The sequence below is a fragment of the Streptomyces stelliscabiei genome (assembly GCF_014873495.1).
GTDB classification, from domain to species: domain Bacteria; phylum Actinomycetota; class Actinomycetes; order Streptomycetales; family Streptomycetaceae; genus Streptomyces; species Streptomyces bottropensis.
The window spans coordinates 9634771-9690488 of the sequence record NZ_JADBGF010000001.1; the positions used below are offsets into that span (position 1 = coordinate 9634771).

50 protein-coding genes and 4 pseudogenes (2 of these 54 only partly in view) are annotated in these 55718 nt (G+C 73.2%); 24 read left to right on the forward strand and 30 right to left on the reverse strand.

Annotated features, from left to right (window positions below; translation table 11 throughout):
* From icmF to H4687_RS42000, 5 genes are all read right to left on the reverse strand, one after another.
* A protein-coding gene (gene icmF, locus H4687_RS41980; RefSeq protein WP_046913051.1) for a fused isobutyryl-CoA mutase/GTPase IcmF crosses the window boundary here: on the reverse strand, positions 1-2296 show its 5' portion. The gene continues 935 nt to the left of window position 1, outside the view; only the first 2296 of its 3231 coding nucleotides appear in the window; the start codon lies at positions 2294-2296; the stop codon falls past the left edge of the window.
* Between the two features lie 126 nt (positions 2297-2422).
* Positions 2423-3433 carry a PDR/VanB family oxidoreductase gene (locus tag H4687_RS41985; RefSeq protein WP_046913052.1) on the reverse strand — a complete coding sequence of 337 codons (1011 nt, stop codon included), beginning with the start codon at positions 3431-3433 and terminating at the stop codon, positions 2423-2425.
* A 19-nt stretch (positions 3434-3452) separates the two neighbouring features.
* Entirely contained in the window at positions 3453-4643 is a 1191-nt protein-coding gene (locus H4687_RS41990) for an acetyl-CoA C-acyltransferase (RefSeq protein ID WP_050398899.1), read from the reverse strand.
* Between the two features lie 56 nt (positions 4644-4699).
* Positions 4700-5305, reverse strand: a complete 606-nt coding sequence (locus H4687_RS41995) for a histidine phosphatase family protein (protein ID WP_046918893.1) — start codon at positions 5303-5305, stop codon at positions 4700-4702.
* A 110-nt stretch (positions 5306-5415) separates the two neighbouring features.
* A complete protein-coding gene (locus H4687_RS42000) occupies positions 5416-6954 on the reverse strand; it encodes an AMP-binding protein (RefSeq protein WP_046918892.1) in 1539 nt (512 codons plus the stop codon).
* Between the two features lie 198 nt (positions 6955-7152).
* On the opposite strand from H4687_RS42000, the gene H4687_RS42005 reads away from it, so the two are divergent.
* From H4687_RS42005 to H4687_RS42015, 3 genes are all read left to right on the forward strand, one after another.
* On the forward strand, positions 7153-8448 hold the full coding sequence (locus H4687_RS42005) for an acyl-CoA dehydrogenase family protein (protein WP_046918891.1): 1296 nt from the start codon (positions 7153-7155) through the stop codon (positions 8446-8448).
* Positions 8449-8514: 66 nt separating this feature from the next.
* Positions 8515-9279, forward strand: a complete 765-nt coding sequence (locus tag H4687_RS42010) for an SDR family NAD(P)-dependent oxidoreductase (protein ID WP_046918890.1) — start codon at positions 8515-8517, stop codon at positions 9277-9279.
* Positions 9280-9282: 3 nt separating this feature from the next.
* The gene (locus H4687_RS42015; protein ID WP_050398901.1) at positions 9283-10050 is read left to right on the forward strand and encodes a ThuA domain-containing protein; all 768 of its coding nucleotides are present in this window, start codon (positions 9283-9285) and stop codon (positions 10048-10050) included.
* A gap of 186 nt (positions 10051-10236) precedes the next feature.
* On the opposite strand, the gene H4687_RS42020 is transcribed toward H4687_RS42015, so the two are convergent.
* From H4687_RS42020 to H4687_RS42035, 4 genes are read right to left on the reverse strand one after another with little or no spacing between them, the layout of a single operon-like run.
* Complete coding sequence (locus H4687_RS42020; RefSeq protein ID WP_046914039.1) at positions 10237-11274, reverse strand: NAD(P)-dependent alcohol dehydrogenase; 1038 nt, start codon at positions 11272-11274, stop codon at positions 10237-10239.
* Entirely contained in the window at positions 11271-12413 is a 1143-nt protein-coding gene (locus tag H4687_RS42025; protein ID WP_050398903.1) for an ABC transporter permease, read from the reverse strand. Before H4687_RS42025 ends, H4687_RS42020 begins: the two co-directional genes overlap by 4 nt.
* A 1-nt stretch (position 12414) precedes the next feature.
* A complete protein-coding gene (locus H4687_RS42030) occupies positions 12415-13956 on the reverse strand; it encodes a sugar ABC transporter ATP-binding protein (protein ID WP_078907393.1) in 1542 nt (513 codons plus the stop codon).
* Positions 13941-15083 (reverse strand): sugar ABC transporter substrate-binding protein, encoded by a 1143-nt coding sequence (locus tag H4687_RS42035; RefSeq protein ID WP_046914040.1) that lies wholly within the window; start codon positions 15081-15083, stop codon positions 13941-13943. The genes H4687_RS42030 and H4687_RS42035 overlap by 16 nt, the downstream gene beginning before the upstream one ends.
* Positions 15084-15412: 329 nt before the next feature.
* Here H4687_RS42035 and H4687_RS42040 point away from each other — a divergent pair, with 329 nt between their 5' ends.
* The 4 genes from H4687_RS42040 to H4687_RS42055 are packed head-to-tail and all read left to right on the forward strand — an operon-like array spanning position 15413 to position 18381.
* Positions 15413-16822 (forward strand): aromatic ring-hydroxylating oxygenase subunit alpha, encoded by a 1410-nt coding sequence (locus tag H4687_RS42040; protein WP_046916816.1) that lies wholly within the window; start codon positions 15413-15415, stop codon positions 16820-16822.
* Positions 16819-17133 (forward strand): 2Fe-2S iron-sulfur cluster-binding protein, encoded by a 315-nt coding sequence (locus tag H4687_RS42045; protein WP_046916817.1) that lies wholly within the window; start codon positions 16819-16821, stop codon positions 17131-17133. The genes H4687_RS42040 and H4687_RS42045 overlap by 4 nt, the downstream gene beginning before the upstream one ends.
* Before the next feature lie 5 nt (positions 17134-17138).
* Positions 17139-17354, forward strand: coding sequence for a hypothetical protein (locus H4687_RS42050; protein WP_046916818.1), 216 nt, complete (start codon positions 17139-17141; stop codon positions 17352-17354).
* 4 nt (positions 17355-17358) lie between these two features.
* Positions 17359-18381 carry an NADP-dependent oxidoreductase gene (locus H4687_RS42055; protein ID WP_078907394.1) on the forward strand — a complete coding sequence of 341 codons (1023 nt, stop codon included), beginning with the start codon at positions 17359-17361 and terminating at the stop codon, positions 18379-18381.
* A gap of 170 nt (positions 18382-18551) precedes the next feature.
* Here H4687_RS42055 and H4687_RS42060 read toward each other — a convergent pair whose 3' ends face one another.
* The 4 genes from H4687_RS42060 to H4687_RS42075 all read right to left on the reverse strand — a co-directional run bounded on the left by H4687_RS42060 (position 18552) and on the right by H4687_RS42075 (position 22818).
* Positions 18552-18866 carry a putative quinol monooxygenase gene (locus H4687_RS42060; RefSeq protein WP_046916819.1) on the reverse strand — a complete coding sequence of 105 codons (315 nt, stop codon included), beginning with the start codon at positions 18864-18866 and terminating at the stop codon, positions 18552-18554.
* 72 nt (positions 18867-18938) lie between these two features.
* The gene (locus H4687_RS42065; RefSeq protein WP_046916820.1) at positions 18939-20675 is read right to left on the reverse strand and encodes a PEP-utilizing enzyme; all 1737 of its coding nucleotides are present in this window, start codon (positions 20673-20675) and stop codon (positions 18939-18941) included.
* A 32-nt stretch (positions 20676-20707) separates the two neighbouring features.
* The gene (locus H4687_RS42070; RefSeq protein ID WP_233443537.1) at positions 20708-21529 is read right to left on the reverse strand and encodes an SDR family NAD(P)-dependent oxidoreductase; all 822 of its coding nucleotides are present in this window, start codon (positions 21527-21529) and stop codon (positions 20708-20710) included.
* Positions 21526-22818, reverse strand: a complete 1293-nt coding sequence (locus tag H4687_RS42075) for an aromatic ring-hydroxylating oxygenase subunit alpha (protein WP_046916821.1) — start codon at positions 22816-22818, stop codon at positions 21526-21528. Before H4687_RS42075 ends, H4687_RS42070 begins: the two co-directional genes overlap by 4 nt.
* A gap of 155 nt (positions 22819-22973) precedes the next feature.
* Here H4687_RS42075 and H4687_RS42080 point away from each other — a divergent pair, with 155 nt between their 5' ends.
* The 4 genes from H4687_RS42080 (at position 22974) to H4687_RS42095 (ending at position 26990) form a co-directional block, all read left to right on the forward strand.
* The gene (locus tag H4687_RS42080) at positions 22974-23441 is read left to right on the forward strand and encodes a VOC family protein (protein WP_225966978.1); all 468 of its coding nucleotides are present in this window, start codon (positions 22974-22976) and stop codon (positions 23439-23441) included.
* Positions 23442-23545: 104 nt separating this feature from the next.
* Complete coding sequence (locus H4687_RS42085) at positions 23546-24550, forward strand: thiamine pyrophosphate-dependent dehydrogenase E1 component subunit alpha (RefSeq protein WP_050398905.1); 1005 nt, start codon at positions 23546-23548, stop codon at positions 24548-24550.
* A gap of 5 nt (positions 24551-24555) precedes the next feature.
* Positions 24556-25581 carry an alpha-ketoacid dehydrogenase subunit beta gene (locus H4687_RS42090; RefSeq protein WP_046916842.1) on the forward strand — a complete coding sequence of 342 codons (1026 nt, stop codon included), beginning with the start codon at positions 24556-24558 and terminating at the stop codon, positions 25579-25581.
* Entirely contained in the window at positions 25578-26990 is a 1413-nt protein-coding gene (locus tag H4687_RS42095) for a dihydrolipoamide acetyltransferase family protein (RefSeq protein WP_233443538.1), read from the forward strand. The genes H4687_RS42090 and H4687_RS42095 overlap by 4 nt, the downstream gene beginning before the upstream one ends.
* A gap of 62 nt (positions 26991-27052) precedes the next feature.
* Here H4687_RS42095 and H4687_RS42100 read toward each other — a convergent pair whose 3' ends face one another.
* A complete protein-coding gene (locus tag H4687_RS42100) occupies positions 27053-27664 on the reverse strand; it encodes a TetR/AcrR family transcriptional regulator (RefSeq protein ID WP_046916822.1) in 612 nt (203 codons plus the stop codon).
* 144 nt (positions 27665-27808) lie between these two features.
* Here H4687_RS42100 and H4687_RS42105 point away from each other — a divergent pair, with 144 nt between their 5' ends.
* Positions 27809-28459, forward strand: coding sequence for a TetR/AcrR family transcriptional regulator (locus H4687_RS42105; RefSeq protein ID WP_046916823.1), 651 nt, complete (start codon positions 27809-27811; stop codon positions 28457-28459).
* A gap of 46 nt (positions 28460-28505) precedes the next feature.
* Here the strand turns inward: H4687_RS42105 and H4687_RS42110 are convergent, their stop codons facing one another.
* The 6 genes from H4687_RS42110 to H4687_RS42135 all read right to left on the reverse strand — a co-directional run bounded on the left by H4687_RS42110 (position 28506) and on the right by H4687_RS42135 (position 35428).
* Positions 28506-29660, reverse strand: coding sequence for a thiolase family protein (locus H4687_RS42110; protein ID WP_046916824.1), 1155 nt, complete (start codon positions 29658-29660; stop codon positions 28506-28508).
* The gene (locus H4687_RS42115; RefSeq protein ID WP_046916825.1) at positions 29657-30085 is read right to left on the reverse strand and encodes a Zn-ribbon domain-containing OB-fold protein; all 429 of its coding nucleotides are present in this window, start codon (positions 30083-30085) and stop codon (positions 29657-29659) included. Before H4687_RS42115 ends, H4687_RS42110 begins: the two co-directional genes overlap by 4 nt.
* A gap of 19 nt (positions 30086-30104) precedes the next feature.
* Positions 30105-31223, reverse strand: a complete 1119-nt coding sequence (locus H4687_RS42120) for an acyl-CoA dehydrogenase family protein (RefSeq protein WP_050398906.1) — start codon at positions 31221-31223, stop codon at positions 30105-30107.
* Complete coding sequence (locus tag H4687_RS42125) at positions 31220-33856, reverse strand: putative PEP-binding protein (protein WP_050398907.1); 2637 nt, start codon at positions 33854-33856, stop codon at positions 31220-31222. The genes H4687_RS42120 and H4687_RS42125 overlap by 4 nt, the downstream gene beginning before the upstream one ends.
* Complete coding sequence (locus H4687_RS42130) at positions 33853-34485, reverse strand: hypothetical protein (protein WP_225966979.1); 633 nt, start codon at positions 34483-34485, stop codon at positions 33853-33855. The genes H4687_RS42125 and H4687_RS42130 overlap by 4 nt, the downstream gene beginning before the upstream one ends.
* Positions 34486-34579: 94 nt before the next feature.
* Complete coding sequence (locus H4687_RS42135) at positions 34580-35428, reverse strand: enoyl-CoA hydratase/isomerase family protein (protein ID WP_046916827.1); 849 nt, start codon at positions 35426-35428, stop codon at positions 34580-34582.
* 119 nt (positions 35429-35547) lie between these two features.
* Here H4687_RS42135 and H4687_RS42140 point away from each other — a divergent pair, with 119 nt between their 5' ends.
* The 6 genes and pseudogenes from H4687_RS42140 (at position 35548) to H4687_RS42160 (ending at position 39263) form a co-directional block, all read left to right on the forward strand.
* Positions 35548-36762 (forward strand): acyl-CoA dehydrogenase family protein, encoded by a 1215-nt coding sequence (locus H4687_RS42140; RefSeq protein WP_046916828.1) that lies wholly within the window; start codon positions 35548-35550, stop codon positions 36760-36762.
* A gap of 500 nt (positions 36763-37262) precedes the next feature.
* Positions 37263-37762, forward strand: a pseudogene (locus tag H4687_RS42145) (SDR family oxidoreductase).
* A 166-nt stretch (positions 37763-37928) separates the two neighbouring features.
* A pseudogene (locus H4687_RS42150) lies at positions 37929-38144 on the forward strand (DUF6480 family protein); the annotation flags it as partial.
* A 177-nt stretch (positions 38145-38321) separates the two neighbouring features.
* Positions 38322-38762 (forward strand): annotated as a pseudogene (locus H4687_RS42155) (Rieske (2Fe-2S) protein); the annotation flags it as partial.
* A 34-nt stretch (positions 38763-38796) separates the two neighbouring features.
* Positions 38797-39042 (forward strand): DUF1360 domain-containing protein, encoded by a 246-nt coding sequence (locus H4687_RS47030; protein ID WP_225968364.1) that lies wholly within the window; start codon positions 38797-38799, stop codon positions 39040-39042.
* On the forward strand, positions 38982-39263 hold the full coding sequence (locus tag H4687_RS42160; RefSeq protein ID WP_143685356.1) for a hypothetical protein: 282 nt from the start codon (positions 38982-38984) through the stop codon (positions 39261-39263). Before H4687_RS47030 ends, H4687_RS42160 begins: the two co-directional genes overlap by 61 nt.
* Positions 39264-39274: 11 nt before the next feature.
* On the opposite strand, the gene H4687_RS42165 is transcribed toward H4687_RS42160, so the two are convergent.
* The 3 genes from H4687_RS42165 to H4687_RS42175 form a co-directional block, all read right to left on the reverse strand.
* Positions 39275-41668, reverse strand: a complete 2394-nt coding sequence (locus H4687_RS42165) for a prolyl oligopeptidase family serine peptidase (RefSeq protein WP_046916829.1) — start codon at positions 41666-41668, stop codon at positions 39275-39277.
* Positions 41641-43425, reverse strand: coding sequence for an N-acetylglutaminylglutamine amidotransferase (locus tag H4687_RS42170; RefSeq protein ID WP_046916830.1), 1785 nt, complete (start codon positions 43423-43425; stop codon positions 41641-41643). The genes H4687_RS42165 and H4687_RS42170 overlap by 28 nt, the downstream gene beginning before the upstream one ends.
* 249 nt (positions 43426-43674) lie before the next feature.
* Entirely contained in the window at positions 43675-44871 is a 1197-nt protein-coding gene (locus H4687_RS42175) for a carboxylate-amine ligase (protein WP_046916831.1), read from the reverse strand.
* Positions 44872-45071: 200 nt separating this feature from the next.
* On the opposite strand from H4687_RS42175, the pseudogene H4687_RS42180 reads away from it, so the two are divergent.
* Positions 45072-45756 (forward strand): annotated as a pseudogene (locus H4687_RS42180) (AMP-binding enzyme); the annotation flags it as partial.
* A 159-nt stretch (positions 45757-45915) separates the two neighbouring features.
* Positions 45916-46350: a cupin domain-containing protein gene (locus H4687_RS42185; protein WP_046916832.1), complete on the forward strand. Its 435-nt coding sequence runs from the start codon at positions 45916-45918 to the stop codon at positions 46348-46350.
* A 42-nt stretch (positions 46351-46392) separates the two neighbouring features.
* Here H4687_RS42185 and H4687_RS42190 read toward each other — a convergent pair whose 3' ends face one another.
* Both H4687_RS42190 and H4687_RS42195 read right to left on the reverse strand, forming a co-directional pair.
* Positions 46393-47187 (reverse strand): methyltransferase domain-containing protein, encoded by a 795-nt coding sequence (locus tag H4687_RS42190; protein WP_046916833.1) that lies wholly within the window; start codon positions 47185-47187, stop codon positions 46393-46395.
* A 163-nt stretch (positions 47188-47350) separates the two neighbouring features.
* Positions 47351-48232: a LysR substrate-binding domain-containing protein gene (locus tag H4687_RS42195; RefSeq protein WP_046916834.1), complete on the reverse strand. Its 882-nt coding sequence runs from the start codon at positions 48230-48232 to the stop codon at positions 47351-47353.
* A 71-nt stretch (positions 48233-48303) separates the two neighbouring features.
* Between H4687_RS42195 and H4687_RS42200 the strand changes: the two genes are divergently transcribed.
* The 4 genes from H4687_RS42200 (at position 48304) to H4687_RS42215 (ending at position 52117) form a co-directional block, all read left to right on the forward strand.
* A complete protein-coding gene (locus tag H4687_RS42200; protein ID WP_046916835.1) occupies positions 48304-49509 on the forward strand; it encodes a thiolase family protein in 1206 nt (401 codons plus the stop codon).
* Positions 49506-50201, forward strand: a complete 696-nt coding sequence (locus H4687_RS42205) for a 3-oxoacid CoA-transferase subunit A (protein ID WP_046916836.1) — start codon at positions 49506-49508, stop codon at positions 50199-50201. Before H4687_RS42200 ends, H4687_RS42205 begins: the two co-directional genes overlap by 4 nt.
* A complete protein-coding gene (locus tag H4687_RS42210) occupies positions 50198-50878 on the forward strand; it encodes a 3-oxoacid CoA-transferase subunit B (RefSeq protein WP_046916837.1) in 681 nt (226 codons plus the stop codon). Before H4687_RS42205 ends, H4687_RS42210 begins: the two co-directional genes overlap by 4 nt.
* Before the next feature lie 411 nt (positions 50879-51289).
* Entirely contained in the window at positions 51290-52117 is an 828-nt protein-coding gene (locus tag H4687_RS42215) for an MHYT domain-containing protein (RefSeq protein ID WP_050398909.1), read from the forward strand.
* 31 nt (positions 52118-52148) lie between these two features.
* On the opposite strand, the gene H4687_RS42220 is transcribed toward H4687_RS42215, so the two are convergent.
* The 5 genes in view from H4687_RS42220 to H4687_RS42240 are tightly spaced (at most 37 nt apart) and all read right to left on the reverse strand, a layout consistent with a single transcriptional unit that may run on beyond the window.
* Positions 52149-52871 (reverse strand): FadR/GntR family transcriptional regulator, encoded by a 723-nt coding sequence (locus H4687_RS42220; RefSeq protein ID WP_046916374.1) that lies wholly within the window; start codon positions 52869-52871, stop codon positions 52149-52151.
* On the reverse strand, positions 52862-53875 hold the full coding sequence (locus tag H4687_RS42225; RefSeq protein WP_046916373.1) for an aldo/keto reductase: 1014 nt from the start codon (positions 53873-53875) through the stop codon (positions 52862-52864). Before H4687_RS42225 ends, H4687_RS42220 begins: the two co-directional genes overlap by 10 nt.
* A gap of 37 nt (positions 53876-53912) precedes the next feature.
* A complete protein-coding gene (locus H4687_RS42230) occupies positions 53913-54950 on the reverse strand; it encodes a sugar kinase (RefSeq protein WP_046916372.1) in 1038 nt (345 codons plus the stop codon).
* On the reverse strand, positions 54947-55576 hold the full coding sequence (locus H4687_RS42235; RefSeq protein WP_046916371.1) for a bifunctional 4-hydroxy-2-oxoglutarate aldolase/2-dehydro-3-deoxy-phosphogluconate aldolase: 630 nt from the start codon (positions 55574-55576) through the stop codon (positions 54947-54949). Before H4687_RS42235 ends, H4687_RS42230 begins: the two co-directional genes overlap by 4 nt.
* On the reverse strand, positions 55573-55718 hold the end of the coding sequence (locus tag H4687_RS42240; RefSeq protein WP_046916370.1) for an SDR family oxidoreductase. It continues 622 nt past the right edge of the window; only the last 146 of its 768 coding nucleotides appear in the window; the start codon falls outside the window, past its right edge; it ends in the stop codon at positions 55573-55575. Before H4687_RS42240 ends, H4687_RS42235 begins: the two co-directional genes overlap by 4 nt.

Here is a 55718-nt window from a genome sequence, read left to right on the forward strand (position 1 = left end):
CCTCGGCGATGTGGTAGCCGGAGATGGACACCGAGTAGAAGTTGCGGACCTGGTTCGCGATGAACCACTCCTGGATGTCCGCCATCATCCGCAGGGAGAACTCGGTGGAGAACAGGCAGGTGTTCTGGCCCTGGTCCTCCTTGAGGATGTCGGCCTGCACCGTGCCGCGCACGTTCGCCAGCGCGTGCGCGGTCAGTTCGGCCGCCTCCTCGGGCGAGGGGCCGCGGCCCTCGGCGGCGCGGAACCGCTCGGTCTGCTGGTCGATGACGGTGTTGAGGAAGAACGCCAGGACGGTCGGCGCGGGTCCGTTGATCGTCATGGAGACCGAGGTCGTGGGCGCGACCAGGTCGAAGCCGTCGTAGAGCGCCTTCATGTCCGCCAGCGTGGCGACCGACACCCCGGAGGTGCCGACCTTGCCGTACACGTCGGGGCGCTCGTCCGGGTCGCGGCCGTAGAGGGTGACCGAGTCGAACGCGGTCGACAGCCGGGTGGCCGGCTGGCCCTCGGAGAGCAGCTTGAAGCGCCGGTTGGTGCGGAACGGATCGCCCTCGCCGGCGAACATACGGGCCGGGTCCTCGCCGTCGCGCTTGAAGGGGAACACCCCGGCGGTGAAGGGGAAGTGGCCGGGGAGGTTCTCCCGGCGCCAGAAGTTCACGAGTTCCCCGTGGTCGGTGAAGCGGGGCAGCGCGACACGGGGGATCCTGTTGCCGGACAGCGACTCACGGGTGAGCTTGGTGCGGATCTCCTTGTCCCGGACCTTCACGACCTGCTCGTCGCCCGAGTAGGAGGCGATGACGGCGGGCCAGTTCGCGATCTGCTCGACGAGGTCGTGCGGGAGCCGCCGCCGGGCGTCCTCCAGCAGCGATCCCACGTCGTCCGCGCCGAGGCCGGCGTCGAGGAGTTCGCCCCTGACCGCGTCCAGGCGCTGCACCCGTCGGGCGGCCTCGGCGAGCCGGCCGGTCTCGGCGTGGTAGGCGCGGACGGAGTCGGTGATCTCGGCGAGGTAGCGCACCCGGTCGGCGGGCACGACCTGGCGGATGCCCGAGGAGTGGCGCGCGTCGACCACCGCGAGCGTGCCCCCGGACAGGGGCAGCCCCTTGTCGGCCAGGGCGGTGCGCAGATGCTGGTAGAGCGCGGTCACACCGTCGTCGTTGAACGTGGCCGCCGAGGTGCCGTACACCGGCATGTCCTCGGGCCGCATGCCGAACGCCTCGCGGTTGCGGACCAGTTGGCGGCCCACGTCGCGCAGCGCGTCCTTGGCGCCGCGCCGCTCGAACTTGTTGATCGCCACGACGTCGGCGAAGTCGAGCATGTCGATCTTCTCCAGCTGCGAGGCGGCACCGAACTCGGGTGTCATCACGTACAGCGAGGTGTCGACGAACGGCACGATCGCCGCGTCGCCCTGGCCGATGCCCGGTGTCTCCACGATCACCAGGTCGAACCCGGCGGCCTTGACCACGTCGATCACGTCGGTCAGGTGCTCGGGCAGCTCCCGGCTGCCGCGGGTGGCCAGGCTCCGGAAGAACACCCGGCTGCTGTCGAGGGAGTTCATCCGGATGCGGTCGCCGAGCAGGGCGCCGCCGCCCCGGCGGCGGGTCGGGTCGACCGCGATCACGGCGATCCGCAGCTTGTCCTGCTGGTCGACGCGGAACTGGCGCACCAGTTCGTCGGTGAGTGAGGACTTGCCCGAACCGCCGGTGCCGGTGATGCCCAGGACCGGGGTGACCCGGGCCGCGGCGGCGGCCCGCAGCTGGGCCAGGAAGTCGGCCGGCAGCTTGCCGAGTTCGGCTCCGGTGACGGTACGGGCGATCGCGAACCGATCGCCCGCGAGGACGGCGGCGACGTCGGCCGGCTTGCCGTCCCACAGGTCGAAGTCGCAGTCCCGCACGACCGAGTTGACCATCCCGGCCAGCCCCATCCGCTGACCGTCCTCCGGGGAGAAGATGGTCACCCCGCTCGCCCGCAGCCGGGTGATCTCCTCCGGCACGATGACACCGCCGCCACCGCCCACCACACGGACGTGGTCGGCGCCCTGCGCGCGCAGCGACTCGACCAGGTACTCGAAGTACTCCACGTGTCCGCCCTGGTAGGACGAGACCGCCACTCCGTGGGCGTCCTCCTCCAGCGCCGCGTCCACGACCTCCCGGACCGACCGGTTGTGTCCGAGGTGGATCACCTCGGCGCCCTGGGACTGGAAGATCCGCCGCATGATGTTGATCGACGCGTCGTGTCCGTCGAACAGGGCCGAAGCCGTGACCAGACGGACGGGGTGCACGGGCTGGTGCAGGTCGCTCATGGGGGCCTTCCCGGACGGGTCGCTGAAACTCTGCTGCAGAGATACTAGGACGTCCTACTAAATTGCCGGAAGTGCCGACGCGGATGTGAGCAGCGGCACAGGGCCGTTCGGGCGACGGCCCCCTGGTCACAGGTCGAGGACCAGACGGGGCCCGCACGCACGGGAGACGCAGATGAGCATGGTCTCGCCGGCCGCCCGCTCGTCCTCGGTCAGCAGGGAGTCGCGGTGCTCGGGTTCGCCGTCGAGCACGTCGGTCTCGCAGGTGCCGCAGGTGCCTTCCCGGCAGGAGAAGTCCACCGTGACACCGGCCTCCTCCAGGGTTTCGAGCACCGAGCGGTCCGGCGGCACGATGAGGGTGAGCCCGGAGCGGGCCAGCTCCACCTCGAAGGCCTCGTACGCCCCGGCGTCGGCCGCCTCGCCCGTTCCGGCCGCCCCGGCCGTCTCGGCCGGGGCGAACCGCTCGACGCCCAGTGTGTCCGGGGGCCAGCCGGCCGACGCCTCCCGCACGGCCCGCAGCAGGGGCTCGGGACCGCAGGCGTGCACCAGGGTGTCCGGCTCGGGCGGGCCGAGGAAGGCGCCGAGGTCCAGCAGGCCGTACTCGTCCTGGGGGCGGATCAGGACGCGGTCACCGTAGGGGGCGAGACGGTCCAGGAACGCCATGGAGGTGCGGGTGCGGCCGCCGTACAGCAGGCGCCAGTCGGTGCCCGCGGCGGCCGCGGCCTCGACCATGGGAAGGATCGGCGTGATGCCGACGCCGCCCGCGACGAACAGCTGCCGTCCGGCGGGCCGCAGCGGGAAGTTGTTCCGTGGCCCGCGGACCCGGACGGTGCTGCCCTCGCGCAGACGGTCGTGGACGTACGCGGAGCCGCCGCGGCCCCGCGGCTCGCGCAGTACGGCGATCTGCCAGGAACCGCGCTTCTCCGGGTGCCCGCACAGGGAGTACTGCCGGATCAGGGTGCCGGCTGCGTCGTCGCGGTCGTCGCCGTCCAGCAGTACGTCGATGTGGGCGCCCGGTGTCCAGGCGGGGAGCGGCTCGCCGTCCGGGCGGCGCAGGGTGAGGGTGACGACGCCGTCGGCGGCGGGGGCGCGGGTCTCGACGGTCAGGATCGTCCCGGCCGGGGGCAGTCGGTCGTTCATGGTGTGTCAGCTCCGGGGTTCAGGCCTGCGCCGGTACGCGCAGCAGCAGTGCGTCGCCCTGGCCGCCGCCCCCGCACAGGGCCGCCGCGCCGGTACCGCCGCCGCGTCGTCGCAGTTCCGCCGCGAGGGTCAGGACCAGGCGGGCGCCCGTCATGCCGACCGGGTGGCCGAGGGCGATGGCGCCGCCGTTGACGTTCACCTTGTCCAGGGGGAGGTCCAGCTCCCGGACGGAGGCGAGGGCGACTCCGGCGAACGCCTCGTTGATCTCGAACAGATCCACGTCGGCGGCGTCGAGTCGGCCGTCCCGGGCCAGGGCGTCGCGGACCGCCCCGGCCGGCTGGGCCGGCAGCGAGGGGTCGGGGCCCGCGACCGTGCCGTAGGCGCCGATCTCGGCGAGCGGGGCCAGACCCTCGCGCCGGGCGCGCTCCGCGCTCATCACGACGACCGCCGCGCCGCCGTCGGAGAGCTGTGAGGAGTTGCCCGCGGTGACGGTGCCCCCTACGGAGAACGCGGGGCGCAGACGCCCCAGGCTCTCGGCGGTGCTGTCCGGCCGGATGCCCTCGTCGGTGTCCACCACCGTCGGGCCGTGCCGGCCCGGGACCTTGTAGGGGGCGATCTCGTCGGCCCACGCGCCCGACTCCCGGGCGCGTGCGGCCCGTCGGTGGGAGAGCGCGCTGTACGCGTCCTGCTCCTCGCGGGTCAGCCCGAACGGCTGCTGGTACCGCTCGGTGGCCGCGCCCATGGAGACGTTGTCGAAGGCGCAGACGAGGGCGTCCCGGTCGAGCGCGTCCTCGACGGCGGCGCCGCCGTACCTCCAGCCGCCGCGCGCACCGCGCAGCAGATGCGGGGCGCCCGACATGGACTCCATCCCGCCCGCGACGACCACCTCGTGCCGGCCGGACGTGATCATGAGGTCGGCCAGGGCGATGGCGTGCAGACCCGACAGGCAGAGCTTGTTGACGGTGCTCGCGGGGACGGAGAACGGGATCCCGGCGCGGACAGCGGCCTGCCGCGCCGGATTCGGGCCGGCCCCGGCCTGGACGACCTGGCCCATGACGACGGCCTCCACGGCGGCGGGGTCGAGAGGCGCGGCGGCCAGCGCCGCGCCGATGGCATGGGCGCCGAGATCGACGGCGGACACGGTGCTCAGGGCGCCCATGAGCCTGCCGACGGGTGTTCTCGCACCGGAGACGATGACGGATCCGGGCATGGCCGGAACCTCCTGCGGGGGACGGGGCGGGTCGGCCCGGGGGACGAGGGGAGGGGTCAGGCGACCGCGCCGACGGCGCGCTCGGCGATCATGTGGGCCGTCTCGTTCACCGAGTGCAGGACGATCCGGCCGCCCGGCAGCCGCCGCACCCTGCTGACCGAGGTGTAGCCGGGGTGGAACCAGAACATCGTGGGCAGGCCGAGCACGGTCGCCAGATAGGTGTTGGTGATGCCGCCGTGGCACACCACCGCGACCCGCCCGCCGGCGTGGGCGTCGAAGACGGTGTCCATGGCCCGTACGGCACGCGCGCGGAAGGCGTCCCAGTCCAGATCGGGCACGAAGTCCTCGTACCGGCCCTCGGCCAGCGCCGCGGCCCGGGGATCGTCCGCGCCGATCTGCTCCGGTGGTGTGTAGGGGTGAGAGACGTCCGTGTCCCACTCGCGCAGGTCGTTCAGTACGGCCGCGGTCATGCCGGTGCGCCGTTCCAGGGGTGCCACCGTCTCGCGGGCGCGCCGGAACGGGCTGGTGTACAGGGCGTCGACGTCCTCGTGCACCAGCCAGGCGGCGAGGCGCTCCGCCTGGGCGGTGCCCTCCGGCGACAGCCCCGGGTCGTACACGCCGGCCAGGGGGAGGCCGTGCCGGATGAGGAGGAGTTCGGTCATGGAGGGTCCTTCGTACGAGGGCGGAGGTCGTCGTGGGCCGGTTGCCGGCTGCCGGCAACCGGCTGCCGGTGGGCGGTGGGCGGTGGGGCGTCGGGTGCCGGTGGCCCGGTTCAGCCCGCGATGGTCCGCTCGGAGTGCCAGTAGGGGCGGCGCATCGCGCGTTTGTCGAGCTTGCCCATCGCGTTGCGTGTGAGTTCGGGGACGAACTCGTAGGACTTCGGGCACTTGTAGGCGGCCAGCCGGTCGCGGCAGAAGCGGTCGAGTTCCTCGGCCGGTGTGCCGTCCCCGGTCGCCACGACCAGCGCCCGCAGCGACTCGCCGAAGTCCGGGTCGGGCACACCGATCACCGCGACCTCGGCGACCGCAGGGTGCCGGCGCAGCACCGCCTCGCTCTCGGCCGGATACAGGTTCGCACCGCCGGAGACCACGACGTCCGCCGCCCGGTCGGTGATGAAGATGTAGCCGTCGGCGTCGACGTAGCCGATGTCGCCGAGGGTGAAGACGCCCGGCGCGAGGTAGGCGGACTTCGTCTTGTCGGGGTCCGCGTGGTAGCGCACACCGTGGTCCTCGGGCGCCCGGAACGCCAGCAGCCCCCGCTCGCCGGGCGGCAGCGGCCGGCCGTCGTCGTCGGTCACCAGGACCTCGAAGGGAGGGTGGGCGCGGCCGACCGACCCCGGATGGGCCAGCCACTCGGTGCTGTCGATACGGGCCACGGTGCCCGCCTCGCTCGCGCCGTACGACTCGGTCAGCACCGGGCCGAACCACTCGATCATGGCCCGCTTCACGTCCGGTGGACACGCGGACCCGGTGTGGGAGACCTGCGTGAGGCTGGAGACGTCGTACCGGGCACGCGTCTCGCGCGGTACGACGAGCAGTCGCTGGAAGTGGGTGGGCACCATGACCGTGGAGGTCACCCGCCACCGCGCGATCCGGCTGAGGCAGACTTCCGGGTCGAACCGGCCGAGTACGACCACCGGTTGCCCCGCCGCCAGATGGCGCAGGGCGGTCAGGGGCGCGTTGTGCTGCAGGGGGCCGCACACCAGGTGCGGGCCCGGCGGGAAACCGGACCGGGCGGAGATCGCGGCCAGATAGGCGGAGCTGTCGGCGACCGGACCGCTCACCCAGCGCACCTCGGTGCCGCGCGCCCGGCCGGTCGTGCCCGAGGTGTAGACGAGCGGCGGCCGGGCGGGGCGGTCCTCCGGAACGGCGAGTCCGGCGGGGGCTGCCGCCAGCCACAGGTCCCAGTCGAAGGCGTGCCCGATCGCCGGGGTCCCGTGCAGCACCAGTGGCAGGCCCAGTTCCCGGGCCGCGTCCAGGGCCGCGCCCGCGCCCGCGGGTCCGGCGACGATGCCGGTGGCGCCCGCGTCGATGATCTGGTCCACGAGTTCGCCCGACGTCAGATGCCGGGACGCGGCGACGGTCCCCACGCCGGCTCTCAGTCCGGCCAGATGGGACACCAGCGTCGGTGCGGCGTTGTCGCCGAGCACGACGACCCGGTCGTGCGGGCCGGGCGCGATCTCCAGCAGCCGTGCCGACACCCGTGCCACCTGGTCCGCGAGCGCGGACCAGGACAGCACTTCCCAGTCGTCCACCAGGGCGGGCCGGTCCGGGGTGCTCCGGACGCGACGGTCGAGCGGCAACTGCGACATGGCTCCTCCGGGCGGCTCCTCGGTCCTCTCCCGCGATCCGGGAGAGCCGATGCGCTGACTGTAGCGTTTATCAAGAAAGTGCGGAACACTCTGACCCACGCCGAGCGCATCTCCGCATGGTCGGGCGGATGGTTTCGGCGCTGACAGATCCCCGTTACTGCAACTGTCGTCTGGTAAGTGCCGTTCCAAGGAGGAGTCATGTCCCCGTTCCAGGGAGGAGCCGTGTCCCCGCCCGATCCGGACTCCTGGCGCGTACAGGTCCGACAGTGGCTGGCCGGCGTCCTCGACCCGGCGCGCACGCCGGAGACGACCGTGGACGCCGACCTCGCCGTCTTCCACAACCTCCCCGAAGCGGGCGAGCGCCTGCTGCTGGAGCGCTGCCGCGCCTACCAGCGGGCCCGCTTCGACGCCGGCTACCAGGCACTGACGCTGCCGGCGGACCTCGGCGGGGCGGGCTTGAGCGCCGCCCACGTGGCGGTCTTCGCCGAGGAGGAGTCGGCCTTCGACGTACCGCCGTCCACCGAACTGATCAGTGTCACCGTGCGGCTGGTCGCGATGGCCGTCTCCCTGTTCGGAACGGCCGAGCAGCGCCGCGACTTCGCGCGTCCGTTCCTGCGCACGGACCTGCTGGCCTGCCAGCTGTTCAGCGAACCCGGCGCCGGCTCCGACCTCGCGGCCGTACGCACCCGCGCCCGGCAGGAGGACACGGACACCGCCCGCCCGGCCGAAGCCGGCGGCGGGGGCGACTGGGTGATCGACGGGCAGAAGGTGTGGACCTCGGGAGCGCAGTTCGCCGACTACGGCCTGCTGCTCGCCCGCACCGATCCGGACGTCGTCAAACAGGCGGGCATCACCGCCTTCCTGGTCCCGATGGACGCCCCCGGCGTGGACGTGCGCCCCATCCGGCAGATGAGCGGCGGTGCCTCCTTCAACGAGGTCTTCCTCAGCGGTGTCCGCGTCCCGGACCGGCTCCGCATCGGGCGCCCGGGGCAGGGCTGGGAGGTCGCCACCACCACCCTCGGCTTCGAACGGACCGCCTCCGGCAGCGGCAGCCGGCGCAAGGGAGGCACCTTCACCGACGTCCTCGCCCTCGCCCGCTCGCTCGGCCGCACCGACGACCCGCTGGTCCGCCAGCGCCTCGCCGACCTGTACGTCCGCACCGAGCTGCGCGCCGCCACCGTGGACCGCGTCGCGAGGACGAGCGCCACCGGCGGCCGGCCCGGCCCCGAGGCGTCGCTGACCAAGCTGATGGCCTCCGACCTGCTCACCCGCACCGGACAGCTCGCCGCCGACCTCATGGGCGCCCGGATCTGCGCCGACACGGGGGAGCCCGGCACGTTCGCCTGGACGCAGCATCTGCTCGGAGCCCCCGGCTACCGACTGGCCGGCGGCACCGACCAGATCCAGCGCAACCTCATCGGCGAACGCGTCCTGAGACTGCCGCCGGAGCCGCGCGCCGACCGGGTGCCGTTCTCCCGGCTCACCGGCGACTGAGCGACCGACCGAGCGGCGGCACACCCACCACCCACCACCCATCCCCCATCACGAAGGAGTGACCCCATGGATCTGGGACTGACAGGCGCGAAGGCGCTGGTGACCGGCGCCAGCCGGGGCATCGGCCGGGCGATCGCCACCACCCTGGCGGCCGAGGGCTGCGCGCTGGCGCTCTGCGCCCGGGGCGAGGAGGCGCTGGCCAAGGCCGCCGCCGAACTGCGCGGCGAGGGCGCCACGGTGTTCGCCGAGCCGGTCGACGTCACCGACCCGGCCGCGCTCGCGGGCTTCGTCGGGCGGGCAGCCGGTGAACTCGGTGGTCTGGACCTGCTGGTGTCCAACGTCTCGGCGGGCAACGTCAAGGGCCCCGAGTCGTGGGAGGCGAGCCTGCGCGGCGACCTGATCCCCTTCGCGGGACTCGTCGAGGCGGCCCTGCCGCACCTGGAGGCCTCCGACCGGGCCGCCGTGGTCGCCATCGGCACCACCAACGCCTCCGACACCGCCCGGCCCGCCGGCGCCAACTCCTACTCCGCCCTGAAGGCCGCCGTGGTCCAGCACGCCTCGGCACTCGCGCACGCGCTCGCGCCGAAGGGCATCCGCGTCAACACCGTCTCGCCCGGCCCGATCGACTTCCCCGGCGGCGCCTGGGAGACCATCCGCACCAGCCGTCCGGAGGTGTACGAGGAGGTCCTCGCCAAGCTGCCGATCGGCCGCTACGGCACCGCGGAGGACGTGGCGGCCGCCGTGGCGTTCCTGCTCGGGCGGCCCGGCTCCTTCTGTGTCGGCGTCAACCTCGTGGTGGACGGCGGGCTGCTGACCCGCGTCCAGTACTGAGCCGTGGCGGGCCCGGCCGGCCGGCTGGACGCCGTACTGGTCTGCGGCGGCAGATGGCACGACTTCGACCACGCGCGGCTGCGGCTGCTGGAGCTGCTCGCCGAGCACCCGCGGGTGCGTACGACGGTCTTCCAGGACTACGCCCGCACCGCCGCGCTGGACGAGGCGGACCTGCTGGTCACCTACACCTGTGACGTCCGGCCCGGTCCCGCCGAGCAGGCCGCGCTGGCACGGTTCGTCGAGCGGGGCGGGCGCTGGCTGGCCCTGCACGGCACCAACGCGGTGATCGAGCCGCCCGCTCCCGGCGGGCCACGGGTGTTCACCACCCCCCGGCTCCTCGGCGAGGTCGCCACCGTGCTGGGCAGCCGGTTCCTGGCACACCCGCCGATCGCACCGTACGAGGTACGCGTGACCCGGCCCGGCCATCCGCTGGTCGCCGGGATCGAACCGTTCACGGTCACCGACGAGCTGTACGTGTGCGAGCTGCACGGGGAGCTGGAGGTGCTGCTGCACGCCGACTACACGGGCCCGTGCCGGGGTTTCGCCGAGGGCGACACGGCGGCCCTCGACCGGGCGCCCCGGCCGGTGCTGTACCTCAGGCGCCACGGCCTCGGGGAGGTCTGCTACTTCACGCTCGGCCACTGCCGGGGGCGCTACGACGTGCAGGACCTCGGGGTCGCGGACACGGGGCGGGAGGACCGGGGGCCGTGGGGGACGCCGGAGTTCCTCACGGTGCTGGGGCGTTGTGTGGCGTGGGCGGTGGGCGGCTGAGCACGGGACGGGTGGCGGCGGGTTGCTTCGCCCCGGAAGGCGTTCGCCCTGCCGCCCGGGATCGTCCTCGCCCCCGCCGCCCCTACCCGTCCCGTCCTCGGGGCTCCGCCCCGGACCCCGTTCGCGCGGTTTCCCGCGCCCCTTTCCAGGGGCGCGGGAAACCGCGCGAAGACCCGCACCCTCCACCTACGGCAGCACCACCGCGCGGCCGTCGATGTCCCCCGCGTGCAGGCGCTCGTAGGCCTTGGGTGCCTCCTCCAGCGAGAAGGTCTCCACGTGGGAGGAGACGACCCCCTGCCGTGCCAGCTCGACGACCTCCATCAGCTCCGCGCGGCTGCCCCAGTAGGGGAACGAGGCGGACACCTCGAACGGCAGTCCGCCGCCGAAACCGACCGCCAGCGTGCCTCCGCCGAGTCCGACGATCGTCACGTCGCCCTCGACCGCGACGGACGCGGCGGCGATCGCCAGGGTCGGTGCGGCCCCCACGAAGTCCAGGACCACCTCCGCCCCCGTCCCCCCGGTGAGTTCCCGGATCCGCCCGGCCGCCGCGTCGTCGGAGAGCAGCGCCTCGTGGGCGCCGACGGTCTTCGCCAGCGCCAGTTTCTCCGCGCTCAGGTCCAGGGCGACCACCCGGGCCGACGTCAGCGCGCGCAGCAGCTGCACGGCGAGATGGCCGAGTCCGCCGACACCGATGACGACCGCGGTGCTCCCGGGCACCAGCTTGGGCAGTGACTTCACGATCGCGTGATACGGCGTCAGCCCGGCGTCGGTGAGCGGCGCCGCCTGCACCGGGTCGAGCCCCTTGAGCGGAACCAGATGGCGGGGCGACCGCACCACGATGTACTCGGCCAGGGCGCCGGGGGAGCCGAGTCCGGGCGGCAGAATGCCGAGCCCGGCCGCGTGCGGGCAGCAGTTCTCCTTGCCCACGGCGCACTGGGGACAGCGCCCGCAGCCCCACGGGCCGTACACCGCCACCGCGTCGCCCTCCGCCGGTCCCCCGACCCCGCTGCCGACGGCCGCGACGGTGCCGACCTCCTCGTGACCGAGGGTCATGGGCAGCGGGTACGGGAACTGCTCCTCGGGCCAGCCCATGACCGCCAGATCGGAGTGGCACAGCCCCGCCGCCGTCACCTTCAACAGCACCTCACCCGGGCCGGGTTCGGGCACGGGAACGTCCACGACCTCGGGGGCCTGCCCCACCTTGAGGTACTGCAGAGCCCTCATACCGGGTTCTCCTCGGCGGGAGCGGGAGCGGGCCCGGCCGCGTGGGTCGCGGGAGCCTCGGGGCCGTCGGGTGAGATGTGCCCCCTGCGGCGGCGCAGGACGGCGGGCAGGGCGATCCGGCCACCCGTCAGGACCAGCGCGACGATGAGGACCGAACCGGTGAACAGGCTCGCGGCCCACGGCGCGCTCGTGGCGAGCCCGAGGCCGGTGACGCCGGTGCCGAGCAGCAGGACCGCGAGGACCGTGCCCCAGGCGTTGAAGCGGCCGGCGCGCAGCTGGGTCGCTCCGACGAAGGCCGCGGCGTAGGCCGACAGCAGATACGGGGTGCCCGCGGTCGGCGATCCCGATCCGACCGAGGACGCGAAGACGATCCCGGCGAACCCGGAGAGCAGCGCGGACGACACCAGGGTCAGAAAGCGCAGGCGGTCGGTGCGCACCCCTTGCAGCCGCGCCGCGTCGGTGTTGAAGCCGGTCGCGTACAACCGGCGCCCGGTGGCGGTGTGTTCCAGCAGGAACCAGATGGCCGTCGCGGCGAGCAACAGGTACAGCACGGGCAGGGTGATGCCGCCCGCGTCGAGCTGCGCGATGCTCGCGAACGGCTCGGCCAGCAGCCGCACACCGGTGATGGAGCTGTCGTCGGTGACCATGGTGATCACCGACTGGATCAGCGCGCCGGTCGCCAGGGTCGCGATGAAGGAGTCGACCCGCAGCGCCACCACCACGATCCCGTTGACGACCCCGATCAGCAGCGCGGCGGTCATCGCCAGGGCTGTCGCGGCGGCGGGCCCGAGATCGGTGGAGACCAGGAAGTAGGCGGTCAGCACACTGGTCAGCGACATGGTGAAGGCGACGGAGAGGTCGAAGACCCGGGCGGCCAGCGGGGGTACGACGCTGAGCGCGACCAGCCCGGCCACGGCGTTGCCGTTGAGTATCTGCTTGACCGTGATGGTGGTCGGGAACGTCTCCGGTGCCCAGACGGAGAAGAGCACGGCGATGGCCAGCCACACGTACACGGCGCCGATGTTCCGGAACGACAGGAACGACGACAGGGAGGCAGGCAGCGCGGCCTTTGCCGAGGCCGCCCGCCGGCCCCGTGCGGCCGGCACGGGCACCGCCGGCCGGGTCGGGGTGGATGTCATGTCACTCGGTTCCTTCCATGGCGTGCACCAGCGCCGGCTCGGTGATGTCGCGGCCGACGAGTTCCCGTGCGATCCGGCCGTCGCGCACCACCAGGACGCGGGTGCACAGGGCGAGCAGGTCCTGTGTGTCGGACGAGGAGACGATGACGCCCATGCCCTCGCCCGCCTGGCGCTCTATCAGGTCGTACAGCTGCAGCCGGGTGGCGATGTCGACGCCCGCCGTGGGTTCGCACAGGGCCAGTACCGGCGGGCGCTGGGCCAGGCAGCGGGCCATGACGACCTTCTGCTGGTTGCCGCCGCTCAGGGTGGTCACGCGGGCCCCGCGGCCCGCCGTGCGCACCCCGACCCGCTCGATCCACTCCTCGGCCAGGGCGGACTCGCGGCGCCGGTGCAGCCGTCCGCCCCGGGCCCGCAGCCGGTGCAGCAGGGGGAGGGTGAGGTTCTCACCGACCGAGAAGTCGCCGATCACCCCCTCGCTCGCCCGGTCGGCGGGGACCAGGGGGAGGCCCAGTCCGCCGGCCTGGCGCGCGTCCGTCCAGCCCTCGGCGCGATCGGGCAGCCGCAGCCTGCCGCTCACCCGCCCGGCGTGGGCGCCGCACACCGCGTACGGCACGAGTTCGTGGCCGGAGCCGACCAGCCCGGTGATGCCGAGCCGCTCGCCCCGGGCCAGGTCGAAGCCGATGCCGCGCAGCGGGCCGGCCCGCAGGTCGCGGACCTCCAGTACGGCTTGTCCGGCACCGTCGGCCCCGCCCGCGCCGGGGCGGGGAGCCGGACGGTGGTCGGTCCCGCTCGCCTCGCCCGCCATCAGCTCCGCCAGTGAGCGCGGGGTGAGTTCGTCGACCCGCCGGGTGGCGATCCGGCGTCCGCCGCGGATCACGGTGACCCGGTCGGCGAGCGCGAAGATCTCGTCCATCCGGTGCGAGACGTACAGCACGCCGGCGCCGGCGTCGCGTACCTCCCGCACGATGTCGAAGAGGCGCGCGACCTCACCGGGCGGCAGTACGGCGGTGGGTTCGTCGAGGACCAGGACACCGCTTCGGCCCTCCCAGCCCTGAAGCGCGGCGGCGATGGCCACCACCGCGCGCTGGACGGGGGTCGCGGTCGTCAGGGGCCGGCGTACGTCGATGCCGAGACCGAACCGCTCGACCAGTGCGGTCGTGCGCCTTTCCATCTCCGGCCAGCGGATGTTGCCGAGGGCCGTGCGGGCGAAGCCGCGGCTGAGCGCCAGGTTGTCGACGGCGCTCAACTCGCCCACCAGGCCCAGCTCCTGGTGGACGAAGCGGAGCCGGTCGTGGCGGGAGGAGGTGACCTGGCCGAGGTCGAAGGGCTCGCCGTCGAGTTCGGCGACGGCCCCCGGTTCCGCGTGGTGGTACCCGGCGAGGACCTTGATGAGGGTGGATTTGCCGGAGCCGTTGGGGCCGATCAGGGCGTGGATCTCGCCGGGCGCGACCTCCAGGTCGACGTCCCGGAGCGCCTGCGTCGCGCCGAACCTCTTCGACAGCCGGGCCACTCGCAGGACCGGCCGGGTCAACTCAGCCCCCACAGCGCCTTGAACTGCGCCTGGTAGTCCTCGACGATCGGGAAGTCGCCGTCGGCCGAGGGCAGGTTGTCCTTGGTGACCAGCATGTTCGGCAGCTCCGCCCGCTGGTCCACGTCCATGGACTGGCCGGTGAAGTGCCGGGCCAGCGCGTCCGCCTGGAGCCAGGCGGTCTCGTGCGAGTTCAGCGCCATCGCGCCGTCGCTGAGGCCGCTCTGGATGTACTGGTAGTTCTGCGCGTCACCGACGTTGACCACGAGATGCTTGCCGGTGAGGCCCGCGGTCTTCAGCGCGGCGGGGACGCCCACGTTGAGCAGGCCGAGGGAGAAGACGACATGGGTCACCTTCGGGTGCGAGCGCAGGTACGACACCACCCGGTCGGGCATGTCCTTGCCGACCGCGGTGATCGGCACGTCGATCTGGTCCAGCGGACAACCCTCGCACCACTCCTCGTACTTGGCGGCGAAGGAGTCCTTGACGGGCTTGAGGATCGTGTAGGCCGGCAGATCGAAGTACACGGTGTTCGCCTTGGCGCCGCTGTCCGACACCACCCATGAGGCGAGCATCTCGCCCTGGACGGCGACCTCCTTGGGGCCGTTCTTCAGCAGGGAGATGCCGTCGCCCGCCACGTCGTCGGCGTTCGACTGGACGACCGGGATGTCGGCCGCCTTCAGCCGCGCCAGTTGCTTGGCGTAGACGGCGCGCGGGAAACCGGAGGCGATGACCGCGTCGGGCTTGTCGCGCAGGGCCTGTTCGTAGGCGGCCTGGACGGACTCGGGGGTGCCCTGGGTGGCGATCTGCTTCACCTTCCAGCCGAGTTCGCCCGCGGCCTCGGTGAAGAAGTCGGCGAGGTCCTTGCAGGACTGGACGCCGCACAGGATGAAGTCGATCTTCTTGCCCTTGGGGATCTTCTTGCCGACGGGCTGGGTGACCGGGATCGAGGCCGGGCGTTCGGAGTAGGCCTTCAGCGCCGCGCGGGCCGCCGTCAGGCCGGGCGAGTCGGGGGCCGCCGCCTGGGACGAGCCGGCGGCCGGGGTGGAGTCCGAACCGCACGCCGTCAGGGTGAGCAGGGCGGTGGCGGGCACGAGCGCGGTGAGGGCGCGGCGGGCCGCGCGACCGGGTGTGGAACTCATCGTCGAGTACTCCGGGTCTGAGGGAAGAACGGACTGCGTCGATCGCCGGCGTGGGGTTCGGCGCGGGCCGTCGGGGTGCCCCGCGGCGCTGGCCCGGAACCGGAAGACATCGGTCCGGGGTGAGAAACTTATGAGGCACTACAGCCTCAAGTGCGTCGGAGTGTGACATGCCGGGGCGGGCTTGGGGAGGGGGCGGTCGCAAAAAATTCCCGGCATGGCGGGTGTGTTCGCGGTGACCTCGTGTGATGTGGGCTTGTCCGTCGTCGGGAGTGTTGCTCCGCGCCATCACAGGTAACTACACTCACTCTCAAGTTTCTGCCGGAGGAGAGATGATGGACGAAACGTCGGAGTCGGGCGCCGCGCGGTGCCCCGGGCCCAGCGTCCAGGACTACCTCGACCAGGACAGCCGGCCCGTTCCCGCCGCCCTGAGGTTCGAGAGGAACGACCACCTCGGCAGCGAGGACATCGACGCCGCCCGTTTCACCTCACGCGCGTGGGCCGAACGCGAGATGGAGCGGGTGTGGCGGCGCGTCTGGCAGTTCGCCTGTCTGGAGAGCGAGATCCCCGAGGTCGGCGACCACGAGGTCTACGAGATCGGCGACGACTCGCTCGTCGTCGTGCGCACGGCCCCCGACGAGATCCGGGCCTTCGTCAACGTGTGCCTGCACCGCGGCCGCAAACTGCGCACCGCCGGCGGCAACGTGAGCGAGTTCCGCTGCCCGTTCCACGGCTTCACCTGGAACCTCGACGGCACCATGCGGACCCCGCCGTGCGCCTGGGACTTCCCGCACGTCGGCACGGAGAAGTTCTCGCTCCCCGAAGCCCGGGTGGCCACCTGGCGCGGCTTCGTCTTCATCAACATGGACCCCTGCGCGGAGTCCTTCGACAGCTATCGCGGCACCTTCGACGAGTACTACATCTGGCCGCTGGAGGACCGGTACAAGTCGCTGCACATCGCCAAGGTGCTGCCCTGCAACTGGAAGGTCGCGCAGGACGCGTTCATCGAGTCCTTCCACGTGATCGCCACGCATCCGCAGATGCTGCCGTGGCTCGCCGACGCCAACTCGCAGTACGACGTCATGGCGGACCAGCCCCACTGGAGCCGCATGATCAACATCCAGGGCGCCCCCAGTCCGCACGTCGCGGACTGGGTCACCGAGGAGGACGTGCTGGAGACGTTCTACGACTCGCGGGCGTTCTACTCGGCGGCCCAGGGCCGTGATCTGGTGCGGGGGGAGGGGGACGAGCTGCCCGCGATCCCGCCCGGCGGCACCGCCCGCCAGGTCCTCGCCCAGCGGATGCGCGAACAGCTGGCGTCCACCGCGCGGCAGGACTTCTCGGCGACCCCCGACACCGAACTGCTGGACGCCATCAACTACCTGCTGTTCCCCAACTTCAACCCCTGGGGCGGCGCCAAGTCCAACATCGTCTACCGGTTCCGGCCCCACGGGCTCGACCCCGACGCGTGCACCGCCGAGATCATCTTCATGTCGGCTCCGAAGCAGCCCGGCGAGATGCCGCCTCCGGCGAAGATCCGCTGGGTCCCGGAGGACATGCTCTTCGCGGACATCCCCGAACTCGGCGTGCTCGGACCCGTCTTCGACCAGGACTGCGAGAACCTGCCCTATGTCCAGCAGGGTCTGAAGGCGATGCGCAAGCCGGGCATCACCCTGGCCAACTACCAGGAGAGCCGCATCCGCCACTTCAACCGCACGCTCGACCACTGGATGGAGAAGTGAGCCACCGCGTGGCGGTCCGGCCCGCAGGTGTCGAGATCGAGGTCCGTGACGGCGAGGACCTGTTCAGCGCCGCCGGACGGCTCGGCTACCGCTGGCCGACCCTCTGCGGCGGCCGGGGCACCTGCCGCACCTGCTTCGTCCGGGTCGAGGAGGGCGCCGAGAACTGCTCCCCGGTGGACCCGCTGGAACGCGAGGGCATCGAGGCCCTGCGCCGGCCGGTGGACGGCCTGACCCGGCTCGCCTGCCGGCTCCGGGTCGAGGGCCCGGTGACCGTGACCAAGCGCGGCGTACGCCGCCCAGTGCAGGAGTGAGACCCATGGCCAAGCAAGTGATCCACCCGCTGACCGGGCATGTGTACCGGCTCACCGAGGACGGCCTGGTCGAGGTGACCGACCCGACGACCGGCGCGCGGGGCGTCTTCGACTTCCAGGCCCGCTGGCAGTCGGGCGAACTGCGCCACGCCGACCTGCAGATGGCCGGCTGGGTGGGCCGGCTCGCCCAGCGGCGCGGCACCCCGCAGCCGGGGGAGTGAGCCGGTGACACCCCGGACGACCCGGGTGGTCTGCCTGGTGCGCCGGCCCGACGGGGAACCGGTGCCCGGCGACTTCGCCGTCGAGGAGCGCGCCCTGCCGCCCGTCGGCGCGGGGCACGTACTCGTCCGCAACCTGTACATGAGCGTCGACCCGTCCATGCGGGGGCGGCTGGAGAGCACCGAGAAGCACTACACGCACAACTTCACCCCCGGCTCGCCGCTCGACGGCCGGGCCCTCGGGGTCGTGGAGGAGAGCCGCTGTCCCTCGGTGCCCGTCGGTGCCTTCGTCCGGCATCAACTGGGCTGGCGGGAGCGGGCCGTGCTGGACGGCGCGGACACCGACGGCGCGGAGCGCATCGACCCGCGCCTCGCCCCGCTGCCCACCTGGCTGGGGCTGCTCGGCCAGACCGGCTTCACCGCGTACGTCGGCCTGACCCGGATCGCCGCACTCCGCCCCGGCGACACCGTCCTGGTGTCGGCGGCGGCCGGGGCGGTGGGCACCGCGGCCGGCCAGTTCGCGCGCCTGCTGGGCGCGGAGCGGGTCGTCGGGACCGCCGGAGGGCCGGACAAGTGCGCCCTGCTGGTCGAGGAGTTCGGCTACGACGCCGCCGCGGACCACCGCGCCGAGCCGGTCCGTGAGGCACTGGCCCGGCTGGCGCCCGACGGCGTCGACGTCTACTTCGACAACGTGGGCGGCGAGCAACTGGCCGCCGCCCTGTACGCGTTGCGGCCAGGGGGACGGGTCGCCCTGTGCGGCATGATGTCGCAGTTCGGCGGCGAGCGACGGCCGGTGGACATCAACCAGCTGATCCAGGCGGTCCTCAAGCGGCTGACGCTGCGGGGCTTCATCGTCCGTGACCACGACGACCTGCGGCCGGAGTTCGAGCAGCGGGTCGCGCACTGGCTGGCCGACGGCCGGGTCACCGCCCGCGAGACGGTCGTGGACGGCCTGGAGAACGCCGCCGGCGCGCTGCTGTCGCTGCTGGACGGCGGCAACGTCGGCAAGATGCTGGTGCGGCTGGGCTGAGCCCCTGCGCCGTGGTCGGCACGCGCTGAGTCCCCGTGTCGTGGTGGCACGCGCTGAGTCCCCGTGTCGTGGTGGCATGCGCTGAGCCCCCGTGTCGTGGTGGCACGCGCTGAGTCCCCGTGTCGTGGTGGCATGCGCTGAGCCCTTGTGCCGTGGGCGGCATGCCCTGGTCAGCGCATCGGGTGTGACGCGGCCACCGTGTGGGCCTGGAGGAAGACCCCGACCCGCGTCAGCCCGTCCACGGCCGCCCGGAAGTCCTTGATGTGCGCGGTGGTGAAGTGTGCGTCGAGGGCCTCCTGGGAGGCCCACCGCTCGTACACCCGGATCCGCTGTGCGCTGCCCGGGTCCGCGGTCATCGCGTAGTCCAGACAGCCCGGCTCCTCGGCACGGGTCCGGTCCCCGAGCACGACCAGGTGTGCCAGCATCCTGTCGCGGTCACCGGGCTCGTAGTCCATCCAGCCGGCGACGATGACTTCCCCTGTCATGGTGTCTTCCCTTCGTGGTCATGGCCGTGGGCCCGCCGCCCCGTCAGGCGGAGCGGCGGGCCCACGTGCTTCTCAGACGCCGAGCGGCGCCGGGACACCGTCCACGGTGACGGTGCCCCTGCCCCCGTCGACCGTGATCATCATGCCGTCCCGCAGTCTGCGCGTGCCGCCCTCGACGGAGATGACGGCGGGGATGCCCAGCTCCCGGCACACCACGACAGCGTGACTGTTGAGCGCGCCCACGTCCACGACGGCCGCTCCGGCGACCAGGAACAGGGGCGTCCAGGCCGCGTCGGTGATCGGTGCGACCAGCACCTCGCCCGGCTCCAGCGCCTCGCACGAGGCGGGGTCGGTGACCACCCGGACCCGGCCGGTGTAGGTGCCGTGGCTGCCGCCCACGCCGCTGAGCACGTCACCCTCGACCGCCGACTCGGTGTGTTCCTCGGCGCGTCGCGGCCAGGTGTCGAGCGCGGTCCGGGCGTCGTCGGCGATGAAGAACGGCGGCTCCAGCTCGTGCAGCGCGGCGTACTCCCGCAGCCGTTGCGCGATGACCGGTCCGAACGGCTCCGGGTCGGCGACGTAGTCGTCGAGTTCGGTGTCCAGCAGCATCATCACGTCCTCGGGCCTGGCGAAGCGCCCCGCCTCGACACCGCGGCGACCCAGTTCCCGTACCGCCATCCGGATCTCGTTGACGACGGTCACACAGTTGGCCTTGGTGCGTTCGCGGGCCGGGATCCACACCTTCGAGGCGTGCATACCGGCGTCGAACATCGGCCGCGTGTCCTCGGGCAGCGCCTCCCTGATCTCCCGCGCGGTCCGCTCGCGGTTCTCGGTGAGCCGGGCGCGCCGGGCGGCGGGGGAGTCGTCGGCGGCGCTGTGCCGGATCCGGTCGACCAGGGCCAGGGCCTGCACGGGCGCCGCCTCCCAGGACAGCGCGTGAATGTCCCACTCGTTGGGGCCGCGGTCGCCGGACGCGGCCAGGAACTCCTCGAACGCGTCACGGAACGCCTTCACGTCCCCGATCGCCCCGTCGAGCGCGCGTTCCACGGCGGCCGTGCCCTCGTCGAACAGCGCGGTCAGCTCCGTGGACGCCGCGACCTGGCGGGACAGCGTCCACAGCCCGTCCGAGGGGGAGGCCGAGTCGACGTCGCCGAGACCGCCGATGAGGTCCAGCATGGCGCCGGGGCGGCCCACGCTCTCGCACAGCGGGCCGAGGATGGCGGGTCCGACGGACGCGGGCAGCGACGACTCGACGTGCCGCCGGAAGGTCGTCTCCACCTCGTCCAGCAACGACCGCGCGTGCGCGAGAAGTCGGTCGTCCGTGAGCCCGGACAGGTCCGGACGGTCGCGGCGCAGGCGGCGCAGCCGCTCCTGGTCGGCGTCGGCCTCGGGGAAGCCGCTCTGGCCGAGCATCCGCTGGAGCGTGCCGCCGGCCTTGGCGGTCAGCTCCGGGTCCTGGTCGTCGGGGTGTGCCGTGTAGACGGGGGTGTCGGAGCGCCGGCCGACGAAGGCGGCGTCGATCTGGTCGGCCGTCTGTCCCATACGGATGCCGAACAGCCGCATGTGCGACAGGTTGAGGTAGAAGTAGCCGCCGAACATCCCGGCGAAGGGCGGCCAGGGCCCGGTCACCTCTTCCTCGTGGTAGATCCCGAAGCCGACGAAGCCCTTGCGCCAGCCGTGCAGACCGCGCCCCCAGACCAGGGTCCAGCCGAGCGGGCTGGCCGGTTCCGGAAGGGTCTCGCCCGCGTTGGCCCGGGTGTAGTGGGGCAGCCGTGCACTGCGCTGCCCGTCCGTGATCCAGCTCTTCATGACCGAAGGTCTCCCGCCGTCCGTCCCGGTGCCTACCACTGTGCCGTTCCGCCGTCTACGCTGATCAGCGTGCCCGTGATACCGGCGCCGGCGTCGCCGGCGAGGAGGCAGGCGACGGCCGCGATCTGTTCCACGGTGGTGATCTGCTTGGTCGCGGCGTGCTCCGCGAAGCGGTTCAGCCACTCCTCGTACGTGATGCCCTCGGCCTCGGCCGCGGCCGGTCCCGCGGCCCGCATCAGGTCGGTGTCGACGGCGCCGGGGCAGATGGCGTTGCAGGTGATGCCCTGGGTGCCGTACTCGAAGGCGGTCGCCTTGGTCAGGCCGTGGATCGCGTGCTTGTTGGTGATGTAGTGGCTGATCGCGGGCTTGTTGGCCTGCTTGCCCTCGACGGAGGAGATGTTGATGATCCGTCCCCAGCCGCCCGCCAGCATGGCCGGCAGGGCGCGCCGGGTGCCGTAGAAGTAGGCGTTGAGGTTCAGCTTGAGGGCGTCGTGCCAGGCCTCGTCGGTGAGCTGGTGGACCGGGGCGAAGCCCGAGGTGCCGCCGGCGTTGTTGACCCAGATGTCGAGCCGCCCGAAGCGCTCGACGGCGAAGTCGGCGAGGTTCTCGATGTCCTCCTGGCTGTTGGCGTCGCAGGGGTGGAAGACGGCCCGGTCCCCGGCGTCCAGTTCCTCCAGTGCCTGCTTGCCCTTGAGTTCGCTGCGGCCGCTGACGACGACCGTGGCGCCGTCGGCGAGGAATGCTTCGGCGATGGCGCGGCCGATGCTGCGCGTGCTGCCCGTGATCACCGCGACACGTCCGTCGAGGCTGCCCGTGGCCACCATGGTGTTCTCCCGCGAGTGTTGGTTCGTCACCTGGTGGCGCCTGCGGCTCTGTCCAGGGACTGGTGGATGGTGCGGTGGAAGTGCTGGAGTCCGGGCTCGTTGCGTCCGAAGACGAAGTCGGTCCCGTCGAGGGCGGCGAGGCCCTTCTGGACTCCGTAGGTGGTCGCGTAGTCCTCGTCGCGGACCACCTCGTGGAACCACTCGCCGAACCGGTCGGCGGCCTGGCGCTCCTCCTCGGTGACCGCCGGTTCCCGCAGCAGGATGATCTGCTGGGTCACCGACTCGGTGGCCGTCCGGGGGAGCACCAGGGAGACGGCGATCTTCTGCCGCCAGCCGCCGGCGATCGCCAGGCCGGGGAAGAGCCAGTAGATGGGGCCCACGCAGTCGCCCGGGTCACGCCGGTCCGGGGGCAGCTCGACCGCCTGCGCGATCGGGCGCAGGGCGGGGGCGATGCGCTGGTGGGGGCCCCAGGTGTCGTGGGCCATCATGTTGGAGAGGTTCGTCTCGAACACCGTCTTCGGGTGCAGCGAGGCGAAGTGGTAGGTCTCCAGGTAGCCGTCGAGGGTGACCTTCCAGTTGGGGCTGGTCAGTTCGCCGGTGGAGTAGTGGTGGCACTCCGCCAGCCGCAGCCCTTCCAGCAGGGGCTGGAGATCGCCCAGCCAGGCGTCCAGGTCGGGTTCGGCGGCCGGGTCCAGTGAGACGAAGACGATGCCGGCCCGCTCCCCGGCGGGGAGCGTGACGAGGCCGCGCCCCCCGCGCGGGACCTCGCCGAAGGTCTTCTCGGCGTACACACCGCGCAGTTCACCGCTGAGGTCGTAGGACCAGGAGTGGTACGGGCAGGTCAGCCGTCTGGAGACGCCGCAGCCGGGTTCGAGGAGCCTGGCGCCCCGGTGCCGGCAGGCGTTGATCATGGCGTGTACGGCGCCCTGGCGGTCCCGGGTGATCAGCACCGGGACGCCGAGGACGTCGATCGCCTTGTAGGTGTGGGGGCCGGGCAGCTCGCAGGACATCGCGAGCGGCAGCGGGACGGTGCGGTGGACGGCGTCCGTCTCCCGGCGCCAGCGGTCGGCGTCGAGGTAGTGGGCGACGGGTTCCGTCCACTGGCCGTCCGCCTGGTGCGTCGTGCCGTCCCGGTAGTGCGCCATCACGCGTTCGACGAGTTCCGCGGCCTCCCGCCGCATCGCCACGGACGCGGCGTCGGTGGACCGGTCCCGGCTGATCCACGAGGAGTATTCGGGAGTCGAGGGGGCCGAGGGGGCCGAGGGCGGCTCGCTCCCGGCGTCTGTCTCCCGCATCTCCGGCGAACTGGTCTGGACCACGATGTCCTCACAATCCTCCCAGCCGCGAGCCGGTGACCGGCTTCGGAATGCGACAGCTGGGCTGTGTCCGAAACGACAACAGGACTTAGTGTGGTCTGTCAATAGAAAGTGGCGAAGTGGCCACTCGGTGTCCCGTGGGGGTGGGTGCGGTGGTCATGACCCTGCCGTTCGAGGTGGGCGTGGTGGTGCGGGACTTGGAGGCGATGGAGCGCTTCTACGGCGGCGTGCTCGGGTGTCGCGCCGTGCGCCGCTCGCGCGTGCCGGAGTCCGTCGGCGGTCCGGCGGGCCTCGGCGGCGAGCTGCTCGTGGTCTGGCTCCAGGTGCCCTCCGGCGGGTGCGTGAAGTTGCTCCTTCCCTCGTTACCCCCGTCACTCCCGGTGCCGGTGGCGTCGCCGGCCCAGGCGCTCGCTCCGGCCGGACGGCCGGGGCTGTCGTACCTGACCTTCCACCTCGACGACATGGACCCGGTGATCGGGGCGCTGACGGCCGCGGGTGCCCGGCCGCTGTCCGACCCGGTGGTCGTCCTGGCGCGGGGGCGGCGGGTCAGCTTCTGGTCGGATCCGGAGGGCAATGCCGTGGAGCTGGTGGACGCGCGGGGGCAGGAGCCCGGGTCCGGGGCGTAGTAATTAGAGACGCTGTTCAGTAAGGTGCCCCCATGCTGGTTACTGTAGACCGGCACAAGTAAGTCCGATTGCTTGGCAACTTCCCTCGGGCGAAGGGGCGGACGATGGCTCAACGAGCGTCGACGGCGTCGAAGAAGTCCGCGCAGGTCACCGCGCGGGTCATCAAGGATCTCCACGAACGCATGGTGCGGATCCGGCTGTTCGAGACCGAGGCGGGCAAGCTCATGGAGGCCGGCAAACTGCCCGGCTTCCTGCATCTCTATGTCGGCCAGGAAGCCGTGGCCGCCGGAGTGATGGCCGCCCTGCGCGACGACGACCAGATCACCTCCACCCACCGCGGACACGGGCATGCCGTGGCCAAGGGTGTGGGCCTGCGCGAGATGTACGCCGAGCTGTACGGCCGGGTCACCGGCGCCTGCCTCGGCCGCGGCGGAAGCATGCACATCAACGACGTCACCCGCGGCATGCTCGGCGCCAACGGCATCGTCGGAGCGGGGGTCCCGATCGCGGTGGGCGCCGCCTTCGCCGCCCGGTACAAGGGTGAGGACAGCGTCGCCGTGACCTTCTTCGGCGACGGTGCCACGAACATCGGCGCCTTCCACGAGGGCGCCAACATGGCGGCCATCCTCGATCTGCCCGTCGTCTTCGTCTGCGAGAACAACGGCTACGCCGAGTTCACGCCCCAGTCCAGGCACATGCTGCTCACCGACGTGGCCGAGCGGGCAGCCGCCTACGGCATGCCCAGCGTCATCGTCGACGGCATGGACGCCGTCGCCGTCCACCGGGCCGCCGGCGAGGCCGTCGAGCGGGCCCGCTCCGGCGGCGGCCCCATGATGATCGAGGCCAAGACCTACCGCTTCTACGACCACCAGGGTGTCAAGGGACTGCGCCACCCCTACCGCTCGGACGAGGAGGTCGCCGAGTGGAGGGCCCGCGACCCCATCGACCTGCTCGAAGCCCGCGCCCTCGCCGACGGCACCGCCACCCGCGCGGAGCTGGACGACACCTGGCAGCGCACCCGCGACGAGATCGCCGAGGCCATCGCGTACGCCGAGGCGAGCCCCCTGCCCGACACCGCCGACCTGCTGGCCAACGTCTACTCGGGATGACCGCCATGACCACCCGCACCGAAGCACAGGCAGCCGCCCCCGGCGGCACGGCCCGCAAACTCACCTACGTCAAGGCCTTCAACGAAGGGCTCGCGCAGGCCATGCGCGAGGACGAGAACGTCTTCGTCGCCGGCGAGGACGTGGCCGGATACGGCGGCGTCTTCCGCATGTTCGACAATCTGCTCGACGAGTTCGGCCCCCGCCGCATGATCGACACCCCGATCTCCGAGGCCGCCCTGGTCGGCCTCGGGGTGGGAGCCGCCGCCCGTGGACTGCGGCCGGTCGTCGACCTGATGTTCATGGACTTCATCGGCGTCTGTCTGGACCAGATCGTCAACCAGGCCGCCAAGATGAAGTACATGTTCGGCGGCTCGGTGTCGGTGCCGCTGACCATCACCACCGCCTCCGGAGCGGGCCTCGGCGCCGCCGCACAGCACAGCCAGAGCCTGGAGGCCTGGCTCGCCCATGTGCCCGGCCTGAAGGTGGTGATGCCGTGCGACGCGTACACCGCCAAGGGGCTCACCGTCGCCGCGATCCGGGACGACAACCCGGTCGTCGTGATGCTCAACAAGGTCCTGCTCGGCAGCACCGGCGAGGTCCCCGAGGAGATCTACGGCATCCCGCTCGGCCGTGCGCACACCGCCCGGCCCGGTGCCGACGTGACCGTGATCGCCCTGGGCCGCATGGTGGGCGAGGCCCTCGCGGCGGCCGACGAACTCGCCGCCGAGGGCGTGGAGATCGAGGTGATCGACCCGCGCACCGTGCAGCCCCTGGACACCGAGACCATGTTCGCCTCCGTCCGCCGCACCAACCGGGCCCTCGTGGTGCACGAGGCCGTCACCTTCGGCGGGCTCGGCGCCGAGATCGCCGCCCAGATCCAGGACGCGGCCTTCGACCACCTCGACGCGCCGGTCCTGCGGATCGGCGCCCCCTTCTCCCCGGTGCCCTTCTCCCCGGTCCTGGAGAAGGCCTACGTTCCCGATCGCGTCCGGATCGCCCAGGGGTGCCGGCGCCTCCTCGAAAGGTCGTGACCGACGTGGCGGTCGAGGTTCTGCTGCCGAAGATCGGCCTGACCATGCAGGAAGGCACGATCGACGCATGGCTCGTGCCCACCGGCGCGGCCGTCGCGGAGGGCGACGCGCTGCTGCGGCTGGCCACGGACAAGGTCGACGTGGACGTCGAGGCCGAGGCCGGGGGCCGGCTCCACCCGGTGGTCCCGGCCGGCACCACCCTCCCCGCCGGGGCGCTCATCGGCTGGCTGCTGGCCGAGGGCGAACAGCCGCCGGACCCGACCGGTACGCCGATGCCGGCCGGGTCCGGTTCCACCGCCACCGCGCCGACGGCCGCCCTCGACGCGGCGGCGGCCGGGTCCGCGCTCGGCGACACCCCCGCCGCCCGCACCCCGGGCGGCCGGCTCCTCGCCTCGCCGAACGCCCGACGGGTGGCGTCCGGGGCCGGCGTCGACCTCACCGCCGTACGCGGTACGGGACCCGGCGGACGGATCGTCTCCGAGGACGTGGAGGAGTTCCTCACCGAAGCCGCCTCCGCCCCTGCCCCGGCGTCCGCCCCCGTCCTCCCCGTCTCGCCGCTGGTCCGCCGGCTGGCGAAGGAGCGCGGCATCGACCTCGCGGAGGTCACCGGCACCGGGCCCGGCGGCCGGATCCGCAGATCCGACCTCGACCCCGTCACGCCGGCGCCGACACCGGCGCCCGCACCGGTGTCCGTCCGCAGGAACACCGCAGCGCCCCGGCCGGGAGACGTCCTCCCCCTCACCGGGATGCGCGGCACCATCGCCCGCCGGATGCACGCCAGCCTCCAGGAGATGGCGCAGCTGACGCACGGCTACGAGGTGCGGATGGACGCCGTGGTGACCCTGCGGGACCGGCTCAAGGAGGAATGGGCCGACGGCGACCTGCCCGTGCCCAGCCTGAACGACTTCCTGCTGAAGGCCGCCGCACTGGCCCTGCGCGAGCACCCGCTGCTCAACGCCACCGTGCGCGAGGACGGCGTCCATCTGCTGGACGGCATCCACCTCGGCTTCGCCGTCGCCGTGCCGGGCGGCCTGCTGGTCCCGGTGATCGAGGACGCGGCGGCGCTGCCCCTGCCGGAGATCGCCCGCCGGTCGAAGGAGCTGGCGCTGGCCGCCCGCGACGGACGGATCTCCCCGGACCGGCTGGAGGGCGCCACCTTCACCGTCACCTCGCTGGGCGGCTACGGCGTGGACTTCTTCACCCCGGTGATCAACCCCGGCAATGTCGCCATCCTCGGGGTGGGCGCGCTCCGGGACGGCGTCGAGTGGCGGGACGACCGGCCGCTGCGGACCCGGGTGCTGACCCTGAGCCTCACGTTCGACCACCGCGCCGTCGACGGAGCACCCGCGGCCGAGTATCTGCGTACGGTCGGAGAGTTGCTGCGCAAGCCCCTGCGTCTGCTGGTGTGACCGTGACCGTGACCGGCGGCCGAACAGCCCGGCGGCGACCGGCAACTCGACCGCCGCCCAGGCTATTCGGCCGCAGCCGGGTCCGCGATCCGCTCCGCGAGGTCGCCGACCTCGCGGACGAACGAGCGGTGTCCGAGCGAGCGGTACACGTCGTCACCCCGGACCTGCGAGATCGCCGCGGTCTCCAGCAGCGCCAGCAGGCCCAGACCGATCACCGCCGCCTCCGGCTCGGAGGCCGACGTACGGGCCCTGTGGATGAGCCGAACCAGTTCGGCCAGCAGGTCCGCGCGGCTCTGCTGGCGCAGCGCCTCGGCCTCCTGGCTCATACCGGCCGACGACACGAAGAAGACGGTGGCGGCGGACCGCTGCTCGCCCAGCCACGCCAGCAGCGTGGTGACGGTCGGCCCGATGTCCGTGCCGGGCTCGTGGGCCTCGGTGAGGGCCCGCAACTGCTCGCGCAGCGCGGCGGCGAACACCCGCATCCCCTCCGCCAGGACCTGGTCCTTGGAGGAGAAGTGGTAGTACACCGCCGCCGAGGTCATCTCCGCACGGGCGGCGATGTCGGCCACCGTCACCTCGTCCGGCGACTGGGTCGCGAACAGCTCCGTGGCTGCCTCGATCACCCACTGCTTGCGCGACGGACGGTGAGCGGCGCGGGTCCCGGATGTCGTCATGATGTCAAGTATGCCGGGACCTCGATGCTCCGGAGGCCCATGTGCGGCAACAATTCCGCCGCCGGCCGGTCGGAGTTACTGGATAACATGGTCAGTACAGAGGATCCATGGACATGGGTCCACGGCAGTCGCCAGGGGAGCACGATGGCCACCACGAAGAACGGCAAGCAGCCCGCCCACCGCCCCTCGCGACGGCAGCACATCATCACCGCCGCCGTGCGGGTGTTCGGCCGCACCGGCTTCGCGGAGACCAGCATCCAGGACATCGCGGCCGAGGCCCAGGTGGTGCCCACGGCCGTGTACTACCACTTCGACGGCAAGGAGGAGCTGCTCGAACTCGCGATGCGCCGCGTCTTCGACCAGTTGAACGCGGTCGTGGAGGCCGCCCGGCCGGAGTCCGAGCCCGGCGACGCGGAGGGTCTGCTGCGCGTCATCGACGCCGTATGGGACTGGGTGGAGCGCAACCCTGACGAAGCCCGCCTCTACCAGATCCAGTTCGCCTCCGCGAGCGGCAGCGTCAAGGCCCTGCGCGAGGAGTTCGAGCAGCGTCACATCCAGCGCGGTTACGACTACCTGCCCGAGGGCACCACCCGCAGCCCCCGGGCAGCCAAGGCCCGGCACGCCACGCAGGCGCTCGCGGTCCGCACCCTGATCAGCACGACCATGCTCGTCACGGCACTGCGGGCGGAGGGGGGCCCGTTGTCGCAGATGCCCTCCCGGGCCGTGCTGGAGGCCGTCAGGGCGCTGGCGCTGCGGATCGTCGCCGAGGAGAAGCCGGCCCCGGCAGGCTCCTGAGGCGCCCCACCGGGGCGGGCGCCCCCCAGCGCCCAGCCTCCCGCCCTCACACCGTGAGGACCGAGCAGGCGCTGATGCCGGGCGCCCCGTACACATGCGTGAAGCCCACCCGGGGAGCACCCGGTACCTGGATGCCCGGTGCCCGGCCCTGCAACTGCCGTACGACCTCGTGGAACTGCCGCAGCCCGGAGGCGCCGACCGGCTCCCCGCCGGCCAGACAGCCGCCGTCGGTGTTGACCGGTATCCGGCCGGTGGGGTCGGTGTCCCCGCGGGCCAGCAGCTCCTCCTGTTCGCCGTGCCCGCACAGTCCGGTCTCCGCCAGGTGGATCAGCTCCGAGCCGCTGTCGGTGTCCTGCAACTGGGCGACCTTCACGTCCGAGGGCCGCACACCGGCGGCGCGGAATGCGGCCTCGGCGGCATCCACGCTGGGGCTGCGGTGCGGTCCCGGCGGCAGCCAGGGCGAGAACACCTCGAACGAGCCGAACCGCCGGGTGCGCAACGCCAGCGCAGCCAGCTTGACGGGGCGTTCGCACAGGTCGAAGGCGCGGTCGCCGAGTGCCAGCACGAGCGCCGCCGCGCCCTGTCCCGGTGAGCAGAACATGTACTGGGTGAGCGGGGGACTGACCTCGGCGGAGTCCAGGATCTCCCGCTCCGTGAGCGGCTTGCGCCGCCAGGCCAGGGGGTGGTGCGAGCCGTTGCGGAAGGCCCGCGCGGCGATCGTCGCCAGCGCCCGCTCCGGGATGCCGTGCTCGTGCAGGTAACGCCGCGTCTTCAGGGCGAAGAACTGGGTGGTCAGCATCATGCCGGTCTCGGCGTACCAGTCGCCCAGGCCGTAGCGGGCCGCGGAGACGTGGAAGGCGCCCCGTTCGTGCTTGTCGAACCCCACCGCGAGGCCGACGGACGCCTCGCCCGCACGCAGCGCGTTGGCCACCGCGAGCACGGTGGAGGCGCCGGTGGCGCAGCCGTTCTGGACGTTGACGAACGGCACGCCGGTCAGGCCCAGGCGGCCCACCAGGGTGTCGGGTTTGCCGGAGACGTCGGAGCCGCCGGCCGCGTGACCGATGTCCTCCCAGGCGACCCCGGCGTCGGCCAGCGCCTCGCGGACCGCCCGCTCGGCCATGTCCATCCCGGTGACGCTCTCGTCGCGGCCGAAGGGATGCATCCCGCATCCGACCACGTAGACGTCGTCGGTCGGGCTCATCGCTCCCCTTCCCTGTCCGGCCGGAAAGCGAAGGTCAGGACCTCGGTTCCGTCGTCGTCGTGGTAGGCGGGCACCGTGGTGAGCCGCACCGGCAGCCCGATCCGGATCTCCGCGCGCGGAACCGCCAGCCGTGCCTCGACCAGCACCTCACCGAGGTCGACATAGCCGACGTGGTACGGCCGGTGGGCGCCGGCCGGCGGCCGGTAGGGCGGCTTGGGCGGGAACGCCTGGAGCGTCCACGACCACACCCGTCCGCTCACCGGCAGCACATGACCGGCCATGGGCCCGTCCGAACACCTGGGGCACGAGTCCTGCCGGGGGAAGACGACGGTGTGGCACGCCGGGCAGCGGGCGCCCACGAGGCGCGGTGGGGCCCCGTCGGCCCCGTCGTCGAACAGCGAGTCGTCGATGAGTCGGGTAGACATACCGGTTCCGCCTTTCACGTCACCAGCTCAGCAGTCCGGCCAGCCGTTCCCGGTGATGCGCGGCGCCGCCCAGCAGGACGGCGTCGGACTGGGCCCGCCGGAAGTACAGATGGGCGTCGTGCTCCCAGGTGAAGCCCATCCCGCCGTGCAGGTGCACGCACTCGGCGGCGACGGACACGAAGGCCTCGCACGCCCACGCCTGGGCCACCGCCGCCGCCTCGGCCAGCGCCTCGGGCGAGTGGGCCACCCGGACGGCACGCGTCACCGCCGAGCGGGCGCCCTCGACCTGGAGCAGCATGTCGGCGCAGGTGTGCTTGACCGCCTGGAACCCGCCGATCGCCCTGCCGAACTGGGTGCGGTCCCGCACATGGGCGACGGTCATGTCCAACGCCGCCTGCGCACCGCCGAGTTGCTCGGACGCCAGGGCGACCAGGGCCACGTCCAGGGCCCGGGAGACGACCTGCGCCCCCTCGCCGCCGGCGGTCAGGGCCCGGACCCGGGCGCCCGTGAAGGTGGCCACGGCCTGGCCCCGGCTGAGGTCCAGGGTGGGCACCCGGCGGACCGCGACCCCCGGCCCGCCCGGGTCGACGAGGAAGAGGTCCACGCCGTCGGCCCCGGCGGCGGCGACCACCAGCGCCCGGGCGTCGGCGCCGTCGAGCACGAACGGCGCGGTGCCGTCGAGGACCGGGGCCCCGCCCTGCCAGGAGACGGCGACCGGCACCGCCCCGGGCCGCCACGTCCCGTCGGGCGCCGCCACCGCCAGGGCGTGCACCGCGCCCTCGGCCAGCTCGGCGAGCGCCCCGTCGGCCGTACCGCAGCCGGCGAGCACCTGCCCGGCCAGCACGGTGGAGGACAGCAGCGGCACCGGTGCCAGGGTTCGGCCCAGCTCCTCGCAGACCGCGGCGATCTCGGCGAGACCGCCGATGCCGCCGGCCGCCTCGGGCAGCCCGAGGGCGGCGAGGCCGACCTGCCGGCCGAGGGTGTCCCACAACGCGGCGTCGATGCCGGGAGAGTGCTCCGGCAGCCGCCGCACCGCCGCGGTCCCCCCGGCGTCCGCGCACACCGACCGTACGGTCTCGCGCAGGTCGTCCAGCTCGGCGTCCGACAGGGCCGTGCCGCCCGTCATGGTGCTCGTCATCGTGCGCTCCCGCTCCCGCTGTCGTTCTCGTCCTGCCGCTCGCGCAGGGCACTGTGCGCGGCCGCCATCCGGGCCACCGGCACGCGGTGCGCGGAACAGGAGACGTAGTCGAGGCCGAGGCCGTCGCAGAGCGCGATCGACTCCGGATCCCCGCCGTGCTCCCCGCACACGCCCAGCTTGATGTCGGGTCGCACGCTCCGGGCCCGCTCGACGGCCAGGGCGATCAGGGCGCCCACCCCGTGCGGGTCCAGCCGTGCGAAGGGGCTGGCGTGCAGAAGGCCGCGCTCCTGATACGTGGCGAGCACCTGGCGCTCGACGTCGTCGCGGGAGAAGCCGTAGGTCAGCTGGGTGAGGTCGTTGGTGCCGAAGGAGAAGAACTCGGCGTGCTCGGCGAGTTCGCCGGCCAGCAGCGCGGCCCGCGGGGTCTCGATCATCGTCCCGAGCCGGTACGGCACCTCCACTCCGGTGCGCGCGGCGACCGCCTCGGCGGCCTCGCGGACGTACACGGCCGCGGCGGCCAGCTCCTCCGGCAGGCTGACGAGAGGGATCATCACCTCCAGCTCGGGCCGGACCCCGGTGGCGGCGACGTCCGCCCAGGCGGCGAAGAGCGCCTCGGCCTGCGCCGGGTAGAGCCTCTCGTGCAGCAGTGCCAGCCGCACCCCGCGCAGCCCGAGCATCGGATTGGCCTCGCGCAGCGCGGCGGCCCGCTGTTCCTCGCCCGCGTCCGAGGCGTGGCCGGGGGCGGGCAGGAACTCGTGCAGCGGGGCGTCCAGCAGGCGTACGGTCACCGGGCGGTCGCCGACGGCGGCCAGCAGCGCCCGGAAGTCCTCGTGCTGTGCCTGTTCCAGCGCCACCAGTGCCTCGTCGCGGGCGGCCGGGTCGGCGGCCAGGATCACCCGGCGGATCAGCGGCAGCCGGTCCCCGAGGAACTGGTGCTCCGTACGGCACAGTCCGACACCCTCCGCGCCCAGGGCGACGGCGGTGCCGACCTCGGCGGCGGTGTCGGCGTTGGCCCGTACGCCCAGGCGGCGCATGCCGTCCGCCCAGGACAGCAGGGTGGACAGTTCGGGCGGGGGCCCGGCGACGCTGACGCTCAGCGTCCCCGCGTAGACGGCGCCGGTACGGCCGTCCAGCGACACGGGGTCGCCCTCGTGCAGAACCCGCTCGCCGATGCCCACCGTCCCGGCGGCCCGGTCCACGCGCAGCCCCTCGGCGCCGCACACCGCGGGCTTGCCGGCGCCCCGTGCCACCACGGCGGCGTGCGAGGCGATGCCGCCGGTGCCGGTGAGCACGGCGGCGGAGGCCAGCATGCCGGGAACGTCCGCCGGGGTCGTCTCGTGGGCCACCAGCACGACCGGGGTGCCGTCCGCGGCCCGTTCGAGGGCGCGTTCACTGGACAGCACGACCACGCCGGTCGCCGCGCCGGGCGAGGCGGGCAGCCCCTTCACCAGCAGGTCCTCGTCGCCGGTCAGCCGGAACTGGGGGTGCAGCAGCTCCTGCACCTGGGCGGGGCCGATCCGCAGGACGGCCTCCTCGGGGCCGAGCGCGCCGTCGCGGGCCAGGTCGGCCGCCAGGCACACCGAGGCCCGCAGCGGCGGTCGCTGCTGGGCGGAGGCGGCGAGCAGGGAGATCTCGTCGTCGCGCACCTCGAAGTCGACGGAGACGGGCGCGTGCAGATGACGTTCGAGGGTGAGCAGGGAGTGCTCCAGCAGGGCCCTGCCGCCCGCGAGGCGGTCGAGCGGTTCACCGGTGTGCGGGGGCGGGGCGCTGCGCCGCACCCCACGGAAGAACGAGCCGTGCGGGCAGAGGCGGCCGGTCTCGGGGTGACGGCTGACCGCCGTGCCGTGGCCCGAGCGGTCGGCCGGGCCGATGCGCAGTGCCTGCACGTGCAGGGCGATCCCCAGATCCGCGGGCAGTCGCTGGGCCTTGCGGGACCTCCTGGCCCGGGGCGAGTCCCACCGGGCGAGGAGGGCACGGGCGGCCAGGGCGAGCTGCTGGGCCGGGTCGTCGGGGAAGGGCTGGGTTCCGTGGAGTGTGACCAGGGCCAGCAGCGCGTCGACCCGCGCCCGCGGCTCGGGTGTGTCGAGGAGGGCGTCGTCGAGCACCGCGGCGGGTACGTCGAGGGCGTGCTCGGCGATCATGCGCACGGTCGCCGCCCACACCTCGAACAGGGCGTCCCCGCGTCCGATGACGGCGCCCAGGGCGTCGGCGCCCGTGGCGGTGACACCGAGACAGGCGAGGTCGGGCGGCAGTCCGGCGATCTCGGTCGGGGCGCTCGCCGACAGGCGCAGCAGCAGGGGGCGGGTGGTGTCGCCGATCCGTCGTCCCGCGAGCTGTTCGACCAGGCCGACGGCGGCTTCGGCGGTGCCGGCTTCGCACAGGGAGGCGGCGGCCCCGGCCGGCACGGTGAGTCCCGGGACGACCGGCAGCCCGAGGGCCACCAGCCGGTCCATCGCCGCGCCGTGGGCGCCCAGCTCCGCGGCGTCGAGCCCCCGGCTGCGACCCTGCCCGTAGGGCACCAGGACCCGGCCGGGGGCCTCGGGAGACGGGGTGGGCGGTGTCTCGGTGTCAGCCGGGACGAGTGGGGCCTCGGGCCGCGCGAACGGCCCCGGCCCGCGGTCGGTGACGCTCAACCCCGGCTCCTCGTGACCAGTTCCTCTTCCCGGGCCTCGTCCTCGGCCCGGCTGATGCCCAGCACGAGCAGCAGCTCCTGGTGCAGCCGCATCCATACGGTGTGGTACGAGTCGCACAACGGCGAGGCCAGCCACTTCACCGCGCCGTCGTCGAAGTGGTCGAGGGCCTCCTCCAGGTCGGTCAGATACCGCCCGCTGCCCGCGAGAACCCGCTCCAGCCTGCGCAGTACGGGCTGGATGGCCTCGTGCACGTCCTCCAGCGACTCGCGGACCCCGGCGTCGTAGACGCTGTCGGAGTGGTCGTTGACGCTGCCGTCGGGGCGGCACTGCCAGGCCGTGCACACCTCGCGGATCTTCCGGTTGACCGGCAGGAACGCCTCGTACGCCGTGGTGATCTGCTGCTCCTCGGCCGAGCCCGGCGGGATGCGCAGGATCTGTGCGGCGGTGGCCTTGGCACGCTCGGTCGGCAGCACGAGCGGGCCCTTCACCATCGCCAGCCCGGCGTCGACCAGGGGGCGGTGCTCCGACTCGGGCCTGCCACGCCACATGCCCCGCAGGACGAGGTCCACGACGGCTTCGGTGAGCGTCTCGTCGGAAGCGTCCGGAAGGTCCACGGCAGCAGATTGCATCGCCACACCTTTTCCCCGGTTCTGTGGTGACCGGTTCCTCGGTTCTGTGTTGCCCGGAGGTTACGCTCCGGCGGGCCTGTTAGTGAAGAGGGATTCAAGAAAGACTTTCCGCGTCCCGGGGGCGGGCCCGGCCGTCGCCGCCCCGCGCGCGGTCTCGTGCGCGGTCCCGCGCGGCGAGGAACGAGGCCATGCGTTCCTGTGCCTCCGGCAGGCCCGCCAGGGCCGCGATCTGCCGCGCCTCCTCGGCGAGGTGGGTGGCCAGGGAGTCCTCGTCCCGGCCGCGCAGCAGGGCCTTCGCGGCGCGCAGCGCGCCGGTGGCGCCGGCGGCCAGGCCGGCGGCGGTGCGGTGGGCGGCGGCGTCCAGCTCCCCGTCCTCGACGCACCGGGAGACCAAGCCCCATCGTTCGGCATCGTCCCCGGTCAGGACCCGGTTGGTGAGGATCAGGTCGGCCGCCGGCCGGGGGCCGACCAGCCGGGGCAGGAACCAGGAGGCCCCGCAGTCCGGCGTGAGCCCGACGTCCGTGTACGCCAGGCGGAACCGAGCCGATCGGGCCGCGAGGACGATGTCCCCCACCAGGGCGAGCCCGACGCCGCCACCCGCGGCGGCACCGCGCACGGCGGTCACCACCGGTACCGGCAGTGCGTGCAGGGCCTGTATCGCGGCGTGGGCGGCCGTCGCCACGGCGTGCACATAGGCGCTCGTCCCGTCGCCGAGGCCGGCGAAGGCGCGCAGGTCACCGCCGACGCAGAAGGTGCCGCCCGTCGCCCGCAGCAGGACCGCGCCGCCCGGGTCCGCCGCCACCCGGGCCGTGGTGTCCCGCAGCGCCTCGGCCGTCGCCAGGTCCAGGGCGTTGCCCCGCCCGGGATCGTCCAGCCGCACCTCGACCACCCCGTCGGGGTGGCGGACGACGCGGACCGGCTCGGGACTCGTGGAGTTGCTCATGGGACGTGTCTCCTGTCGTCTTCCCGTCGCCGGGTTCTCTCGGCAAGATACTGAAGACGCTATACAGTTTCTAGACGCGACGGGCCCCGGTGCCCGTACGCCCTTCGGCGGGAGGTCCCGTGCCCATCCAGTTCGACGTCGATCCGACGGTCGCCCAACTTGCCGCGTCCACGTCCGCGTTCGTCCGCGACGTGGTGATCCCGGCCGAGCGCGCGTGCGGCGGGTCCGTCCACGACGCCCCCGAGGACCTGCGGCAGACCCTCCAGAAGGGCGCCCGTGAGGCGGGCGTGTTCGCTCCGCACGTGCCGGTGCGGTGGGGCGGACACGGACTCGACCTGCGCGGGCAGGCGGCGGTGTTCGAAGCCGCGGGCTACTCGCTCCTCGGGCCCCTGGCGCTGAACTGCGCGGCCCCGGACGAGGGCAACACGCATCTGCTGGAGAAGGTGGCCACCGAGGAGCAGCAGGAGCGCTATCTGCGCCCGCTCGCCACCGGCGAGGTCCGCTCCTGCTTCGCCATGACCGAACCGGCCCCCGGAGCCGGGGCCGACCCCCGCTCCCTGCGGACCACCGCGACCCGCGTTCCCGGCGGGTGGCGCATCGACGGGCGCAAGTGGTTCATCAGCGGGGCCCAGGGCGCCGCCTTCGCCATCGTCATGGCCCGCACCTCCGGCAGCCCCGGCGACCCGGGCGGCGCCACCATGTTCCTGGTCGACGCGGGCACTCCCGGCATGACCATCGCCCGGGACATCGAGACCCTGGACGAAGGACTCTTCGCCGGGCACAGCGAGATCGTCTTCGACGGCTGCGTGGTGGGGGAGGACCAGGTGCTCGGCGCGGTCGGCGAGGGCTTCGCGGGTGCCCAGGTCCGGCTCGGCCCCGCCCGGATGACGCACTGCATGCGCTGGCTGGGCGCCGCGCGGCGCGCCCAGGACGTCGCACTGGAACGGGCGGGCAGCCGCACGGCGTTCGGCTCCGTCCTCGGCGACCTCGGCATGGTGCAGCAGATGCTGGCCGACTCCGAGATCGACATCGAGGCGAGCCGCGCCCTGATCCTGCGCACCGCCTGGGAACTGGACACCGGCTCGGCCGCCGCCGCCCAACTCACCTCGATCTCCAAGACCTTCGTGGCGGAGGCCGTGAACCGGGTGGTCGACCGGGCGGTGCAGATCTGCGGAGCCCTCGGCATCTCGGCCGCCGACGCCCCACTGGCCCGACTGCTCAGGGAGGTGCGGCCGTTCCGGATCTATGACGGCCCGTCGGAGACCCACCGCTTCGCCATCGCACGCCGCGCCGTGCGGCCCTACCGGCAGCCGCCTGCGGACGTCACCGGCTGATGGCGTCGACGAGGGGCCCGCTGACGTGCGTGTGGGGCGCCGGGCACCGACGTCGTGGGCCCGCTGAGGGGGCGGCCGCCTGACGTCGCCTCCGCACCGGGGGTCGGACGGCGCGGCACCGGTACCGGGGGTCGGACGGCGCGGCACCGGAATCAGGTGCCGGACGGCGAGCGCACGGGCGATGGTCTGCGGCTGCCATCCGCCGGACGGCTGCCATCCCCGGACCGCTGCCACCCGGACGGCTGCCGGCGCCGCGCGTCGTACCGCCTCGCGCCGGGTTCTGATCCACGTCGACGACCCGCCCGGGTACGGGTCTCGTCCCGGCACGCGCGGGCACCCGCAGGTGATCGACGGCGAGCAGCCCCGGCAGCGGCGGCGACCGGCCGGGGCCGTCGCGACCGGGCACCCGCCCCGTTCATCCGGTGGCCGTCCGCCGAAGCCGATCACTCACGGGAGCCGACACGAAGCCGAACGACGGCGTCCCGGGCCCCGCCACCCCCGTGGCCCTGGTCACCGGATCCGATGCGGGGATCGGCCGCGCGACCGCGGTGCGGCCGGCCGAGTCCGGGATGGACATCGGCGTCACCTGGCACACGGACGAGGAAGGAGCGCGGCGGACGGCGGACGAGGTACGCCGGACCGGGCGCCGCGCCGAGATCGAACACCTGGACCTCGCGGCCACGGGCGGGCTCGGGCTGCTCACGCAGGTGATGGCGCTGGAACCGGCCGAGCACGGGATCACCGTCAACTCCGTCGCTCCCGGAGAGATCGCCACACCGATGACGGGCCAGGAGGACACCGACGTGACCTCCGTACAGCGCCCCGGGCTGCCGCTCGGCCGCCCGGGCGACGCCCGCGAGGTCGCGGCCGTGATCGCCTTCCTCGCGGGGAGGACGCCTCGTACGTCACGGGGGCCTCCTGGGCGGTGGACGGCGGGATGCTGCGCATGGGTCCGCAGGCCGGCAGCCATCTCCCGGACGACGACTGGCGACGCCCTTGAGCGTGACGCCCCGGAAGCTGTTCTGACGGCGGCGCCACCGCGCGGCGGCCGGTGGTCGTGTGCGGTGGTCGTGTGCGGTTCCCGCGCCGCTGGGTACCCGGCCGGTCGAGAGCCGGTACGCACCCTCCACTCCACGGAAGAAGCGTGTGCCATGACCACTCCTGATCCCAACCCGCGACGCGTCCCGGGGGTCCAGCCGGGCGGCGGTGTGTCACCCGGTGAGACCCCTCCCGGCGAGGGGGGCACCTACGGCATCTCCCATCCGGAGCCGCCCGAGATGCGCAGCAAAGGATGGGGCCCCATGCCCATCGTCCTGATCATGGTCGTGGCGGCCCTGATGGCGATCGGGCTCATCGGGATGGCGGTGACCCTGATCGTCTGACACCCCCGCGTACGGGACGTACGCGGGGGTGTACGCGTCCGAGGCCGGACCGGCGACTGTGCCGGTCCGGCCTCGGGACCGCCCCCTATGCCGAGCCGCCCTCCCCTGCGGGCTTTCGCCCGTGGAGCGAGCGGCACAGGGTGTCGCGCGCGAGTCAGCGGTCCGTCCGGGCCGTTCGGCCGCGGCCGGTCTTGTCGGTCTCGCCGGTTCCTGGGCCTGACGGCGGTCGGCCTCGGCGGCATGCTGGGCGGCCACCTCGCCTGCCGGCAGGCTTCCGGCGCCAACCACGCGGAGGAGGTGCCGCAGGTCGTCTCGAAGGGCTGGCACCGGGTCGGGGGCGTGGACGAGTTCCCGGTGGACAGGGCGGTGCGGCGCACCGTGGACGACGTGCCCGCTCTCGTCGTACGGGAACCCGGCGGGACGCTCCACGCGCTGGCCGAGCGGTGCAGCCACCTCGCCGGGCCGCTGTCCGAGGGCACCGTCGCCGATGGCTGTGTCCGGTGCCCCTGGCACGGCAGCGTCTTCCGGCTCTCGGACGGCTGGAACGTACGCGGCCCCGCCACAGCGCCCCAGCCGCCCTTCGACACCCGGGTCGTCGGCGGCCACGTTCCGGCCCAGCCGCCTGCTGAGCAAGGCGGCCGTCACCAGCCCGCTGCGGGCGCCCTTCACGCGGTATGTCGGCCCTCAAGGACCGGCCGAGCTGCACGAGGAGGCACGGACCGGGGGCGCCAAGGACACCGTCGGTGAACTGGTGACCCGCCCCTGCTGCATGAGCGTCTGGGTGGACTCGACCCTGACGGCCGGCGGTCTGCTCTGGCCGCGCGCGACCGCACCGCGATGGGCGCACTCGCGTCCCTGGCGGGCGCGGACGCCCTGCAACTGGCGTACGGCGCGCTGATGGGCAGGGCGACGGGCGACGACGACTGGCGGACCCGATGGGCGACGGGCGGACGACGCCCGGCCGACCCGCGCCCGGACGACGCTCCGGCGTGGGACCCCTGTGCCGCGAGCGCGCGCACGGCCGCTGAATCCGCCCCGCACCACGGGGTCAGCCGCGACCCGCCCGGGAGTCTCGGTAGGCGGCGCGGCGGGCCCCGGCCAGAGCGCGCCCCGGTGTGACCCGGGCCGTGTCAGTCGGCGATGTGCCGCTGGATCCAGTCGGCGGCGGTCCGGCGGAAGAGTTTCCGGCTGTCCGCGCGCAGGAAGTCGTGGCCCTCGTCGCGCAGCATCAGCAGCTCGGCCTCCAGGCCGCGTTCGCGGGCCGCGCGCACGAACTGCTCGGATTCGCCGAGCGGCACGTTGGTGTCGTGTTCACCGTGGACGGTGAGCACGGGGACGCGCAGCGCGTCGACGCGGGTCATGGGGGACAGCGCGCGCAACAGCTCACGGTCGTGTTCCGGGTGGCCGTACTTGTGCGCGGCCGACTCCGCGATCCACGGTTCGGTCCCGGCGTAGAAGGTCGCGAAGTCGGACATGCCGCAGGCCGCGACGCCGGTGCGGAAGAGGTCCGGGTGCCACACGAGGCAGGCCATCACCAGGTAGCCGCCGTACGAGCGGCCCATGACGGCGAGCCGTCGCGGATCGGCGAGACCGGTCACGACGACGTGGGCCGCGCAGTCGGCGACATCCTCGATCGCGGCGAACCGTCCGGTGCCGAGGTCGGCGTCGACGAACGACCGGCCGTGCCCCGAGGAACCGCGCACATCCGGCGCGAAGACGTCGACGCCCCGGCCCAGCAGCTCGTGGTAGAGCGGGTTGAAGACCGGGCGTTCCTGCTCCTCCGGCCCGCCGTGCAGATGCAGGACGCAGGGCGCCGGTACGCCGGGCCCCCGGCCCGGTGCCCGGTAGTACCAGCCGTTCAGCGGCAGCCCGTCGCGCGCGGCCAGTCGCAGCGGCACGGGGCGCACGGGGGGACGGCCGGGAGGGACGGCGTCCTCGTCCCGGGACGACCACCGCGTGCGCCGCGCGACGCCGTCGGCGAACGACCACACACCCGGCCGGCGCTGCGAGCCGGACAGAGCCAGCACCAGTCCCGCCGCGCCGCCGACGCGCGGGATACGCGTCACCACCTCGTGCGGCAGCGCCACCGTCTGCCGGGGCCCCGTCCGGGCGTCCCCACCGGACGTCGCCGAGACGGCGGTGACCTCCACCTCGCTGGCGCCGCGCACGTTCCAGGCCAGCGCGGCGGTGCGCCCGTCGTGCCCGAAGGCCAGCAGCTCCAGTCCGCAGTCCGCGCGCTCCGCCGCGACGGACAGTCCGAGCCGTTCCCCGGCGGGATCGAGACGGACGGCGAACAGCGCCGCGAACTCGCGGGACGCGTCGCTGCGCAGCCACAGGGTGCCGCCGTCGGGGGAGAACCGGCCGATCCACGGATCACCGTCGGCGACGGGCAGGGCGAAGGTGGTCCGCAGATCGGTGGTGCGTACGACGAGGGCCTCACGGCGGCCGCGCGGGCCCCGGCGCACCAGGGCCAGGCGTCCGTCCCGGCTGATGTCGCACACGCGCAGGGTGGCGGCGCCGCGTTCGACCGCCAGCAGGGCCGGGGCCGCCACGCCCAGCGGGTCGACGAGGTAGGCGGCCAGACCTCCACCGGCCGTCCCCCGCGGGTCCCTCTCGCCGCCTTCCCCGTCGGCGGGTGCCGGGTCCGGCCGCTGTGACGCCCCGGCCCCGTACAGGTGGGCCGGAACGTGAGCCGCTCCGTCGACCTCCCCTCCCAGGCGTTCCGCGGCATGGGCGGCGGGGCCGGCGTCGCCATAGCGCGGGCCGCCCAGCAGGACCGCCCGGCCGTCCCGGGCGGCCCACCCCGGCGGGCGGCGGGCGGTGTACGTCCGGGGGTCGGCGAGGCCCGGCTCCGCGAAGGCCGGCCACTCCTCCGCCTCGGTCTCGCCCGGCACGGGAACCGGCTCGGCGACGGTGACGGCGACGGCCGAACCGTCGTGCTGCCAGCAGCCCAGGTACGCGGAGCTGCCGGGTTCGGCACCGGCGAGGATGTGGCGCCCGGTGCCGTCGGGGCGTACGCACAGCACCCGGGTGTGTTCGCCGCCGCCCGGCGCGGTGGTGTAGGCGATCCAGCGGCCGTCGGGCGACCAGGCCACCTCCTTGACCGGATGGGGATCGGAGTCCAGCAGATGGACCTCGTCCCCGTCGACCGGGCCGCTCCACAGCTGCGGCACACCGCCCCGGTCGCAGATGAAGGCGACGTGTCCGCCGCTGGGGTCCACCGACGGATACCAGCAGCCGTGGGACCTCAGTGGCTGCGGTGTGTCCAGCGGTCCGGCGGTGTCGGGCAGCGTGACCGGCGACGGCGCCGGAACGGTGGTGCCCGCCGGGGTGAAGGCCGTGCCCCCCGCCGCCGGGGGCACACCGGGCTCGTCGACGCGCCACGGCATCCCGTCGACGACGTCGTCACCGACGGGGGCGAGTGCGGGGGAACCCGTCGGCGGGGACGACAGGGCCTGCGTCGAGGGGCGCGGGGTACGGGTCCCCTGCGCGCCGGTCAACGGATTCCGTGCGTTTGCAGCCATATCTCCAGCAAAGCTACCTGCCACAGCTGGTTCGCCCCACGCCTGGTGCGGTGCTCGTCCGGCGCCGACAGCAGCCGCTGCACGTACGCGTCCTTGAAGACGCCCCGTGACCTGGCCTCGGGCGCCGTCAGAGCCTCACGCACCCGGCTCAGCACGGGCCCGGCCATGTGCTTGACGGCGGGTACGGGGAAGTAGCCCTTGGGCTGGTCGACGACCGATGAGGGCAGGACCCGGCGGCCGGCGGCCCGCAGGACGCCCTTGCCGCCGTCGGCGAGCTTCAGCTCGGGCGGGCAGGCGGCGGCCAGCTCGACCAGGTCGTGGTCGAGGAAGGGGACGCGGGCCTCCAGACCCCAGTCCATGGTCATGTTGTCGACGCGCTTGACCGGGTCGTCGACGAGCATCACCTCGGCGTCCAGCCGCAGCGCCGCGTCCAGCGCGGTCTCGGCACCCGGACGGGCCATGTGCTCCCGTACGAAGCGGCCGGACACGTCGTGGTCGGGCAGCAGGTGGGGCTGGAGGATCCCGGCGAGATCGGTGTGCGAGCGGTCGAAGTACGTCTCGGCGTACGCCTCGTGCGCCCGCTCCCGCTCGACGGCGGCCATGTCCGGGTACCAGTGGTAGCCGGCGAAGACCTCGTCGGCGCCCTGACCGCTCTGGACGACCTTGACCTCCTTCGCCACCTGCTCGGACAGCAGATGGAAGGCCACCACGTCGTGGCTGACCATCGGCTCGCTCATCGCCGCGATCGCCGCGTCCAGTGCCGTCGACACCCGGTCGGAGGGCACCATCAGCTGGTGGTGGTCCGTGCCGAAGTGCCGGGCGACCAGGTCGGAGTAGGCGAACTCGTCACCCGTCTCGCCGCCCTCGGACTCGAAGCCCACGCTGAACGTCGCGAGATCGCGCTGTCCCTCGTCGGCCAGCAGGGCCACGATGAGGCTGGAGTCGAGGCCGCCGGACAGCAGGACGCCCACGGGGACGTCGGCGACCATGCGCCGACGTACGGCGGTGCGCAGCGCGTCCAGCACCGCGTCCCGCCAGTCGTCGGCGGCCATCCCCGCGTGCTCGGGCCGCCGGGTGTACGGAGGCCGCCAGTAGCAGACGTCGCGGTGACTGCCGTCCGCCTCGACGACGCGCACGGTGGCGGCGGGCAGTCTGCGGACGCCGGTGAGGACCGTGCGGGGCGCGGCCACGGTGGCGTGCCAGCTCATGTACTGGTGCAACGCGACCGGGTCGAGCGAGGTGTCGACACCGCCGCCTGCCAGCAGGGCCGGCAGCGAGGAGGCGAAGCGCAGCCGCCCCGGGGCTTCGGCCAGGTACATCGGCTTGATGCCGAGTCGGTCACGGGCCAGCACCACGCGGCCGGTGGCCTGTTCGACGATGACGAAGGCGAACATGCCGTAGAAGCGCTCGACGCAGGCGGTTCCCCACTGCTGGTAGGCCTTGAGCACCACCTCGGTGTCGGAGCCGGAGAAGAAGCGGTGGCCGAGACCGCGCAGTTCGCTACGCAGTTCCCGGTAGTTGTAGATGCAGCCGTTGAAGACACCGGCGATGCGGCCCTCGGGGTCGGTCATCGGCTGGGCCCCGCACTCCGACAGGTCGATGATCTTCAACCGCCGGTGCCCCAGTGCGACGGGGCCCTGCGACCACAGGCCCCTGCCGTCCGGTCCCCGGGGGGCGAGCCGGTCGGTCATGCGCTCGACGGCGGCCAGATCGGGCCGTCCGCCGTCGAAGCGGATCTCTCCGCTCAGACCGCACATCAGACCGCACCCCCTCGCAGGGGCAGGCCGCCGGCCTCGCTCGGGGACGGAGCCGCGAGCGGGCACGAGCCGCTCGGATTAGCTTGGGCGTCGGTCTTGCTGCTGGGCATGCGAGCCACTCTCCTTGATCATGGGCGGCACCGCACCACGGGCGCGGAGGACGGCCTTTCCGTCCAGGTTCTCCGCGCCGTGGCGCGTCCTGGGGGGTGACGGGCCGGTGCCTGCCTTCCTGCATGACGGCTCGGGGTGTCAGCCGCCGAGGGTCCCCACCGAGAACGTCGCCGGGGGCCCGGGCGGGGCTGCCTCGGCCACCGTGACGGGCCGGCGCACGGCCCTGGCGGCGGGGCTCCGCCCGCGCTCGCCGCGGGTCTCGGCGACCAGTGTCCGGACGCAGGCCGACAGCCCCTGCTCCTCGGCCATCCGGCGCAGGCGGTGCGCGGCGCTGCCCCGGGCCAGCGCCTCCTCCATGAGGACGCGTACGGTGTCCCAGTCGCCGAGGGCCTCCAGGGGCGGGCGCAGGCGCCGTAGCATCCCGCGCAGGACGTCGGGCGCGGGCTCGGCGAGACGGGTGACGGGGTCGACCAGGTCGCCCTCCAGGCCCGACCGGGCCGCGCGCCAGACCGCGGACCGCAGCCATTCGTGCCCGCCCTCGCACACCCGCTCCGGTTCCCGCTCCAGCAGGTCCCGGGCGTCCTCGACCAGGGCCCGGAACAGTCCGGTGACGAGCACGACCGTCTCGGGGCGCGGGCAGGCGTCGCAGATGCGCAGTTCCAGGGTCCGCTGGTGCTCGCTCGGCCGGAGGTCGTAGTAGACCATTCCCGAATCCTTGATCACGCCGGAGCGGATCAGGTCCTGGACGGCGGCGTCGTACTCGGCGGCTCCGGCGAAGCAGCCGACCGGCCCGGCGGTGGGCCAGCGCTGCCACAGCATGGTGCGCCAGCTCGCGTACCCCGTGTCGGAGCCCAGCCAGAACGGCGAGCTGGCGGACAGCGCCAGCAGAGGGGGCAGCCAGGGCGAGACGGCGCACATGATCCGTACGGCCGTGTCGCGGTCGGGCACGTCGACATGGACCTGCGCGCTGCACACCAGATGTTCGTCGGCGACCCGCCGGTACTCGTCGGCCATGTACCGGTAGCGGAAATCCGGGGTCGTGTCACCGGACGTCACCCGCGCGAACGGAACGGTCCCGGCCGCGACGACGGCCAGTCCCGCACCCGAGGCCGCCGCGTCCAGCCGGCGCCGCGCTCCGGCCAGGTCGGTGTGCAGGGACTCCAGCGAGGCGTGGACCCGGCTGTTCCACTCCACAGCCGACCGCTGCAGTTCGGGCTTGAAGTCCGACTCCGATCTGTGCAGGCGACCGAGAATCGCGCCTGCCCCTGGTGTCAGCCGCCCGTTTTCCGCGTCCAGAACATGGAACTCTTCCTCTACGCCCACACGAACGGTCACGGCCTCTCCCTCGTCCGTCGCCCGAGGCCGTCTTTCGGGCCGGAGCCCCACCGACGACCGCTGCGCATCCCGGGTTCCCGGCAAATGCGTGGATAAGCCTCAACGATGCACATCTGTGCCCGGTCCCGCTCGTCCGGGGGGAGACGCCACGCCGCCCACCTCGGCCTTCGTCCGGGCCAAGTGCGGTTACCCGGTCCAGGCCGGGCCGGACGATCCAGCGGGTCGAGGAGGAATTGGGCTGGGGAGTTCACCCAGATCCACGGCCTGACGGAGACCTCCCCGCTGCTGACCTTCAACCGCGCGCGGCCCGAGGACGAGGCCCTGCGGGGCGAGGAGCGGGCGCGGAAGCTGTCGCGGGCCGGGCTGCCGGCGCTCGGTGTGAAGCTCCGGGTGGCGGACTCCGGTGAGGTGCCGGCGCGGTCGAACGTGGTGCTCGACGGTACTGGGAGAAACCGGAGGAGACGGCGGCCGTGCTGGAGGACGGCTGGTTCCGCACGGGCGACGGCGGGAGCGTCGACGCGCGGGACGGCCATCTGACGATCTCGGACCGGAAGAAGGACGTCATCATCACCGGCGGCGAGAACGTGTCGTCGATCGAGGTGGAGGACACGATCTTCGGCCACCCCGGGGTGGCCGAGGTCGCGGTCATCGGCGTGCCGGACACCAGGTGGGGCGAGACGGTCAAGGCGCTGATCGTCCTGGCCGAGGGAGCGGCGGTGACCGAGGCGGAGATCATCGCCTACTGCAAGGAGCGCATGGCCGGGTTCAAGGCGCCGACGAGCGTGGAGTTCCGGGACGCCATTCCGCGCACGGCCACCGGGAAGATCCAGACGTTTCAAGCTGCGGGAGCCCTACCGGTCCGGACACGACCGGGGCGTCGGCTGACGGGCCGGTACGCCGGGCGCCGGTCACACCGACGACGAGAACGCGTCGAGTTCCGTGCGGACGGGTGTGGATCTTCGGGATTTCGTCGTCAACAGCCCATGCGGCGGCCTATGTTCACGGCGGCAACCGCTGTCTTCCCCGCCCCGCAGGAGGCCCCGTATGCGCCGCACGCTCCGTACCGCCGTCGCCGGGGCGGTGACCGCCGCCGCCCTCGTGGCGGGCGGCACCGCCCACGCCACCCCCGCGGGCCCAGGGGTCTCGGGCCGGGTGATCAGCCGGACCACCGCGCACGGCACCGACTACATCCTGCGTGAAGTCACCATCCCGCCCGGCCAGGCCACCGGCTGGCACTACCACGACGGGCCGCTCTACGGCGTCGTCGAGCAGGGCACCCTCAGCCACTACGACTCCACCTGCGAGTCCGACGGCGTCTACGGCACCGGCGACACCATCCAGGAGCCGGCCGGTACCGGCTACGTCCACCTCGGCCGCAATCTCGGCGACACCCCGCTCGTGCTGGTCGTCCTCTACGTCCTCCCGCACGGCTCCCCGTTCTCCGAGGACGCCCCGAACCCGGGCTGTTCCTTCGAGTGAACGACGGCCCCGCGGCCGGGCCGCCGCGCGGGGACCCGGAGTTCAGGCGCGGCGGCCGACGGCGACGTAGGTGTTGCCGAAGAAGCGGAGGCCGGCCAGGGCCTGTTCGGCCCGCCCGAACGCCTCGTCCCAGCGGGCGATGTCGTCCGGGGTGGCCAGCCCCTCGGCGAGCAGGGTCTCCCGGGCGGCCCAGGCCGGGCCCCGCATACCGGGCGGGGGCGTCATGACGTCGATGTGGCCCTCGTAGGCGCTGACTTCGAGGCCGGCCGCGGTGAGCAGTTCGTCGAGCCGGGTGCCGACGGAGAGGTCGTCGCCCTGGCGTCGGTGCAACTCGCGGTAGCGCTCGCTCATCTCCTCGTACGCCGCAGGCGCGCCCCGCAGCCGGAAGGCGGTCGCGTCGATGTCGACGAGGTACACCGTGCCGCCCCCGGGCCTGGCCAGTTCGGCGAGATGGTCCACGATCGCCTGCTCCCGGCCGCCGTTGTGCGCGAGGACGTGCCGGAGCATCACCACGTCGAAGGTGCCCTCCGGCAGAGCGGTGGCGTCGGCGGAGCCGGTGGAGGTGTGCACGGGGACTCGGGAGCGTTCGGCGAGCGCGGCGGCGACGGCCAGCGCCTCCTCGTCGCGGTCCACGGCCCAGACGCCGCCCCCGGGGGCGGCGATGGCCGCCAGCCGCACCGAGAGCGCGCCCGGCCCGCACCCCACGTCCGCGATCCGCGCGCCGGACACCACCCCGGCGGCGGTCCACAGCTCGCGTTCACGCCGCTCGGCGAGGTCGGCCATGAGCCGGTAGCGCGCGATCTCCGAGTCGTCGAGGGTCAGTGCGTAGTCGGCCACGTGGGGTTCCTTCCCTGGTGCTTCGGCAGCTCATTGTGGTCGCACGGACGCCGCCGCGGGCCCCCGACGCACCCGGCGTCCCGCCGGCCGACAGCGGCCGGGAGGCGGGCCGATCGCGGCGCGAGACGGAGACAAGGCCTCCTCCGGTCACGGCGGCTGCGGCTCAGAACATCGCCCGGATGATCCCCACGGTGCGCTCCAGATGCGGCTCGGAGCGTTCGGCGCGGTGGGCCACGGCCAGCTCCACGCGCGCGTCCGCCCCGGCCAGCGGGAGATAGGCGACACCGTCGAGCGCCAGCGCGGTCACGGGCTCCGGCACCACCGCGACACCCAGACCACCGGCCACGAGCGTGACCAGCGTCGACGTCTCGCCGACCTCGTGGCGGACGTGCGGCTGGACGCCCGCGTCACGCAGGAGTCCCAGGACCACGTCGTACATCACCGAACGGCGGTCGGCGGAGTGCACGATCAGGTCGGCGCCGTCGAGGTCGGCGGCGCGCAGCCGTTTCCGGCGGGCGAGCGGGTGGTCGACCGGTACGGCGACGACGAGCCGGTCCCGGCGCAGCGCGCGCACGGTCAGGGACAGATCGGCCACCGGGGGGCGCAGCAGCGCCACGTCGATCGCGCCGGTGCGCAGCGCCTCGACCTGGTCGGGTGCCAGCATCTCGCCGCGGAAGGAGAAGTCGACGCCGGGAAGCTCCTCCGCGAGGCGGCGGGAGAGCGCCGGCAGGAGGCTGTACGTCGCCGAGCCGACGCACCCGATCGCGAGGTGGCCGACCGTGCCGGCGGCGACGCGCCGGGCGTGGTGGGCGGCCTCGTCGACGTCGGCGAGGATCGCCCGCGCCCGCTCCAGATAGGCCCCGCCCGCCTCGGTGAGGTCGACTCGGCGTGTGGTGCGGTGGAGCAGCTCGACGCCCAGCTCGGCCTCCAACTGCCGGATCTGCTGGGACAGGGGCGGCTGGGCCATGTGCAACCGCTCGGCGGCGCGACCGAAGTGCCGCTCCTCGGCCACCGCCACGAAGTACCGGAGATGTCGCAGATCCATATGTCGTCCATATCAATCGATCGCGATATGCGTACTTCAGAATATCGTGGCCCGGCGGTAGCGTCGCTGTCATGAGCGCATTCCTGTACGCCGCGACCCGGACGCCCTTCGGTCGCTTCAACGGCGCCTTGGCCGGGGTCCGTCCCGACGACCTCGCCGCCGCCGCGATCACCTCGACACTCGCCGGGGTGCCGGACCTCGACCCCGCCGCGATCGACGACGTGGTCTGGGGCAACGCCAACGGCGCCGGCGAGGAGAACCGCAACGTCGGCCGCATGGCGGCGCTGCTCGCCGGGCTCCCGGTGAGCGTGCCCGGCACCACGGTCAACCGGCTGTGCGGGTCGAGCCTCGACGCCGCGATGATCGCGAGCCGGACGATCGAGTCCGGCGACGCCGAGGTGGTGCTGACCGGCGGCGTGGAATCGATGACGCGGGCGCCGTGGGTGCTGCCGAAGCAGGCGAAGCCGTTCCCGGTCGGCGACGTCACCGCCGTCTCGACCACGCTCGGCTGGCGCCTGGTCAACCCGCGGATGCCGAAGGAGTGGACGGTCAGCCTCGGCGAGTCCAACGAACGGCTCCGCGACCGCTTCGACATCTCCCGCGAACGCCAGGACGAGTTCGCCGCCCGCTCCCACCGACTCGCCCACGAGGCATGGGAGTCGGGCTTCTACGACGACCTGGTGGTGCCGGTCGACGGTGCCGACCTGACCCGCGACGAGGGCATCCGGGCCGGGTCCACGCCCGAGGTGCTGGCCGGGCTCAAGCCGGTCTTCCGTACGCCGGAACAGGGCGGCACCATCACCGCGGGCAACGCCAGCCCGCTCAACGACGGCGCCTCCGCGGTGCTGCTGGGCAGCGAGCGGGCCGCCGCCGCGATCGGGGCCGACCCGGTCGCCCGGATCGCCGGCCGCGGCGTGATGGCGCTGGAACCGGAGGCCTTCGGCTACGCGCCGGTCGAGGCCGCGAACCGGGCGCTGGCCCGGGCCGGTGTCGGCTGGGACCAGGTGGGCGCGGTCGAGATCAACGAGGCCTTCGCCGTGCAGTCGCTCGCCTGCCTCGACGCGTGGAAGATCGACCCCGCGATCGTCAACCAGAAGGGCGGCGCCATCGCCATCGGACACCCGCTGGGCGCTTCGGGCGGGCGGGTCCTCGGCACGCTGGCCAAGGTGCTGCGCGAGACGGGGCAGCGCTACGGCGTCGCCGCGATCTGCATCGGGGTCGGTCAGGGCCTGGCCGTCGTCCTGGAGAACTGCGACGTGAGGGGGGCGGCCGCGTGAGCCGGGCGGAGATCGTCGAGAGCGCCGACGCCGCGGTCGCCGGGATCGAGGACGGCTCCACCGTCCTCGTCGGCGGCTTCGGACTGGCCGGGATGCCGTTCGACCTGATCGACGCACTGATCCGGCAGGGCGCCAAGGACCTCACCATCGTCTCCAACAACGCCGGCAACGGCGAGGTCGGACTGGCCGCGCTGCTCGCCGCCGGCCGGGTGCGCAAGGTGCTCTGCTCCTTCCCGCGCCAGGCCGACTCCTGGGTCTTCGACGGCCTCTACCGCGAGAAGAAGGTCGAGCTGGAGGTGGTGCCGCAGGGCAACCTCGCCGAGCGGATGCGCGCGGCCGGGGCCGGCATCGGCGCGTTCTACTGCCCGACCGCGGTCGGCACGCCGCTCGCCGAGGGCAAGGAGGAGCGTGAGATCGACGGGCGGAGGTACGTGCTGGAGTACCCCATCAAGGGCGACTACGCGCTGATCGGCGCCCATGCCGCGGACACGCTGGGCAACCTCGTCTACCGCAAGACCGCCCGCAACTTCGGCCCGGTCATGGCCACGGCCGCGACGACGACCATCGTCCAGGTGGACGAGGTCGTCGAGGCCGGCCGGCTCGATCCCGAGGCCGTCGTCACCCCGTCCATCTATGTCGACCGGGTCGTCCAGGTGCGGGCCCGCCGCTACACCGTGCAGGGGGCCCGATGACCACCACGTCCCGCGAACAGGCGTACGCCGGGGTGCCGAGGAGCGCCGACCACCGGCTCTCGACGGACGAACTGGCCGCCGTCATCGCACGCGACATCCCGGCCGGCGCCTTCGTCAACCTCGGCATCGGGCAGCCCACCAGGATCGCCGACCATCTGCCGGACGGTTCCGGGGTGGTGCTGCACACCGAGAACGGCATGCTCAACATGGGTCCGAAGGCCGAGGGCGACGCGATCGACCCGGACCTGACCAACGCCGGCAAGGTGCCGGTGACCGAGCTGCCGGGGGCGGCCTACTTCCACCACGCCGACTCCTTCGCGATGATGCGCGGCGGGCATCTCGACGTCTGTGTCCTCGGGGCGTACCAGGTCGCCTTCGACGGCGATCTGGCCAACTGGCACACCGGCGGACCCGACGACATCCCTGCCGTCGGCGGTGCCATGGACCTCGCCATCGGCGCCAAGGACGTCTACGTGATGATGACCCTCTTCACCCGCTCCGGGGAGCCGAAGCTCGTGCCGCGGTGCACCTACCCGCTCACCGGCGTCGGCTGCGTCAGCCGTGTCTACACCGACCACGGCGTCTTCGACGTGGGCACCGAGGGGGTGAGCATCCGGGAGACGTACGGCGTCGACGCCCACGAACTCGCGGAGCGGCTCGGCATCACGCGGGCCTAGCGCACGGCGCCCCGGAAGGGGTGGGCCGTTCAGGCCGGTTGCCCTCGATGGGGACGGAACACGCACTCCATGTGGTTGAATCGTGGACAACCGGCCTGGTGGCTTGAACTCATCGCCCGGTCCACGCGCTCTGCCCTGGGGCAGGGCTTTCGCGTGGTCCGGTGACAGGTGTCACCCGGGCCGATGCGCACCACACGTGCGTCGGGGGAGAGGGACAGGGGGCAGGGGGCAGGGGGCGTCTTTCGGTCGGCTCCGCGGTCAGGCCCAGGACTCGGCGGCCGACGAGGAGCCGGACATCCCGGTACCGCGTCGGTCCGGCCCGCGACGTGGCAGGTGCGTGCGCCACACCACTGTGCCGGCACCCCCGTGCCTCGCTGCCGCCCGCGGTCATGCCTGTGAAGGGAACCTGCGTTGAACGCCACCGTCTCCAATTTCTATTACGGCGCAGCGACCCCGGTCGCCGCCTATCTGATGGCATGCCTCGGTGCCGCGCTCGGACTGCGCTGCACGACACGGTCGTTGCGGCGACCGGAGCGCAGGGCCGGCTGGCTGTGCCTGGGCGCGATCTCGATCGGCTGCGGCATCTGGACCATGCACTTCATCGCGATGATCGGGTTCAGCGTGCAGGGCGCCCTGGTCACCTACGACCTGACGAAGACCGTCCTCAGCCTCGCGGTCGCCATCGGTGTCGTCGCCCTCGGCGTGTTCCTCGTGGGCTACCGGGGCGGTTCCCCGACGACCCTGGCGACGGCGGGCGCGGTCACCGGCCTCGGCGTCGCGGCCATGCACTACCTGGGCATGGCCGCCGTGCACACCAACGGCACGGTCCACTACGCCACCTGGACGGTGGTCCTGTCCGTCCTCATCGCCGTCGTGGCCGCCACGGCGGCGCTGTGGGCCGCGGTCTCCATCCATACGCTGTGGGCCAGCCTGGGAGCGAGCCTGGTCATGGGCGTGGCCGTCACCGGCATGCACTACACCGGTATGGCCGCCGTCTCCGTCCACCTCGGCGGCCGGTCGGCCGTCTCGCAGTCCTCCGCCGACCTGCTGTCGTTCCTGCTGGCGATGCTCGCGGGCCCGCTCGTCGTCCTCCTGGTCGCCGCGGTCATCGTCATGTTCGACCCTGACATGGTGCTCGGCGACGACGACCGGCGCCGGCCCGTACCCGCACGCGCCCCGTACGACGGCACGGACAACGCCCACGCGCGGCAGCCCTCCCCGCCCTACAACCGCTGGTGACCCACGGGCCACGCCTCACGACGGCGGTTCGTCAGCTCTGTGCCGGCGCCTCGTAGCCGAGGTGCCGGTTGGTGCGCAGGTGCTCGCGCAGGGCCCGTTCGGTGTTGCTCACGTGCAGCAGGGCGGCCGCCTGGCTGAGGCCGGAGTCGCGGGTGACCAGCGCCGAGTAGATCGCCTCGTGCTCGGCGAGGGTCCGGCCCGCGGCCTCGTCGTCGACCAGGCCGCGCCAGATCCGGGCGCGCAGCGTACGGCCCGAGACGCTCTCCAGCAGGGTCAGCAGGGTCTCGTTGCCCGTCGCCGCGACGACGGCGCGGTGGAAGGCCGCGTCGTGCCGGTTGAGCAGCTCCACGTCGTCGCGGGCGTCCCTCATGGCGTCCAAGTGGCCCTTGACCTCGGCCAGTTGCTCGTCGTCGATCCGCAGGGCGGCCAGTCCGGTGGCGACGGGTTCGAGGAGCCGGCGTACCTCCATGAGGTCCTGCAGGGCGGCCGAGTCGCCCTGCAACAGCTCCACCGCACCGCCGAGCCCCTCCAGGAGCAGGCTCGGCTGCAGGCTGGTGACGTAGGTGCCGTCGCCGCGGCGGACCTCCAGGACCCGGGCGACGGCCAGTGCCTTGACCGCCTCACGCGCGAGGTTGCGGGACAGGCCCAGCTGCGCCGCGAGGTCGGGTTCCGGGGGGAGCTTCGATCCCGGAGGCAGCGCACCCGTGCGGATCAGCTCACGGATCTGATCGATGGCCCTGTCCGTCAGAGACACTGCGAACTCCTCGCCCTACCGCCCATGCCGGGCACATCCGACCTGATCAGTCCTTGGGCGCGGAGGTCGTCCCAGAGACCGTCGGGAACCTCCCGCTGATGGAGTTCCACGTTCCGTCCGACCTGTTCCGCAGTCCGCATACCGAGGGTGACATTGATGATAGTGGGATGGGTGAGCGGGAAGGCGATCGCGGCGGCGGGCAGGGTCGTCCCGTGGGCCGCGCAGACCTCGGCGATGGCCCGGGCCCGGTCGACCAGGGCGGCTGGGGCGGCCCGGTAGTCGTACTTCATCCCCTCGGCGGGCCGGTCGCGCGAGAGCAGGCCCGAATTGAAGACGCCGACGCCGACGACGCTCTTGTGGTGTTCCCGCGCGGCGGGCAGGACGTCGTCGAGTGCGCTCTGGTCGAGGAGGGTGTAGCGGCCGGCGAGCATGACGACGTCGGCGGGGGTTTCGCGCAGGAAGCGGGCGAGCATGGCGGACTGGTTCATGCCGGCGCCGATGGCACCGACGACTCCCTGGTCGCGCAGGTCGGCGAGGGCGGGCATGGCCTCGTCGGCGGCCTGCTGCCAGTGGTCGTCGGGGTCGTGCAGGTACACGACGTCCAGCCGGTCGAGGCCCGTCCGCGTGAGGGTCGCCTCGATGGACCGCAGGACCCCGTCCCGGCTGAAGTCCCACCGGCGCCGCAGATCGTCCCGCACGACGAAGCCCTCGCTGTCGACGCCCTGCGGGCGTTCGTTGGGCACGAGGAGCCGCCCCACCTTGGAGGAGACGACGTACTCGGCCCGGGGGTACTCGCGCAGTGCGGCTCCCAGGCGCCGCTCGGACAGGCCCAGCCCGTAGTGCGGGGCGGTGTCGAAGTAGCGGATGCCCGCGTCCCACGCGGTCTCGATCGCGGCGTTGGCGTCCTCGACCGGGGTGACCCGGTACAGGTTGCCGATGACGGAGGCCCCGAATCCGAGTTCGGTGAGTTCGACAGGGGTGCTGGTGATCTTCCGGTGGTGCACGACGTGCTCCTGGGGACGCGGGTGGGTGCGGGGCGGGTCAGCGTCTGACGTGGGCCGAGCCGCCCGCGATCAGGGCTTCGATCTCGTCGAGGGAGGCCATGGAGACGTCTCCGGGGGTGGTCATGGTGAGGGCGCCGTGGGCGGTGCCGTAGGCGAGGGCGTGTTCGAGGGTGGTGCCGGTGAGGAGGCCGTAGAGGAGTCCGGCGGCGAAGGCGTCGCCGGAGCCGATGCGGTCCAGGACGTGCAGGCCGGGCATGCGGGGGCCGGTGACGTGGCCGGTCTGGGGTGACCAGGCGGCGGAGGTCCAGTCGTTGACGCCGGCGGAGGGGACGTCGCGCAGGGTGGTGGCGAGGACCTTCGCTTCCGGCAGCAGGCCGGCCACCGAGGTGAGGGCGTCCGGTACTTCGTCGGGCGTGAAGCGTTCGGTGCCGGGATGGCTGCCCGCCAGGCCGAGGGCGCCGACGACGACGTCGGCGTGCCGGGCGAGGCGGAGGTCGGTTTCGCGGGCGTGGTCGGGGCCGCCGCGGCCGGTCCAGAGGCTGGGGCGGTAGTTGGGGTCGTAGGAGACGGTGACGCCGTGGCGGCGGGCGGCGGTCATGGCTTCGTCGGCGACGTCGGTGGTGGTGTCGGACAGGCCGGCGAAGATGCCGCCGGTGTGGAACCAGCGCACGCCGGTGGAGAACAGGGTGTCCCAGTCGATGTCTCCTTTCCGGAGCTGGGAGACGGCGGTGTTCGCGCGGTCGCTGACGCCGAGGGCGCCGCGGATGCCGTAGCCGCGTTCGACGAAGTTGAGGCCGTTGCGGGCGGTGCGGCCGATGCCGTCGTCGGGTATCCAGCGGATGGCGGTGGTGTCGACGCCACCCTGGAGGATGAGGTCTTCGACGAGGCGGCCGACGGCGTTGTCGGCCAGCGCGGTGACGACGGCGGTGCGCAGGCCGAAGCAGCGGCGCAGCCCGCGCACGACGTTGTACTCGCCGCCGCCCTCCCACACCTGGAAGGTGCGGGTGGTGCGGATGCGTCCCTCGCCGGGGTCGAGGCGGAGCATGACTTCTCCGAGGGCCAGTACGTCGGTCATGGGGTGCTCCGTCGGACGGCGTCGGCGGTGAGGCGGCTGATCTCGGTGTAGTCGCCGCGGTCGAGGTGGGCGGGGGTGGCCATCCAGCTGCCGCCCACGGCCAGGACCCCGGGATCGGCGAGGTAGTCGGCCAGCAGGTCGGGGCCGATGCCGCCGGTGGGGACGAAGCGCACCCCGGGGAAGGGTGCGGCGAGCGCCCGGAGGGTGCGCAGGCCGCCGATGGCCTCGGCGGGGAAGAGTTTGACGGTGTCGACGCCCGTCCGCAGGGCGCGCATCAGTTCGGTGGCGGTGGCGATGCCGGGCACCACCGGCACCCCCAGCTCCCGGCATGTGGCGAGGACTTCGTCGTCGAGGCCGGGGGAGACGAGGAAGCGGGCGCCGGCCGCTACGGCGCGTTCGGCCTGTTCGGGAGTGAGGATCGTGCCGGCGCCGACGGTCAGGCCGCCGTGCGCCGCCATCGCCTTGACGACCTGTTCGGCGTCGGGGGTGCGGAAGGTGACCTCGGCGCACAGGGCGCCGCCTTCCGCGAGTGCCTCGGCCAAGGGGCCCGCACTCGCGACGGACGGCACGGTGAGCACGGGCAGGAGACGGGCTCCCGCCAGGACGGCACTCAGGTCGGTGGTCATCGGCCGAGCCATCCGCCGTCGACGGGCAGGACGGTGCCGTGGATGTAGGCGGCGGCGTCGGAGGCGAGGAACACCGTCGCCCCGGCCAGATCGTCGGCGTTGCCCCAGCGTCCGGCGGGGATGCGCTCCAGGATGGCTGTGC

What these genes read in the sequence shown, in the direction of transcription:
- H4687_RS41985 (WP_046913052.1), bottom strand. Translation starts at nt 3,433, where the DNA reads ATGAACGACCGACTGCCCCCGGCCGGGACGATCCTGACCGTCGAGACC.
- H4687_RS41990 (WP_050398899.1), bottom strand. Translation starts at nt 4,643, where the DNA reads ATGCCCGGATCCGTCATCGTCTCCGGTGCGAGAACACCCGTCGGCAGG.
- H4687_RS41995 (WP_046918893.1), bottom strand. Translation starts at nt 5,305, where the DNA reads ATGACCGAACTCCTCCTCATCCGGCACGGCCTCCCCCTGGCCGGCGTG.
- H4687_RS42000 (WP_046918892.1), bottom strand. Translation starts at nt 6,954, where the DNA reads ATGTCGCAGTTGCCGCTCGACCGTCGCGTCCGGAGCACCCCGGACCGG.
- H4687_RS42005 (WP_046918891.1), top strand. Translation starts at nt 7,153, where the DNA reads ATGTCCCCGTTCCAGGGAGGAGCCGTGTCCCCGCCCGATCCGGACTCC.
- H4687_RS42010 (WP_046918890.1), top strand. Translation starts at nt 8,515, where the DNA reads ATGGATCTGGGACTGACAGGCGCGAAGGCGCTGGTGACCGGCGCCAGC.
- H4687_RS42020 (WP_046914039.1), bottom strand. Translation starts at nt 11,274, where the DNA reads ATGAGGGCTCTGCAGTACCTCAAGGTGGGGCAGGCCCCCGAGGTCGTG.
- H4687_RS42025 (WP_050398903.1), bottom strand. Translation starts at nt 12,413, where the DNA reads ATGACATCCACCCCGACCCGGCCGGCGGTGCCCGTGCCGGCCGCACGG.
- H4687_RS42035 (WP_046914040.1), bottom strand. Translation starts at nt 15,083, where the DNA reads ATGAGTTCCACACCCGGTCGCGCGGCCCGCCGCGCCCTCACCGCGCTC.
- H4687_RS42040 (WP_046916816.1), top strand. Translation starts at nt 15,413, where the DNA reads ATGATGGACGAAACGTCGGAGTCGGGCGCCGCGCGGTGCCCCGGGCCC.
- H4687_RS42050 (WP_046916818.1), top strand. Translation starts at nt 17,139, where the DNA reads ATGGCCAAGCAAGTGATCCACCCGCTGACCGGGCATGTGTACCGGCTC.
- H4687_RS42060 (WP_046916819.1), bottom strand. Translation starts at nt 18,866, where the DNA reads ATGACAGGGGAAGTCATCGTCGCCGGCTGGATGGACTACGAGCCCGGT.
- H4687_RS42065 (WP_046916820.1), bottom strand. Translation starts at nt 20,675, where the DNA reads ATGAAGAGCTGGATCACGGACGGGCAGCGCAGTGCACGGCTGCCCCAC.
- H4687_RS42080 (WP_225966978.1), top strand. Translation starts at nt 22,974, where the DNA reads ATGACCCTGCCGTTCGAGGTGGGCGTGGTGGTGCGGGACTTGGAGGCG.
- H4687_RS42085 (WP_050398905.1), top strand. Translation starts at nt 23,546, where the DNA reads ATGGCTCAACGAGCGTCGACGGCGTCGAAGAAGTCCGCGCAGGTCACC.
- H4687_RS42090 (WP_046916842.1), top strand. Translation starts at nt 24,556, where the DNA reads ATGACCACCCGCACCGAAGCACAGGCAGCCGCCCCCGGCGGCACGGCC.
- H4687_RS42100 (WP_046916822.1), bottom strand. Translation starts at nt 27,664, where the DNA reads ATGACGACATCCGGGACCCGCGCCGCTCACCGTCCGTCGCGCAAGCAG.
- H4687_RS42105 (WP_046916823.1), top strand. Translation starts at nt 27,809, where the DNA reads ATGGCCACCACGAAGAACGGCAAGCAGCCCGCCCACCGCCCCTCGCGA.
- H4687_RS42110 (WP_046916824.1), bottom strand. Translation starts at nt 29,660, where the DNA reads ATGAGCCCGACCGACGACGTCTACGTGGTCGGATGCGGGATGCATCCC.
- H4687_RS42115 (WP_046916825.1), bottom strand. Translation starts at nt 30,085, where the DNA reads ATGTCTACCCGACTCATCGACGACTCGCTGTTCGACGACGGGGCCGAC.
- H4687_RS42120 (WP_050398906.1), bottom strand. Translation starts at nt 31,223, where the DNA reads ATGACGAGCACCATGACGGGCGGCACGGCCCTGTCGGACGCCGAGCTG.
- H4687_RS42130 (WP_225966979.1), bottom strand. Translation starts at nt 34,485, where the DNA reads ATGCAATCTGCTGCCGTGGACCTTCCGGACGCTTCCGACGAGACGCTC.
- H4687_RS42135 (WP_046916827.1), bottom strand. Translation starts at nt 35,428, where the DNA reads ATGAGCAACTCCACGAGTCCCGAGCCGGTCCGCGTCGTCCGCCACCCC.
- H4687_RS42160 (WP_143685356.1), top strand. Translation starts at nt 38,982, where the DNA reads ATGGGCGCACTCGCGTCCCTGGCGGGCGCGGACGCCCTGCAACTGGCG.
- H4687_RS42165 (WP_046916829.1), bottom strand. Translation starts at nt 41,668, where the DNA reads ATGGCTGCAAACGCACGGAATCCGTTGACCGGCGCGCAGGGGACCCGT.
- H4687_RS42170 (WP_046916830.1), bottom strand. Translation starts at nt 43,425, where the DNA reads ATGTGCGGTCTGAGCGGAGAGATCCGCTTCGACGGCGGACGGCCCGAT.
- H4687_RS42185 (WP_046916832.1), top strand. Translation starts at nt 45,916, where the DNA reads ATGCGCCGCACGCTCCGTACCGCCGTCGCCGGGGCGGTGACCGCCGCC.
- H4687_RS42195 (WP_046916834.1), bottom strand. Translation starts at nt 48,232, where the DNA reads ATGGATCTGCGACATCTCCGGTACTTCGTGGCGGTGGCCGAGGAGCGG.
- H4687_RS42200 (WP_046916835.1), top strand. Translation starts at nt 48,304, where the DNA reads ATGAGCGCATTCCTGTACGCCGCGACCCGGACGCCCTTCGGTCGCTTC.
- H4687_RS42210 (WP_046916837.1), top strand. Translation starts at nt 50,198, where the DNA reads ATGACCACCACGTCCCGCGAACAGGCGTACGCCGGGGTGCCGAGGAGC.
- H4687_RS42230 (WP_046916372.1), bottom strand. Translation starts at nt 54,950, where the DNA reads ATGACCGACGTACTGGCCCTCGGAGAAGTCATGCTCCGCCTCGACCCC.
- H4687_RS42235 (WP_046916371.1), bottom strand. Translation starts at nt 55,576, where the DNA reads ATGACCACCGACCTGAGTGCCGTCCTGGCGGGAGCCCGTCTCCTGCCC.